Annotated in this window: 62 protein-coding genes, 1 pseudogene and 2 riboswitches (1 of these 65 cut by a window edge); of the genes and pseudogenes, 15 read left to right on the forward strand and 48 right to left on the reverse strand. The window is 42.0% G+C overall.

Features of this window, described 5'->3' with window-relative positions:
- Positions 1-271: 271 nt before the first annotated feature.
- From thiE to JOC94_RS16010, 7 genes are all read right to left on the reverse strand, one after another.
- Positions 272-910: a thiamine phosphate synthase gene (gene thiE / locus JOC94_RS15980; protein WP_077113423.1), complete on the reverse strand. Its 639-nt coding sequence runs from the start codon at positions 908-910 to the stop codon at positions 272-274.
- Complete coding sequence (gene thiM / locus JOC94_RS15985; RefSeq protein ID WP_236017131.1) at positions 891-1727, reverse strand: hydroxyethylthiazole kinase; 837 nt, start codon at positions 1725-1727, stop codon at positions 891-893. Before thiM ends, thiE begins: the two co-directional genes overlap by 20 nt.
- Positions 1727-2521, reverse strand: coding sequence for a bifunctional hydroxymethylpyrimidine kinase/phosphomethylpyrimidine kinase (thiD, locus tag JOC94_RS15990; protein WP_077113422.1), 795 nt, complete (start codon positions 2519-2521; stop codon positions 1727-1729). The genes thiM and thiD overlap by 1 nt, the downstream gene beginning before the upstream one ends.
- On the reverse strand, positions 2490-3008 hold the full coding sequence (gene thiW, locus JOC94_RS15995; protein WP_077113421.1) for an energy coupling factor transporter S component ThiW: 519 nt from the start codon (positions 3006-3008) through the stop codon (positions 2490-2492). The genes thiD and thiW overlap by 32 nt, the downstream gene beginning before the upstream one ends.
- Positions 3009-3032: 24 nt before the next feature.
- A complete protein-coding gene (tenA, locus tag JOC94_RS16000; RefSeq protein ID WP_083717677.1) occupies positions 3033-3719 on the reverse strand; it encodes a thiaminase II in 687 nt (228 codons plus the stop codon).
- A 105-nt stretch (positions 3720-3824) separates the two neighbouring features.
- Positions 3825-3926: riboswitch (TPP riboswitch) on the reverse strand.
- Positions 3927-4004: 78 nt separating this feature from the next.
- Positions 4005-4943: an AEC family transporter gene (locus JOC94_RS16005; RefSeq protein WP_077113420.1), complete on the reverse strand. Its 939-nt coding sequence runs from the start codon at positions 4941-4943 to the stop codon at positions 4005-4007.
- Positions 4944-5070: 127 nt separating this feature from the next.
- A complete protein-coding gene (locus tag JOC94_RS16010) occupies positions 5071-5955 on the reverse strand; it encodes an adenylyltransferase/cytidyltransferase family protein (protein ID WP_077113419.1) in 885 nt (294 codons plus the stop codon).
- 165 nt (positions 5956-6120) lie between these two features.
- Here JOC94_RS16010 and JOC94_RS16015 point away from each other — a divergent pair, with 165 nt between their 5' ends.
- Entirely contained in the window at positions 6121-6315 is a 195-nt protein-coding gene (locus tag JOC94_RS16015; protein WP_077113418.1) for a hypothetical protein, read from the forward strand.
- Between the two features lie 273 nt (positions 6316-6588).
- Here the strand turns inward: JOC94_RS16015 and JOC94_RS16020 are convergent, their stop codons facing one another.
- The 3 genes from JOC94_RS16020 to JOC94_RS16030 all read right to left on the reverse strand — a co-directional run bounded on the left by JOC94_RS16020 (position 6589) and on the right by JOC94_RS16030 (position 10043).
- On the reverse strand, positions 6589-7797 hold the full coding sequence (locus JOC94_RS16020; RefSeq protein WP_077113417.1) for a quaternary amine ABC transporter ATP-binding protein: 1209 nt from the start codon (positions 7795-7797) through the stop codon (positions 6589-6591).
- Positions 7794-8654 carry an ABC transporter permease gene (locus tag JOC94_RS16025; RefSeq protein ID WP_077113416.1) on the reverse strand — a complete coding sequence of 287 codons (861 nt, stop codon included), beginning with the start codon at positions 8652-8654 and terminating at the stop codon, positions 7794-7796. The genes JOC94_RS16020 and JOC94_RS16025 overlap by 4 nt, the downstream gene beginning before the upstream one ends.
- Before the next feature lie 378 nt (positions 8655-9032).
- Entirely contained in the window at positions 9033-10043 is a 1011-nt protein-coding gene (locus JOC94_RS16030; RefSeq protein ID WP_077113415.1) for an ABC transporter substrate-binding protein, read from the reverse strand.
- A 684-nt stretch (positions 10044-10727) separates the two neighbouring features.
- On the opposite strand from JOC94_RS16030, the gene JOC94_RS16035 reads away from it, so the two are divergent.
- Together JOC94_RS16035 and JOC94_RS16040 are read left to right on the forward strand one after the other, a co-directional pair.
- On the forward strand, positions 10728-11609 hold the full coding sequence (locus JOC94_RS16035; protein ID WP_171974002.1) for a YIEGIA family protein: 882 nt from the start codon (positions 10728-10730) through the stop codon (positions 11607-11609).
- Between the two features lie 16 nt (positions 11610-11625).
- On the forward strand, positions 11626-11823 hold the full coding sequence (locus JOC94_RS16040; protein WP_077113520.1) for a capping complex subunit for YIEGIA: 198 nt from the start codon (positions 11626-11628) through the stop codon (positions 11821-11823).
- Positions 11824-11868: 45 nt separating this feature from the next.
- Here JOC94_RS16040 and JOC94_RS16045 read toward each other — a convergent pair whose 3' ends face one another.
- Entirely contained in the window at positions 11869-12684 is an 816-nt protein-coding gene (locus tag JOC94_RS16045) for an undecaprenyl-diphosphate phosphatase (RefSeq protein WP_077113413.1), read from the reverse strand.
- A gap of 289 nt (positions 12685-12973) precedes the next feature.
- Positions 12974-13315 (reverse strand): annotated as a pseudogene (locus tag JOC94_RS16050) (ABC transporter ATP-binding protein); the annotation flags it as partial.
- A gap of 817 nt (positions 13316-14132) precedes the next feature.
- Positions 14133-14309: riboswitch (cobalamin riboswitch) on the forward strand.
- A gap of 136 nt (positions 14310-14445) precedes the next feature.
- Between JOC94_RS16050 and JOC94_RS16055 the strand changes: the two are divergent.
- From JOC94_RS16055 to JOC94_RS16065, 3 genes are read left to right on the forward strand one after another with little or no spacing between them, the layout of a single operon-like run.
- Positions 14446-16725, forward strand: coding sequence for a ribonucleoside-diphosphate reductase subunit alpha (locus JOC94_RS16055; RefSeq protein WP_077113412.1), 2280 nt, complete (start codon positions 14446-14448; stop codon positions 16723-16725).
- Positions 16710-17162 (forward strand): flavodoxin, encoded by a 453-nt coding sequence (locus tag JOC94_RS16060; RefSeq protein WP_077113411.1) that lies wholly within the window; start codon positions 16710-16712, stop codon positions 17160-17162. The genes JOC94_RS16055 and JOC94_RS16060 overlap by 16 nt, the downstream gene beginning before the upstream one ends.
- Positions 17129-18169, forward strand: a complete 1041-nt coding sequence (locus JOC94_RS16065) for a ribonucleotide-diphosphate reductase subunit beta (RefSeq protein ID WP_077113410.1) — start codon at positions 17129-17131, stop codon at positions 18167-18169. Before JOC94_RS16060 ends, JOC94_RS16065 begins: the two co-directional genes overlap by 34 nt.
- A 42-nt stretch (positions 18170-18211) precedes the next feature.
- Here JOC94_RS16065 and JOC94_RS16070 read toward each other — a convergent pair whose 3' ends face one another.
- Positions 18212-18364: a hypothetical protein gene (locus JOC94_RS16070; RefSeq protein WP_171974000.1), complete on the reverse strand. Its 153-nt coding sequence runs from the start codon at positions 18362-18364 to the stop codon at positions 18212-18214.
- 551 nt (positions 18365-18915) lie between these two features.
- On the opposite strand from JOC94_RS16070, the gene JOC94_RS16075 reads away from it, so the two are divergent.
- Both JOC94_RS16075 and JOC94_RS16080 read left to right on the forward strand, forming a co-directional pair.
- Positions 18916-19167, forward strand: a complete 252-nt coding sequence (locus JOC94_RS16075; RefSeq protein ID WP_077113409.1) for a hypothetical protein — start codon at positions 18916-18918, stop codon at positions 19165-19167.
- A gap of 79 nt (positions 19168-19246) precedes the next feature.
- Complete coding sequence (locus tag JOC94_RS16080) at positions 19247-20236, forward strand: S8 family peptidase (protein ID WP_077113408.1); 990 nt, start codon at positions 19247-19249, stop codon at positions 20234-20236.
- Between the two features lie 80 nt (positions 20237-20316).
- On the opposite strand, the gene JOC94_RS16085 is transcribed toward JOC94_RS16080, so the two are convergent.
- Together JOC94_RS16085 and ku are read right to left on the reverse strand one after the other, a co-directional pair.
- Positions 20317-20517 carry a cold-shock protein gene (locus JOC94_RS16085; protein WP_077113407.1) on the reverse strand — a complete coding sequence of 67 codons (201 nt, stop codon included), beginning with the start codon at positions 20515-20517 and terminating at the stop codon, positions 20317-20319.
- 282 nt (positions 20518-20799) lie between these two features.
- Positions 20800-21633 (reverse strand): non-homologous end joining protein Ku, encoded by an 834-nt coding sequence (ku, locus tag JOC94_RS16090; RefSeq protein WP_077113406.1) that lies wholly within the window; start codon positions 21631-21633, stop codon positions 20800-20802.
- A 126-nt stretch (positions 21634-21759) separates the two neighbouring features.
- On the opposite strand from ku, the gene JOC94_RS16095 reads away from it, so the two are divergent.
- Positions 21760-23586, forward strand: coding sequence for a DNA ligase D (locus tag JOC94_RS16095; protein ID WP_077113405.1), 1827 nt, complete (start codon positions 21760-21762; stop codon positions 23584-23586).
- On the opposite strand, the gene JOC94_RS16100 is transcribed toward JOC94_RS16095, so the two are convergent.
- The 4 genes from JOC94_RS16100 to JOC94_RS16115 all read right to left on the reverse strand — a co-directional run bounded on the left by JOC94_RS16100 (position 23573) and on the right by JOC94_RS16115 (position 25864).
- Positions 23573-24313: a hypothetical protein gene (locus JOC94_RS16100; protein WP_077113404.1), complete on the reverse strand. Its 741-nt coding sequence runs from the start codon at positions 24311-24313 to the stop codon at positions 23573-23575. The two genes, JOC94_RS16095 and JOC94_RS16100, sit on opposite strands and share 14 nt — an antisense overlap.
- Before the next feature lie 250 nt (positions 24314-24563).
- A complete protein-coding gene (locus tag JOC94_RS16105; protein ID WP_139345707.1) occupies positions 24564-25031 on the reverse strand; it encodes an AEC family transporter in 468 nt (155 codons plus the stop codon).
- Positions 25032-25109: 78 nt separating this feature from the next.
- Positions 25110-25424 (reverse strand): AEC family transporter, encoded by a 315-nt coding sequence (locus JOC94_RS16110; protein ID WP_077113402.1) that lies wholly within the window; start codon positions 25422-25424, stop codon positions 25110-25112.
- A gap of 110 nt (positions 25425-25534) precedes the next feature.
- Entirely contained in the window at positions 25535-25864 is a 330-nt protein-coding gene (locus JOC94_RS16115) for a DUF4870 domain-containing protein (protein ID WP_077113401.1), read from the reverse strand.
- 134 nt (positions 25865-25998) lie between these two features.
- On the opposite strand from JOC94_RS16115, the gene JOC94_RS16120 reads away from it, so the two are divergent.
- The 3 genes from JOC94_RS16120 (at position 25999) to JOC94_RS16130 (ending at position 27827) form a co-directional block, all read left to right on the forward strand.
- A complete protein-coding gene (locus tag JOC94_RS16120) occupies positions 25999-26610 on the forward strand; it encodes a DedA family protein (RefSeq protein WP_077113400.1) in 612 nt (203 codons plus the stop codon).
- Positions 26611-26855: 245 nt separating this feature from the next.
- Entirely contained in the window at positions 26856-27419 is a 564-nt protein-coding gene (locus JOC94_RS16125; RefSeq protein WP_077113399.1) for a GNAT family N-acetyltransferase, read from the forward strand.
- Positions 27420-27596: 177 nt separating this feature from the next.
- Positions 27597-27827, forward strand: coding sequence for a hypothetical protein (locus tag JOC94_RS16130; RefSeq protein ID WP_077113398.1), 231 nt, complete (start codon positions 27597-27599; stop codon positions 27825-27827).
- Positions 27828-27859: 32 nt separating this feature from the next.
- Here the strand turns inward: JOC94_RS16130 and JOC94_RS16135 are convergent, their stop codons facing one another.
- Positions 27860-28591 (reverse strand): CAP domain-containing protein, encoded by a 732-nt coding sequence (locus tag JOC94_RS16135; protein ID WP_077113397.1) that lies wholly within the window; start codon positions 28589-28591, stop codon positions 27860-27862.
- Positions 28592-28949: 358 nt separating this feature from the next.
- Here JOC94_RS16135 and JOC94_RS16140 point away from each other — a divergent pair, with 358 nt between their 5' ends.
- Entirely contained in the window at positions 28950-29192 is a 243-nt protein-coding gene (locus JOC94_RS16140; RefSeq protein ID WP_077113396.1) for a DNA alkylation repair protein, read from the forward strand.
- A 671-nt stretch (positions 29193-29863) separates the two neighbouring features.
- Here the strand turns inward: JOC94_RS16140 and JOC94_RS16145 are convergent.
- The 5 genes from JOC94_RS16145 to JOC94_RS16165 all read right to left on the reverse strand — a co-directional run bounded on the left by JOC94_RS16145 (position 29864) and on the right by JOC94_RS16165 (position 36645).
- Positions 29864-30490 carry a hypothetical protein gene (locus JOC94_RS16145; protein ID WP_077113395.1) on the reverse strand — a complete coding sequence of 209 codons (627 nt, stop codon included), beginning with the start codon at positions 30488-30490 and terminating at the stop codon, positions 29864-29866.
- A gap of 863 nt (positions 30491-31353) precedes the next feature.
- Positions 31354-32820 (reverse strand): lmo1851 family serine protease, encoded by a 1467-nt coding sequence (locus JOC94_RS16150; RefSeq protein WP_321189695.1) that lies wholly within the window; start codon positions 32818-32820, stop codon positions 31354-31356.
- Positions 32821-32971: 151 nt separating this feature from the next.
- Complete coding sequence (locus tag JOC94_RS16155; protein WP_077113393.1) at positions 32972-33838, reverse strand: M15 family metallopeptidase; 867 nt, start codon at positions 33836-33838, stop codon at positions 32972-32974.
- 1078 nt (positions 33839-34916) lie between these two features.
- Entirely contained in the window at positions 34917-35618 is a 702-nt protein-coding gene (deoD, locus tag JOC94_RS16160; protein WP_077113392.1) for a purine-nucleoside phosphorylase, read from the reverse strand.
- 70 nt (positions 35619-35688) lie between these two features.
- Positions 35689-36645: an NAD(P)H-dependent flavin oxidoreductase gene (locus JOC94_RS16165; RefSeq protein WP_077113391.1), complete on the reverse strand. Its 957-nt coding sequence runs from the start codon at positions 36643-36645 to the stop codon at positions 35689-35691.
- A 69-nt stretch (positions 36646-36714) separates the two neighbouring features.
- On the opposite strand from JOC94_RS16165, the gene JOC94_RS16170 reads away from it, so the two are divergent.
- Positions 36715-37227, forward strand: a complete 513-nt coding sequence (locus JOC94_RS16170; protein ID WP_077113390.1) for a gamma carbonic anhydrase family protein — start codon at positions 36715-36717, stop codon at positions 37225-37227.
- Positions 37228-37272: 45 nt separating this feature from the next.
- Here JOC94_RS16170 and paaX read toward each other — a convergent pair whose 3' ends face one another.
- From paaX to JOC94_RS16230, 12 genes are all read right to left on the reverse strand, one after another.
- Positions 37273-38154: a phenylacetic acid degradation operon negative regulatory protein PaaX gene (gene paaX / locus JOC94_RS16175; RefSeq protein ID WP_077113519.1), complete on the reverse strand. Its 882-nt coding sequence runs from the start codon at positions 38152-38154 to the stop codon at positions 37273-37275.
- A gap of 139 nt (positions 38155-38293) precedes the next feature.
- A complete protein-coding gene (locus JOC94_RS16180; RefSeq protein WP_077113389.1) occupies positions 38294-39496 on the reverse strand; it encodes a thiolase family protein in 1203 nt (400 codons plus the stop codon).
- On the reverse strand, positions 39493-40368 hold the full coding sequence (locus JOC94_RS16185; protein ID WP_077113388.1) for a 3-hydroxyacyl-CoA dehydrogenase: 876 nt from the start codon (positions 40366-40368) through the stop codon (positions 39493-39495). The genes JOC94_RS16180 and JOC94_RS16185 overlap by 4 nt, the downstream gene beginning before the upstream one ends.
- A gap of 42 nt (positions 40369-40410) precedes the next feature.
- Positions 40411-40908 carry a 1,2-phenylacetyl-CoA epoxidase subunit PaaD gene (gene paaD, locus JOC94_RS16190; protein WP_077113387.1) on the reverse strand — a complete coding sequence of 166 codons (498 nt, stop codon included), beginning with the start codon at positions 40906-40908 and terminating at the stop codon, positions 40411-40413.
- 21 nt (positions 40909-40929) lie between these two features.
- Entirely contained in the window at positions 40930-41721 is a 792-nt protein-coding gene (gene paaC / locus JOC94_RS16195; protein ID WP_077113518.1) for a 1,2-phenylacetyl-CoA epoxidase subunit PaaC, read from the reverse strand.
- Positions 41722-41732: 11 nt separating this feature from the next.
- The gene (gene paaB, locus JOC94_RS16200) at positions 41733-42086 is read right to left on the reverse strand and encodes a 1,2-phenylacetyl-CoA epoxidase subunit PaaB (RefSeq protein ID WP_077113386.1); all 354 of its coding nucleotides are present in this window, start codon (positions 42084-42086) and stop codon (positions 41733-41735) included.
- A gap of 11 nt (positions 42087-42097) precedes the next feature.
- A complete protein-coding gene (gene paaA, locus JOC94_RS16205) occupies positions 42098-43054 on the reverse strand; it encodes a 1,2-phenylacetyl-CoA epoxidase subunit PaaA (protein WP_077113385.1) in 957 nt (318 codons plus the stop codon).
- A gap of 96 nt (positions 43055-43150) precedes the next feature.
- Positions 43151-43399 (reverse strand): ferredoxin, encoded by a 249-nt coding sequence (locus tag JOC94_RS16210; protein ID WP_077113384.1) that lies wholly within the window; start codon positions 43397-43399, stop codon positions 43151-43153.
- Between the two features lie 16 nt (positions 43400-43415).
- Positions 43416-44429, reverse strand: a complete 1014-nt coding sequence (locus JOC94_RS16215; RefSeq protein ID WP_077113383.1) for an NAD(P)/FAD-dependent oxidoreductase — start codon at positions 44427-44429, stop codon at positions 43416-43418.
- 23 nt (positions 44430-44452) lie between these two features.
- The gene (locus JOC94_RS16220) at positions 44453-45784 is read right to left on the reverse strand and encodes a phenylacetate--CoA ligase family protein (protein ID WP_077113382.1); all 1332 of its coding nucleotides are present in this window, start codon (positions 45782-45784) and stop codon (positions 44453-44455) included.
- A 437-nt stretch (positions 45785-46221) separates the two neighbouring features.
- A complete protein-coding gene (locus tag JOC94_RS16225) occupies positions 46222-46566 on the reverse strand; it encodes a hotdog domain-containing protein (RefSeq protein ID WP_321189694.1) in 345 nt (114 codons plus the stop codon).
- A 138-nt stretch (positions 46567-46704) separates the two neighbouring features.
- A complete protein-coding gene (locus tag JOC94_RS16230; protein ID WP_077113381.1) occupies positions 46705-47154 on the reverse strand; it encodes a PaaI family thioesterase in 450 nt (149 codons plus the stop codon).
- Positions 47155-47302: 148 nt separating this feature from the next.
- Between JOC94_RS16230 and JOC94_RS16235 the strand changes: the two genes are divergently transcribed.
- The gene (locus tag JOC94_RS16235; protein WP_077113380.1) at positions 47303-48685 is read left to right on the forward strand and encodes an amidase; all 1383 of its coding nucleotides are present in this window, start codon (positions 47303-47305) and stop codon (positions 48683-48685) included.
- A 902-nt stretch (positions 48686-49587) separates the two neighbouring features.
- Here JOC94_RS16235 and JOC94_RS16240 read toward each other — a convergent pair.
- The 11 genes from JOC94_RS16240 to JOC94_RS16290 all read right to left on the reverse strand — a co-directional run.
- Positions 49588-49758, reverse strand: a complete 171-nt coding sequence (locus JOC94_RS16240) for a YozD family protein (RefSeq protein WP_077113379.1) — start codon at positions 49756-49758, stop codon at positions 49588-49590.
- An 18-nt stretch (positions 49759-49776) separates the two neighbouring features.
- A complete protein-coding gene (locus JOC94_RS16245; RefSeq protein ID WP_077113378.1) occupies positions 49777-50019 on the reverse strand; it encodes a YozE family protein in 243 nt (80 codons plus the stop codon).
- 251 nt (positions 50020-50270) lie between these two features.
- Positions 50271-50411: a YjcZ family sporulation protein gene (locus JOC94_RS16250; RefSeq protein ID WP_077113377.1), complete on the reverse strand. Its 141-nt coding sequence runs from the start codon at positions 50409-50411 to the stop codon at positions 50271-50273.
- A 102-nt stretch (positions 50412-50513) separates the two neighbouring features.
- Positions 50514-50939 carry a peptide-methionine (R)-S-oxide reductase MsrB gene (gene msrB, locus JOC94_RS16255; protein WP_077113376.1) on the reverse strand — a complete coding sequence of 142 codons (426 nt, stop codon included), beginning with the start codon at positions 50937-50939 and terminating at the stop codon, positions 50514-50516.
- Positions 50926-51471: a peptide-methionine (S)-S-oxide reductase MsrA gene (msrA, locus tag JOC94_RS16260; protein ID WP_077113375.1), complete on the reverse strand. Its 546-nt coding sequence runs from the start codon at positions 51469-51471 to the stop codon at positions 50926-50928. The genes msrB and msrA overlap by 14 nt, the downstream gene beginning before the upstream one ends.
- 35 nt (positions 51472-51506) lie before the next feature.
- Positions 51507-52097 carry a YpmS family protein gene (locus JOC94_RS16265; protein ID WP_077113374.1) on the reverse strand — a complete coding sequence of 197 codons (591 nt, stop codon included), beginning with the start codon at positions 52095-52097 and terminating at the stop codon, positions 51507-51509.
- A gap of 14 nt (positions 52098-52111) precedes the next feature.
- On the reverse strand, positions 52112-52894 hold the full coding sequence (locus tag JOC94_RS16270; protein WP_077113373.1) for an SGNH/GDSL hydrolase family protein: 783 nt from the start codon (positions 52892-52894) through the stop codon (positions 52112-52114).
- A gap of 523 nt (positions 52895-53417) precedes the next feature.
- Positions 53418-53903, reverse strand: coding sequence for a dihydrofolate reductase (locus JOC94_RS16275; RefSeq protein WP_077113372.1), 486 nt, complete (start codon positions 53901-53903; stop codon positions 53418-53420).
- Complete coding sequence (locus tag JOC94_RS16280; protein WP_077113371.1) at positions 53900-54694, reverse strand: thymidylate synthase; 795 nt, start codon at positions 54692-54694, stop codon at positions 53900-53902. Before JOC94_RS16280 ends, JOC94_RS16275 begins: the two co-directional genes overlap by 4 nt.
- Before the next feature lie 1231 nt (positions 54695-55925).
- Positions 55926-56363 carry a BrxA/BrxB family bacilliredoxin gene (locus JOC94_RS16285; protein ID WP_077113370.1) on the reverse strand — a complete coding sequence of 146 codons (438 nt, stop codon included), beginning with the start codon at positions 56361-56363 and terminating at the stop codon, positions 55926-55928.
- A gap of 27 nt (positions 56364-56390) precedes the next feature.
- A protein-coding gene (locus JOC94_RS16290; RefSeq protein WP_077113369.1) for a conserved virulence factor C family protein crosses the window boundary here: on the reverse strand, positions 56391-56995 show its 3' portion. It continues 529 nt past the right edge of the window; only the last 605 of its 1134 coding nucleotides appear in the window; the start codon falls outside the window, past its right edge; its stop codon occupies positions 56391-56393.

The raw sequence follows: 56995 nt of genomic DNA on the forward strand, positions 1-56995 counted from the left end.
TAGTTGATCCAATCGGGCTTTTACTGGCAGTTGCCCCCGCACTGCTCTCGTTTTATCTCGATGCGTTGAATCGGGGACTTACTGCCAGTTAAAGCGGGATACAGTGAAACTTCAATCAGCTGTTGTCCGCTGATTGTTAGTTGATCCAATCGGGCTTTTACTGGCAGTTGCCCCCGCACTGCTCTCGTTTTATCTCGATGCGTTGAATCGGGGACTTACTGCCAGTTAAAGCCGGACAAAAAAAGAAACCTGGAATCTGTTGAATCCAGGTTTAGTGCGTATCGAAGCCTTTTAGGCCTTTTAATAAGTTTTCGGCGGTAACTTTCGGATTTTTTGCCCGTGTTAATGCGGAGACGACGACAATACCGGCTACTCCGCTGTTTTTCAGACAACCGCTGTTTTTTTCATTGATGCCGCCTATCGCCACAACAGGAATAGACACGGAGGAAACAATTTTGTCCAGCATGCCGTTTGGAAGAAGTTTGGCATCGCTTTTTGTTGAGGTGGGAAAAACAGAACCAACCCCAATATAGTCTGCGCCACCCTTTTCTGCCGCAATGGCATGTTCTAAAGTACGGGCTGAAACCCCGACAAGCATGGAATCCGGAATGATACTTTTTACTGCGGCAAGAGGCAAATCTTCTTGCCCCACATGCACGCCGTCAGCGCCGACTGCCAGAGCTACATCCACTCGATCATTAATGATCAAGGGGACTGATAGTGAATCAAGGAGTTTTTTTATTTGGATTGCTTTTTCATAAAAATCTCTTCCTCCGCTCTTTTTTTCACGCAATTGAACGAGAGTTACGCCTCCGGCTACTGACTCTTCAATTAAATGCAAAAGCTTGCTTATCGGAAGATCTTCTTCCGTAACCAAGTAAAGGCGATAATCAATATGATTCTTTTTCAATGACTTTGACTCCTTTTTGCCAGTGATTGCTGTTCATGAATGAAATGGAATCGATTAATTTTATTTTATATGTTCCCAAACCAATGCGCTCACCTAATAAGGAAGCAGCCTCTTCCCCAGCTAACCCCATAACGGATACTCCTGCTACAGCCGCATGTAGCATGTGATTCGTTATACCGGCAAAGCACCCGATTAAGGAAGTCGTCATACAGCCTGTCCCCGACACTCTGGATAAACACATATGGCCGTTTTGAATCATAAAAACGCTCTTCCCATCACTGATCACATCTTCTTTGCCGGTGACAGCAGCTATACACCGATATTGACGGGCAACCTTGACGGCAATTTTTTCAGGTGTTTGATCGACTTTGCCCGCATCAACCCCTTTTGTCGCCCCGATGCCTCCGGCTAAACAATTCATTTCACTTACATTTCCTCGAATGACAGAAACCTTTACTTGTTCCAGTATTTCAAAAGCAGATTGGGTTCGAAAGTCCGTTGACCCCACTCCGACAGGATCAAGTATAACAGGAATTCCTGTTTCGTTGGCGGCTTTTCCAGCCAGCTTCATCGCTTTAAAAGCATCCGAGTTCAATGTTCCGATGTTTATTATGAGGGTATTCGCCATTTTGGCCATGTCAGCCGCTTCCAAAGGGCTGGACGCCATGACGGGTGCAGCGCCAATGGCTAGGGTTACGTTTGCGCAATCGTTTATCGTTACCTGATTTGTTAGATGGTGAATAAGCGGCTGTTTATGTCTGACTTGCTCAAAAAGCTGTCCGACTTTCGTCAACATCATCTGCCCATCCGTTCCCATCACGTTACACACTCGTATAGATGATAGAAGTGATGGGTCGGTCCGTATCCTTGTCCAATGTTAAGGCTGTTGGCGATCGCATTTGTAATATAATCTTTGGCCTCATCAATCGCTGTCGGCATTTCCTTTCCTTTCGCCAAGAGGGCGGCAATTGCTGCGGACAGTGTGCAACCTGTCCCATGGACATTTTTCGTTTCAATTCTTTCCCCGCGAAATAGTTGAAACGTTTGCCCTTCGTAATATAAGTCATTGGGGTTTCCCTGCAAGTGCCCGCCTTTAATCAGGACAGCCTGCGCTCCCAGCTTTTTGATCACCCGGCATGCTTCATACATGTCAGGCTCATTATGTATCGGCATATTGGCCAAAACCTCCGCTTCCGGGATATTAGGTGTAACGAGCGAAGCCAGCGGGATAAGGGTTGATTTCAGCTCTTGCATTGTATCTTCTTCAAGCAGCCGGTGTCCCCCCTTGGAAATCATAACAGGATCAAGAACAATGTGTTTTGGTTTATATTTTTTTAAACATTGCGCGACTGTTTGTATAATGTCCGGCGTTGCCAGCATACCGATTTTCACCGCGTCAGCCCCAATATCTTCCAACACGGCTGCGACTTGGTCGTTGATGATGTTTACATCAATGAGTTGTACAGATCTTACTTCAACAGTATTTTGGGACGTAATCGCCGTAATCGCAGACATGCCGAACACCCCTAGAGCGGAAAAAGTTTTTATATCCGCTTGAATCCCCGCTCCTCCACCGGAATCAGATCCGGCGATTGTAAGAGCTGTTTTCATACAGCAAACCTCCGATCGCTGAATGTTTCATGAATACTTTTAATAAAACAAATCCCAGGGCAGCGCCGGCAATGGAACTGGCAGCAAAGGCCGGGACCAATCCAAATAAGGCCGCCTCCCGGCCTAACAGCAATGCCGCAATCGGATAGGCGGCAACAGCACCGATGATCCCGGTTCCAACGACTTCACCTATAAACGCAAACCCTATTCTTTTCGTTTTGGCATACAACCAGCCAGCCAGGAGGGCTCCGATCATGCTTCCCGGATAAGCAAACAACGAGCCTGTTCCTGAAATATTCCGGATTGTCGAAACGATAAATGCTTGGGCTAATGCATAGCCTGGCCCAAATAAAACGGCCGTTACCATATTGGCAAAATGCTGGATTGGAAAAATTTTGGCAAATCCGGCCGGGATAAAGATAACATGGCTCGTGATTGTTGTAAATGCAATGATCATGGCTGTAATGGTCAGTTTTTTAACTCGCATGGAGCAACCTCCGGCTATTAGGATTTAGAGCGTCCAGTTCTGTTGATGATAGTTCATATCCCAGAATAAATATTCATATTTGGAGGTGATAAGGAAGTGCTTTTCCAATTCCGCCAATTCTCTTTCCGGTTTCCCATCTGCTAACTGATTCATGAGATCAATCAGCCATTTTCCAAGAGAAGTAAATTCTTCTGATGAATAGGTTTCAACCCATTTGCGGTACGGGTTGGATTCCAAAGTAGCCCCATATTGTTCTTTTAATCTTTCTCCCGTTTCGGCGTAATGCCAGGCACACGGAAGCAGGCTTGCCACAAGTTCCGCCAATGTTCCGTTATGAGCCACATGCAGCATGTAGCGGGTATATGCCAAATTGACTGGTGCGGGTTCGGTGTTTTCAAGCTCTTCATTCGAAATGCCAAACTCTGCGGCGAATTGGCGATGCAGCTCCATTTCAAAATGGAGGTGTTCATGAAGCAAATGTGAGAACTTTGTCATAATTTCGAGAGTGGGAGCTTTTTGCGCTCCAATAGCAAACAGCTTCACATAATCAATTAAATAGACATAGTCTTGTTTCATATAATATTCAAAAATTTCTTGATCGAGTGTTCCTTTTCCTACCCCTTGGACGAATGGGTGGTTATAGCTTTTTTCCCATATTTCCTTCGCGCTCTCATAAAGCCTGTCCGTAAACAACATTTTTTCAACTTTCATTGGTTCCACTCCTTTAAAAAAGTTTGTACCTCATGATTCCCCACTTTGAAAAAATGAAAAAACCGCTCCCGAAAAGGAAGCGGCTCATCATCATAAAGCACATCATAATGACGCAGCCTGCTTCCCTACGCTGGCATAAACCAGATCAGGTTCAAAGGGTTTCAATCATCGATTTCTCTCAGCTTTACAGCTCCCCTAGCAGACAAAATTCATTGTTTCAAAGAAGTTATTCAATTATTAGGTGCATGTACTGCCATCATATCATGATATGGACAAAAAGCAAGTTTAATGGATAAATAGGCTCATTACATACACCATTAAAGGGATGGTCACAAGTGCAAGCAGCGTGGAAAAAATAGTCGTTAAGGCCCCCATTTGTTCATCTGCAGAGTATTTGGCAAAGAGAATGGATGCCAGGGTAATCGTCGGCATCATGGATTGAATCAAGACCGTTTGAACGAGTACCGTGTTTAAACTGAAAAAGTGTATCATGAAAATGGAAGCGATCGGCAAAATAATCAATTTTACGGAAATGGGCACCCAAATATGGTTTACCGAACGGCGTACTTGTCCGCGTTTCAGGGTCATAATCATCATTCCGATATAGAACATGGCGAGCGGTGCCGCCAATGCGGCCAATCTGTCCGTCAAGTCAATCAAAAGACCGGGCGGCTTTAATTGAAAATATGCGGTAATAAGACCAACGAAAATGGCTGCTGTCGGAATATTCACCATGGACTTTAATGTTTGCCAAGCAAACTTTCTATTTTTCTGAAGTAAAATGACTCCGACTGTCCAAATGGTCACATCGACTCCAGCATCAAAAATGGCCGCAAACAAAGCCCCCTCTGGGCCCAAAAGTGCCGCACAAAGCGGAATGCCGATAAATCCGGTGTTTCCCAAACCTGAAAGGATGGCAATTTCCCTTATCTTATTGGAATCCCTATGAAATAACCAAGCAAATAAAAATCCGGTCCCGATTCCAATAAGATTAATAATGATGGAAAGCCCAAAAACGATGGCAATCATTTTAAACATCTGGTCATCCATTTCAACGTGAAAAATACTCGATAAAATAATGCAGGGCATCGCAATATTTACGATCACTTGAATAAATGCTCTGCGAGTATCATCATTTAATGGAGTTGTTTTACCGAGCAACGCGCCAATCATGATCATCAAAGTAATAATGATGATTGACTGAAAAACAACTGTAAATTCCATACGTATCCTACTTTCTGTATAAAAACTGATAATGGCAAAGAAAAAGCGAAGAAATGGACTTCAGGATACTTCCTTTTACCACTTCTTCACTCGTACATTATACATAAGAAAACGGTTAAAACAACAGTTAAGCTTTTAGCGGATAGTATGGATTTTTTGTTATTTGATCAATGGACTTATACTGCAACGGAGAGAGCGCTTTCACTTTTGCCAGCCATTTAATCGTTACGGGTGCAGGAATATGTATATTTCCTTCCAACACTAACACACATGAATGATGAACATGAAGCAGACTTATTGATTGATATATTCGTTCTTGAGCCGTCACTTCAACGATATACAACCCTTTTTGCGGCAAATAATAATGTTGGAATACAATATGGGCGACTGTTTTTCCGCTGTTCTGATCGAATGATTGGCGTTCCAACATTCCATGCGCACTGTAATGGTTCCCCAAAAAATGATGAACATCCTCCACTTTCCCCTCATCCAAGAGCTTCCTGATTTTACTCGAACTAATCTTTTCACCATTAAAAGCTTTTTTGGGAACTGTTGTTACATCAAATAAGCCTTTTCCATCTAATTTCATTCGTTCCATGTTTCCTTTCCCGCGGTAACCATAGGTAAAATCAAAACCGGCAACGACATGCTTGCTATGTAATCCAGCCACATATTTTTTAATAAAATCTCCCGGTGAAAGTTCGGCAAACTGCTCGGTAAATGTTACAATATATAATTTTTCAACACCCATATTTTTCAATAATCTCTGTTTGTCAGGCAGAGGCGTCAAATAACTCGTTATTTTGTTTTGAACCCGTAAAATATTGCTTGGATGTGGAAAAAATGTCATAACAGCCAATTCTATGCCCTTTTTCTCTGCGATGTCTTTGGCCGTGTCAATCAATGAACGGTGCCCTAAATGGACGCCATCAAAAAAGCCAAGCACCATTACACAAGGTTCATGTTCCTCTCTATTTCCAATAAATGCCCCTTCTATGAAAATTGTTTTCAATACAGGCCTCCCCCTTGCATCTCTTTTAACCTCGATACCAACATTATCATATATCATTTAATATATGATTGCAATCGCGGCTAGATTGTTTCCTTATTTATATTTAAAATCGCACCAACGGAAATTGGTGTTCATACATTGTTACCAAGGAGGTGTATACTTAGAATGAATTGGCCAACTTCTTTGCTTGCCATCCTTGCTGGGTATGCCTTATTGGGCATCACACTTTTGGTTCCCAACCTGACTATTGTAGTTCCTTTGATCACTGTGATTCAAATTATCGCTGTCATTGTTATTGTATTATTTGCTGGCGTTATTATTTTTCGGGCACTTCATGCGCTGTTATATAAAGCTAATTAGAATCGAGCAGGAGGGGCTGTCTAAAAAATCCAATTCAGAGTAAATGCATGAAAATGTAAAACCCAAGATGTTGATTTTACAGCAATCTTGGGTTCGGTTTTTTTGTTTTCAAGCGGCAATATTACTTTTCGGACAGCCCCGACCGTTCGGAAAACTGCGGTTCCATCAAGATATTTACATTATTAGTCTATTAAGCCCTTGGGAGCTCCGTTAAGAGTTTCCAAGGGCTTTGGTACGGAAAACGAACATGTTGCTGTTTCCCCGTTCTTTTTTTTACGAGTCGTCTGTACCATTCCCGTTCCCGTTTGCGGAAGCCAGGCCCGATAAAACATGGACACGAAGAATGAATCCGGACAGTTTGTCGTTATCATCTACGACGGCAAGCGGAAATTTCGACTCCAATACTTTTGGTATTAAATCACTGACATATTCATCTTTTTGGACAATGGAAATGTCATCCCGCATCACTTCAGGCAACGCTTTTTTTTGCTTTATTCCCTTTACCGCGTCATCTATCGTTACAATGCCTTTTATATGCCTTTGGCGGTCCACAACGAAAACGCTAGATATGCCGTTCTCCTTCATTTCCTTTACTGCGACATGTAAACCGTCCTTCAATGAAACGAGCGCATTCGGCTTGATCATGACATGCTCCGCTTGGAGGATTTTCGAACGGTCAATGTCCTTTATGAACTCGGATATATAATCGTTCGCCGGCCGTTCAATAATTTCTTCAGGTGTACCGACTTGTACAACACGGCCATCCTTCATGACAGCAACCCGATCCCCCAGCTTAAAAGCCTCGTTCACGTCATGTGTAATAAAAACGATTGTTTTTTGTAGGCGATTTTGGATATCCAAAAGCTCCAACTGCATTTCCCTGCGGATCAGCGGATCAAGCGCACTGAACGGTTCATCCATCAAGAGAATGTCCGGGTCATTGGCCAATGCTCTGGCCAGCCCCACCCTTTGGCGCATTCCCCCCGACAATTCATCCGGGTATTGATCTTCATATCCTTTCAAGCCTACTATTTCAATGTTTTTTAAGGCAATTTCACGCCGTTCCTTTTTAGGCATGTTTCGGACTTCCAATCCATACTCCACGTTGCCCAAAACCGTTCGGTGGCTGAATAGACCGAAATGCTGAAATACCATGGCGATTTTTTCCTGCCTTACTTTTTTCAACTCGGACTTGCTGCCATTGACAATATTGACACCATCAATATAAATAGCGCCGTCAGTCGGTTTGTTTAATAAGTTGAAGCAGCGGATAAGCGTTGATTTTCCGCTTCCGGACAAGCCCATAATGACGAATATTTCGCCTTTTTCGATCTCCAGAGATGCATCATATACTCCGACTGTATGGCCCGTTTTTTCCAAAATCTCTTCTTTCGACATTCCTTGTTTAATCATGGGGATAACCGATTTGGGTTTGGGGCCAAAAATTTTTGAAACATGTTCCAGTTTTATTTGTGTTGTCATCGAGCCAACCTCCTGTGCTTCTGAAACTTGTCGGCCGCTCCATTAGTGATTCTGTCAATAATAATGGCCAAAAATACGATGCTGATTCCCGCTTCAAACCCTAAAGCGATGTCTATCCTGTTGATCGCGATAAGCACCTGTTCACCAAGACCTTGCGCTCCAACCATTGAAGCAATAACAACCATCGCCAAAGCCATCATCGTCGTTTGGTTGACTCCTGCCATAATGGTTGGCAAAGCCTGCGGCAACTGTACTTTCCGTAACATTTGCCAAGGAGACGATCCAAAGGACTGGGCTGATTCGATCACTTCTTTGTCAACGCCGCGAATCGCAAGTTCAGTTAATCGGATCACCGGCGGAAGAGCGTAAATTAAAGTGGCAAATATAGCCGATACGTTCCCCAATCCAAAGAAAAAGATCGCGGGAATTAAATAAACGAAGCTGGGCATAGTTTGCATCGCATCCAAAATGGGCCGCGCAACGGCTGAAAAGCCGGTGCTGTATGACATCAATATGCCAAATGGAATACCAAGAACCAAACAAATAAGGACCGCTGTCACAATGATGGCGATCGTCGTCATCATATCTTCCCACAACCCGAATGTTCCGATGAGAAAAATAAAGACGCCGTACAATATTCCTGAAAAAACCGACTTAAAATACCATCCCAGTAAGAAAATGGCCACGATAAACAACCACCAGGGGATCCAAATGAGAAAATCCTGGATTCCATTAATCGTCCTTGAAGCCAGAAAGAAAATAAAATCAAAAAATCCTTCAAGAGAAACATCGAGAAAAGTAACCAATTGGTCGGCATACTTTCCCAGATTCGTTTGTATATCCGGAAATCCTTCCATAATACCTACCTCACCTATTAAGATTTGAAATGAGCAGCCGGCCAAACGCGGCCAAGCTGCTCCATGTGAACACTAACGTGAAGCTCAGAACAATAGACGTTGTGACGAATCACGCAGACGCGGCGTTCCGAGTCTGCCGAAACTCCCCCATTGATCATTTGCAGAACAAGAACAAAGACTAAGATCCGATCCTGCAACAAGCACAGACAACAACGTTCTCGAAAACGTTTGCGTTTTTACTTCTTGTGAGTCGACAAAAACAAGTTATCGAATCTTTCCAGTCTGTCAAACCGAACGAATGGGGCTTTTACTGGCAATTGTTCCCCCACCCCATCGTTTTACTTCGATTCTTGGGCGTCTAACTTCCAGTAATGGGGATTAAAGTGCGTCCTTCACCTTTTGGGCAACATCATCTGAAACCCACTTTGTCCATACATCTTCATGTTCTTTCAACCACCATACTGCTGCCTCTTCCGCTGATGCATCTTCATCTTCCATATATTTCAAAGCCGCTTCTGTTAGCTTGCTGCTTGTCTCGTAATTTTTCAAGAAATCCACTACTTCAGGTGCTTGTTCAGGCATATCTTTATGAACGGCCACGACAACATCATTGGGAGGAAATTTCGTAGCTTTTGTTTTTTCCCAAGTTTCTTCATCATATTCTGGCTCTTCCAACAGGACAAGATCGTATTTCGCTGTTATGGCCGTAGGTGACCAGTAATATCCGACCCAGCCTTCTCCGGCCTTATACGCATCAACGAGCGAGGCAATAATCGCCGAGTCCGATCCCGGCATAAAATTGTTCATTGTTTCATCCAAGCCGTACGCTTCAAATTTGGCATCAATATGTTCAGCTACAACCCAACCGCTTGGCGCATTAATAATACGGCCTCTGCCGGGATCTTCGGGATCCCCAAATACTTCCGGATATTTCTTTAAATCTTCCACGGTTTTCAAGTCTGGCGCCAAAGGCTCAATACCGCGTTCTTTATCGCCATGAATCACATATGATGGCACGTATAAACCTTGGTCATTATCGTTAAAGTTGGTTGAAACTTGTTCAACGTCTCCCGACTCGACAGCATCTTCATACACGTCTTTAATATTGTCGGTCCACACTTCCATGTAAACATCAATATCCCCGCGGCGAAGTCCTTGAATGGTGGCGGAAGTGGAGCCCGCTGTCACTTTTGTTTTATGGCCCAGGCCTTCCTCGATGATTGTTTGCGCAATCCCGTTGTGGATACGGATGCTATCCCAGCCGGCATCAGCAAAGACGATTGTGCCGGAATCTTTATTCCCTTTTCTTTCTGAATTTTCACCACTTCCGCCGCATGCAGACAGTAGTATAAGGCTGGCTGCGGCTAACATCATTCCCAGTTTTTTCATTTGAATATTCCCCTTTTTTAAACAATATTTTTGTTTCGAATTATGTGTTTAATTAAGTGCTGATTCATTGATGGAATGAATCGTTTTCTCCCGTCCGTTCATCCTTTATTTCGGCTTTCCGCAGATTGTATTTCCAGCACAAATTCTGAATGAATTGCTTGAATGAAAGTCTATTTTTGGTAGAGGCTATTTGCGCAACCGATTTGATCGAAGTAAATGAGCTGTGGACGATGCCCTTTCTAAGTTGTACATTTTGGGAAGTAGTGGGGTATGTTTAACTTTTCACATGTTTCAACTTAAAAACGGACAACACGGAGAAACATGCGTCTCTGGCTTTCCAGACTTCACTCACCGTTTTCCAAGCATCTGATGCTGATGCTGTTACAATTACGAATGAAAGTTGAACAGCAGTTCGTCTATCATTATTTAGCTTACCGAACAACTGTCCATATTTCAAACAAGCCTATCCTTCATATTTAAGCGATATTTTGGCTAAAACATGAAAAACTGCTCGAAATACGTTGAACGGTCCCGTATGATGCCTAATCCTTCATTTCCCTCCCCCATCCAAATTTGAATGTTTGATAATACCCAAAAAATGAAAAAATAAAACGCTATGCTCATATTTTTTGTTCCTGGCGGCATCATATAATGGAAGTTTTTTTCCTGAAAAGGAGCATGGGAATGGACCGATATTTGTTGATTGTTCTAATCGGCATCCTTTTTGGATGCATTGCCCGCATTGTTTTGCTGCGGACAGACTTTAGGCAATATCCAACTTATCCGCAAGGCCGGATCATTCATTTGTCAATGGGTTTTATTGCTTCTTTTATAGGGGCGGTTGCCGTTCCTTCCGTTTTAGAATCCAATTGGACCGCGGTTACTTTTTTGGGGTTGGCTGCAACTCAGTTTCGCGAAGTCCGCAAAATGGAAAGGGAAACACTTTCCAATGTTGATTCAAGTGAATTGGTCAAACGCGGGGCGCCTTTTATCGAGGGAATGGCACAAGCTTTTGAAAGCCGAAATTATCTCGTCATGTTTACAAGCCTCGTGACAACACTATTTGCTGTTTTCTCCATTTGGGCCGGACTTTTGAGCGGGTTGGCCATGCTGATTGTCGTCAAAAAAAATATGTCCGGGAAAATGCTGACAGCCATCGCAACAGTTTCTCAAGGGGAGATCCGCTTTGAAGGGCCCCAGCTTTTTGTCAAGGATATACATATAAAAAATGTAGGCCTTGAAGCCAGCCGGCAGCTCATCCTCAAAAGAGGGGTCGGGGCGATTATTACGCCGAAAAATGAAAACAGTGTCGTCACCATTTCACATCTTGGACAAAGACAGGCGATGCTTCACCATGTCGCCAACATACTCGGCGTCTACCTGGATACAGGAGAACCCGATATCGTCCCTCTCTCCAAACGAGATATGAATGATGGAAGAGTCGCCTTATTCATCATGCCGCTAGAAACAGATTTTGAACAAGTTAAAAAGGTGCTGGAACATGTTCCAGTGTTGGATAGTGCGATTAGGCTGCCAAATGAAGGGGACAAAAGAAAAAACAGATAAACTGGGGTGGTTTGACGTGGATACAGAAGAAAACAAAGCAAAGATTGCCGCCATCGTTACTCAAAATCAAAACGTGATCCTTGGTGGTGGTGCTCCTGTCTTCCTTGTTCATGACAAGGAAGAACTGCAGAAGATAAGCAGCAGCTTGGGGAAAATACTTGATTCCGCAGTTCATGAGATTAATGACCAGACCATTATCATTGTGACAAGATAGCTGTATGAAAAAACGGCTTGCGAGTAGCCCCGCAAGCCGGCAAGTTCAAGCAAAAATGAGAACAAGTGTCCCAACGACGAAACAATAAATACTAAAATAAATTAAATTTCCCTTTTCCATAATGTTCATAAACCATTTTAAAGAAAAATAGGAAGCCACGATGGAAACAACAAAAGCACTTACATACGGGATAAACAATGTTGTTAAGTCAGGGTCGTTCACCATGTCGGAAATGCTTAGGATCGTTCCGCCCACACTGACCGGAATGTATAGTAAAAAGGAAAAGCGCAGTGCTGTCTCAGGTCTCATGCCCATGCCCATCGCACCGACAATCGTCGCTCCTGAGCGGCTGATTCCCGGTATTAAAGCTACCACTTGTGCAAAGCCGACCACAATAGCGTCCTTGAGTGTCAGATCTCCATCCTGTTTTCTTCCTTTTAAATTTCGGATTAAAAACAACGCTACACCCGTTATAAGCAAGGTAATGGCTGTAATTTGTACTCCTTTTAACGTTTCCGAAATTATGTCATTGAACAGAACACCGATGACTCCGGCCGGAATTGTGGCGATCATTAAATAGACAATGAAGCGAAAATCATCCTTCGCCTCTTCGTTTCGATGTAATAAGTAAGAAAAACCGTTCGTCGCAAGACGAATAATATCATTACGATATATGATTAAAACGGCAATCAAAGATCCCGCATTTACAAGTAATTCAAATGTCAACTTTTTTGTGGAGATTCCTAAAAAGTGTTGGGCAAGCACCAAATGCCCGCTGGATGAAATCGGGATTGGCTCGGTAATTCCCTGAATCAACCCCAGCACGATATATTTAATAGTTTCCATTATATTTATTTCCATCACATCTCACCATCCCCAGTTTACTAGAATACCTTTTTCACGTTTGCTTTTCAATTATATTGGCAAATAAAATAAAAAACGGTAATGTTGTTAAATTGCCATTTTACTCAAAACCATAAGCCTCTGTTTAAGGAGAGCAATCCAAACGCGGGATTACTTCCAAAGCAACTTTATCCCGCATGTAAGGTGCCGTATACACCACTTCAAGACCTGAGTTGATACAAAAGGTCTAAGCGGGAGAAAACGGCACCTAAATGCCCGATTGGTTCAACTAACATTCAGTAGGAGCCCTACTGATGGACAAAGGCAGCAAGATATTTTCTTTGACAGTTAACGTATCCAGCAAATTATATTCCTGGTAAATGAAGCCGAGGTGATGCTTGCGGAATTCGGCAAGTTGCTTTTCCTTCATGCCGACGATGTCTTTTCCATCAATTTTGATCGTCCCCTCACTCACTTTGTCAATGGAAGAAAGGGCGTTAAGCAATGTCGTTTTTCCCGAGCCTTACGCGCCCAAGATACTGACAAAATCTCCTTTTTCCACTTGAATATCTATTCCTTTTAAAACTTCCTGCCTGTTAAATTTATTTCCGTAACTTTTATAAATTTTTTGCGCTTCAAGAATACTCAATTATGTTCAATCCTTTACTTGATATATTGATCATAAAAGGATTGGATATCTTTTTCCTTCGATTCGACGAACAAATGATAAAAGCATGTGACAAACATGTCACATGCGTGTGGCGTGTCAGATTCTCAAATTCGTTAGAGGAATGTCGTTCCTGTTCCCGGCTATGATTGTTGTTACTATAATGATCACGAGCGAACCCTGTCTTTTCGGCAACCGCTGGTTTTCCCCATCAATCTTAATAAACTAAAAATATTGGTAAAAGAAATTCATTTTTTCACCACCGTATCGGAATAAGTCGGAGTGTGATCCAAATGTTTTTGCGGCCGACCCATTCATGGGTCAATATCGTTTTAGAGCATTGTTGTATACATAAAAAAACGCTATAACAAATAGCATCAGGTTACCATTGACTTACAGGCTCTTTCTCTCGGTAAGCTTGATGAATTCGATCACTTTACCATGTTTAAGCTTGGGGCATATGCTTCGGTTTTTCTTCATATTTCAATGGCTGTCTTGGGAAAATAGCCTTAACAACGCCGCGCTCAAGGTAGAAACGCGTCTTGTGGTTTTCCTCCGTTCTGAAGGGCAGATATTTCCCAAAAGCGGCCAGATGTTTAAAGGCGTGTTTGTTTGTGGTACGATTGTTTGTGTTCTCGCCGACTTTATCACATACAGTTTGTCTCCGTTTTTCATGTTTGAATGTTGCATTTCGTTTATTCAACCGGAAAACGATATTTTGCTTGTCAATTGGTTTTGGCCATGTTATATTTTAGTAGATACAATATTTAGGTGTAACAATCAAATAAAACACAATATATAGTGACACAACAAAGAAGGCGCCCAAAAGGGCTTAAAAGGGAATCCGGTGAAAAGCCGGAACTGTCCCCGCAACTGTAAATGCGTACGAACGGCAATACCACTGTTTTTTAAACGGGAAGGTGACCAAGTAGGACGATGCATAAGTCAGGAGACCTGCCTTTTTTGTCACAGTTTCAATTCTTCGGGGATTGAGAAGATGAAACGATAGTGGAAACCGTCATTTTTCGTGCGCTTTTTTCTCCTATCGTTTGATCCGCTCTCTTCCCGGAGCGGGTTTTTCTATTTTTAAAAAATGAAGAAAAGGTGAGAAAATGACAACCATCATTGCTGAAAAAGAATCTCAAAAGCAACCATTTGATCGAAAGAGATTATCGCGTTTTATAGAAAGGGTCGCGGACTTAAACTGTCCCGCATACATCGATAAGGTTGTCCGGGTGATAGAATCTAAAAATGAATATCATAAAGATCATATAACGGGCCTTCTCATTCAAGCCGCTTTGGAAAATACGGATGAAGCCAACCCGGATTGGACATACACTGCCGCAAAAATCCACCTCGAAAACTTGTACAAACAGGCCAGTATCAACCGTTCCTACGACAAAAAACAAAAATACGGGGATTTCTATCAATTAATCAAGCAATTAACTGATTTGGGAATTTACTCGACTCGTTTACTTGAAAAATACAGTGAAAAAGAGATTCGGGAGCTGGAACAAATCATTGATCCAGAGCGTGACTTGTTATTTGATTACATAGGACTCCATACATTGGCCACGCGTTACCTGGCAACGGATCATGAAAAAAATGTCTATGAATTGCCGCAAGAACGTTGGATGATCATCGCCATGCATTTAATGCAGGACGAGGCAAAGGAAAAAAGAAAAGAGTGGATTCAGGAAAGTTATTGGGCGTTGTCGAACTTGTACATGACAGTCGCTACTCCTACCCTTGCCAATGCCGGACTTGCGCATGGACAACTTTCGAGCTGCTTCATCGACACGGTGGAAGATTCGCTGATCGGCATTTACAACAGCAACACAGATGTTGCCAGGCTTTCCAAAGACGGCGGAGGCATCGGGGTCTATATGGGGAAAGTAAGAAGCCGCGGAAGCTCCATAAAAGGCTTCAAACGCGCGTCATCCGGGGTTCTTCCCTGGATTAAGCAGTTGAATAATACAGCAGTTAGTGTTGATCAGCTCGGAAGAAGAAAAGGCGCTGTTGCTGTTTATCTTGATGTGTGGCATGCGGATATTCTTTCTTTTCTCGATTTAAAACTGAACAATGGCGACGACCGCCAGCGGGCGCATGATATTTTTACGGGTGTATGTATTCCCGATCTCTTTATGGAGCAAGTGGAACGACGCGGTGACTGGTATTTGTTTGACCCGCATGAAGTGAGACAAGTCATGGGCTTTTCGCTGGAAGACTTTTATGACGAAGAAAAAGGCGCGGGCACTTTCAGAGAAAAATATGAAGCATGTATTCAAAACGAGACTTTGACTAAAACGCGGGTTCCGGCAATTCAAATCATGATTAGAATTATGAAGTCCCAGTTGGAAACAGGAACACCATTCATGTTTTACAGGGATGAAGTGAATCGCATGAATCCGAACAAGCATGCGGGAATGATTTATTCAAGTAATTTATGTACCGAAATTATGCAAAACATGTCCCCCACTGTGCAATTTGATGAAACAATAGATGGAGACACGATCATTACTTATAAAAAACCTGGTGATTTTGTCGTCTGCAATCTTTCATCCATTAATTTGGCCAAAGCGGTTCAAAAAATAGATGGCCCGCACGATGTACTGGAACGATTGATCCCCATCCAAATCCGAATGTTGGATAATGTCATTGATTTAAACACCATTGACGTTAAACAGGCTGTCATCACCAATCAAAAATATCGGGCTATCGGATTGGGAACATTTGGCTGGCATCATTTGTTGGCCTTAAACGGCATTGAGTGGGAATCAAAAACGGCCGTGGAGCTTGCAGACCAATTATATGAAAAAATTGCCTTGCTGGCCATTCGCGCGAGTGTCGAGCTGGCAAAAGAAAAAGGGTCCTACCCTCTGTTCCAAGGCAGTGATTGGGAAACAGGAACTTATTTTCAGAAACGGGGCTATCTGGCCGGTGACAGATCAGACGAGTGGAAAGAGGTCATGGAAGCAGTTCAAACCGTCGGAATAAGAAACGGGTATTTAATGGCAGTTGCACCCAACTCCAGCACATCCGTTATTGCAGGCTCAACAGCCAGCATCGATCCCATTTTCAAGCCTTTTTACTTTGAAGAAAAAAAGGATTACAAATTGCCTGTTGTGGCACCAGATTTAACCCATCATACGTACAACATCTACCGAAAGTCCGCTTACATCGTAGACCAGCGGTGGTCCATTCAGCAAAATGCCGCACGGCAGCGGCATATCGACCAGTCGATTTCATTTAATTTGTATGTTCCGAACAATATCAAGGCGCAAATCATGCTAGACCTGCATTTGCAAGCTTGGGATTCGGGGCTGAAAACGACTTATTATGTCCGTTCAACGGCATCTGATATTGAGGAATGTGTATGGTGCGAGTCTTGATTTGTTACGCCACCTACAGCGGAAATACGGAAGAAACCGCAAAATTGATCCAAACAAGATTGAATAGTGAGGGGATGGAAACAACGATGTACCGGATTGGAAAAGGTCCAATCCCGGACCCCTCCGGGTTTCATGCCGTGGTTCTTGGATCTTTTACTTGGGGAAAGGGCGCCACCCCCGGTATTGTAAAAGATTTTGTATATGAACTGGGGTGGAAACCGCCGAACGTATACGTATTTGGAACAGGAGACACCCAGTTTGGGGGCGATGATTTATTTTGCAAAGCAGCAGACAAACTGGCGAAGTTTTACTGTTCGCCGATCGCCCCCTTGAAAATAGAACAAAGCCCAAGAGGCTCCCAGGAAAAACATGTCAACAACTGGACGGAAGGAGTTATCAAACATTGCCTGAACTTTTACAAAAAGCAGCCATATTAAATCCTGTCAACCCCAATAAATCTACTGCCCTTTTTGGCGGGAAAGCGAGCGGAATATTAAATTGGAATGATCTTGCTTATCCTTATTTTTACGATTACCGCGAGCAAATCCGCTCATTGTTTTGGCGGGCCAGCGAGGTGGACATGACGCAAGATGCCAAACAGTTTCCCGCTCTTTCAAAGCCTGAACAGGAGGCGTTTTTAAAAATTATCGGCCTGCTCGCAACATTGGACGGCCCACAAACGGACTTGGCGGCGAGAATTTCCCATTTTTCCACTGATCCATCCGTCAAATCCATTATGGCTACTATTGCGGACCAGGAAAGTGAACACAATCACAGCTATGCGTATGTCCTTTCTTCTGTTACAACACTTGATAAGCAAAATGAATCATTTGAAACTGGCAGAAAAGATGAAGTATTGCTAAAAAGAAACGAACGGATTATGGACGTTTATAATGAATTTGCCCATGATCCTTCCATTCAGACCGTATTAAAAGCGATCGTTTATTCATCATTACTCGAAGGTTTGTTTTTCTATTCCGGGTTCGCATTTTTTTACAACCTTGCGAGACACCAAAAAATGGTGGGAACATCAACGATGATTTCTTACATCAATCGGGATGAACTTCAGCACGGCCGCTTTATGGGCGACTTGTTCCGGGCTGTTCTTGCAGAAAATCCGGAATATAATACAGCTGAATTTTGCAACTGGGTATATGATCAATTTGTTCACGCTGTTGAACAAGAAACCGCATGGAGCAGGTACGTACTTGGCGAGATTGACGGCATCGATCTTCTTGAGATGGAAGGATATATTCAATATCGAGCCAATAAGATGTTGAAATTATTGGGCTTAAGCGAAATATACCCTGATTATACGGAAAATCCGATGAAATGGATTCGGGCGTATGTAGATAACTTTGATGGAACGAAAACAGACTTTTTTGAGCAAAAGTCTCGTCAATATACGAAAACAAGTGATTTAAACGGATTTGATGAGCTCTAAGAAACATGGCCATACCAGCGTCAATTGGTATGGCCTTTTATTTCAGCTCGGGTCGACTTCATCATACGATAAACGGGTGACACGTGTATATTCTCCCTTACGTACTTCTTTTGTTGTTGCCTTTTGAATCATCTTTTCCTGATCATCTATTCCAGGAGCGATGGTTGGTTCATTTTTCCTATCTTTTTCTTTCAATTCTGGTCCCTCCTTGCTCTATAATTTTCTCCAGTCCCTTCATTTTATGTATCGCGAGAAGGAATACATTATTTTAAAATACTGATAAAGGGAAGCAAAAGTATAAACATGCCAAAAGACTCATTTTCATTCATATCCGTTTTCCAAGCTTGCCAACTGGGTAAATGATTTAAAATGGTTATGAAAGGAGGATTCGTCATGCGCTTATAGTAGATAAAAACGTCTTTGTAGTCATTTTTCCATCCATATACAAATACCCCGTAGTCACCTCCACTGTTATGGCCGTATAGTAAATTGGTTTTTTGGCAAATGGGCAGAATCCTGTAGGTTGAGGTCGCTGTCAATAGCCTGGTTGTTTGGGAACCAATTTAAAAAACTGTTGAGTCATTGCTTCCGTTTTGGTTTTTTCCCCATCTTAAGATTTGCAAAAACGTGTCCCATTCCCTTCATTTTCTTGGACAGAAAACAAAACAACAATTAATGGTATAGATTTTATGATGATGATTGCCGCTGAAAACCATGGGTGATTCCTCTTGAAGGGAGGGATAACTGTGAAAAAATTTAAATCGTGGGCACTTAAAAATGACTGGTGGCTGCCTTGGCTCGGTGTTTCTGCAACCATATTGGGGTTGCTGATCCCGGATTCCGTATTAAAGGGTAAACTGTTCGTCATCATCCTTCAACTCATCAAACAACATTGGCTGGAAATGATGTTGATTGGATGGGGAATATTCATCCACCTCGAGATACGGAAACTTAAAAAAAATGTACAGAATAATCATTCAGCAGATAAAATTAGCTAATATTTCCCTTCATTATTGGAACGGGCGTTCTATTTTCTGAATTTCTTTAATAATCTTACATTAAAAGGAGGAAAAAATGATGAGTCATTTTGCACATGTCATCCCCATTCATATGTTAGAGCAGAAAAAAATCGTTAATGTAGTCCCGAAAGGCGTCGAATTAATCCAGGCTCCGGAATTGTGGAAGGAAACAAAAGGAGAAGGCATCACTGTGGCTGTTTTGGATACCGGATGTGATGTCAATCATCCCGACTTAAAAGACAGAGTAATTGGGGGACGAAATTTTACAGATGATGATGACGGCCGTCCTGAAATCTTACAAGATTATAATGGCCATGGTACTCATGTATCCGGAACAATTGCCGCAAGTGAGAACAATAAAGGAATTGTTGGAGTGGCGCCTGGATGCAACTTACTCATTGTCAAAGTGCTCAACAAAAACGGCGCAGGCCAATATGACTGGATTATCAAAGGGATCAATTATGCGGTTGAACAAAAAGTGGACATCATTTCAATGTCTTTGGGAGGGCCTGTTGACCACCCGGAATTACATGAGGCTGTCAGGGATGCCGTCAACAAAAATGTCCTTGTTGTGTGCGCGGCCGGCAACGAAGGGGATGGCGAAGAATCATCAGATGAATATGCCTATCCAGGGCGTTATAATGAAGTCATTTGCGTTGGTGCGATTAACTATGACCGCCGCTATCCCGATTTTACAAATTCCCATGATGAAATTGACTTGGTTGCTCCTGGAGTGGAAATCTTATCTACCCATCTTAACGGAAGATATGCAGTCTTAAGCGGCACGTCTATGGCAGCCCCACATGTGTCCGGTGCATTGGCCCTGATTAAAGTTGCAGCCAACAAACATTTTGCAAGGCCGCTGTCAGAAAGTGAATTATATGCCCAATTAGTCAAACGGACAGTTCCATTGGGATTTTCAGCAAAGATTGAAGGGAATGGCGTCGTGTATTTAACAGCGCCGGAACGACTGGCGAGAATATTTGATGAAGAAGATAAAAAAGAGTTGATTAAAGCTTGTTTGGCGAGCGGAGTATTGAATGCGTAAATCAAAAAAACACGCAAAGAAACAAACGTCTCTTTGCGTATTTGAAAATGGGGCGTCATGGGCCCCATTCATTTTTTTGGTTATATTTTTACAACGTTTTCGGCTTGTGGTCCGCGTTGGCCTTCAACGATTTCAAATTCAACGTGCTGGCCTTCCTCAAGTGTTTTGAATCCATCTTCTTGGATCGCACTGAAATGTACGAATACGTCGCTTCCGCCTTCCACTTCAATAAAGCCGAAGCCTTTTTCGCTGTTAAACCATTTTACTGTACCTGTTGCCATGTAGATAAAACCTCCAAAAATTTTTTAATATGTTACTAATATTTACCCTGTAAATAAAAATTTCACATATTATAATCAATACCCACTTTTTGGAGTAGATATTCATTATAACATGTGAATGGAACTCCAATATTGGTTCTTAAAAAAGCTTTGATCGTTTTGTTCCCTCTTATCATACAGGAATAAATATGAAAAAGCAAGAAATGGGGAAAGATTTTTGGTCGATATGATCAAATATAATCCGCCCATTTCCTTGCTTTTTCGACATGTTGTTGATGCGGATCATTTCGCTTTCGTCGCCTTGGTCGTTTTCTTTTTTTTAGTGGCCGGTTTTTTATCCGCCTGTGGCTTGGTCCTGTCGATCGAAGCCTGTAATGCTGCCATTAAATCATTCATTTCAGTAACAGGGGCTTTTTCTTTCACCGTTACCAGTTCTTTTCCGGTCCTTTTCGCTTCGACAAGCTCCAATACCCGCAAGCGGAAATCGTCCTGATATGCTTCCGGTTGAAAGGTTGTTGTTAATTGGTCAATCAGCAATATGGCAGTGTCAATTTCTTTTTTAGAGACATTGTCAGCACTCGGAATGTTCGGCACCTCTGATGCTTTTCTTACCTCATCCGGAAAGTGGATCGTCTCCATTAATAAAGTATTAGCGAAAACGCGAATAACCGCTAATTGTTCTTTTGAACGGATCATGATTTTGGCGATTCCCACTTTTTCCGAGGTCGTTAAAGCTTTTCTGAGGAGGCTGTACGCTTTTCCGCCGCCATCGGGAGACATATAATAGCTTTTGTTAAAATAAATGGGATCGATTTCTTGGAGCTTGATAAAATCAATGATTTCTACCGCTTTTTCTTCCCCCCCTCCCTTCAATTCCTTCAGTTCACTCTCTTCTATCACGACAAACTTGCCTTTGGCCACTTCATAGCCCTTTACAATTTCTTTCGCTTCAACCTCCTGCTCACACGATGGACAAATCTTTTCATATTTTATCGGAGTATGGCATTTTTCATGAAGAGAGCGAAATTTAACATCTTTATCCTCAGTGGCCGCATGCAGCTTGACCGGAATATTAACAAGCCCAAAGCTGATGCTGCCTTTCCACATGGTATGCATAAGCTCACCTTCCATCCATTGTCTATTGACACTAGTTTTTGATCAAAAGATCGTTACATACACAAAAACTTTTGGTAAATGCAGTGCAGTTGGGCAAATTAGGAATGGAAAGGTGTGGTGTTTAAGATGAAGCCTATGCTCCCTTCTTTGTCATTCGATCCTCCCGGATATGGCAAATGGCGATATGAAATAAAATACGACGGCTACCGAGCCATTTTGGAGTGGAATGAAGATGCTATTCATCTTTGGAGCAGAAACGGAAAAGATTTGCTGCCCCAGTTTCCAGAGATCAGCCGTTTTCTCCAATCACAAACAGATTTATTCGCAAGCTCCTTTCCCCTTATGCTCGATGGTGAATTGGTTATTTTGGAAAATCAGTACAAAGCAAATTTTCAAAAGTTGCAACAGAGGGGCAGAATGGGTTCAAAAGAAAGAATCATGCATGAAGCAACCGCCTGGCCCTGCCGCTACCTTGTGTTTGATCTTCTCGTTTTGAATGGAAAAAGCATGACAGACCACCCATATATGGAAAGAAAATCAACGCTGCAAAAGCTTTTTAAAACCGCAGCATTTCCTATGTCTCCAAACCCCGGCGATAAAAAGCTATGTCAATATGTTCCAGCTTTCCACTCACTCAAAGATGCCATACAAATAGCGAAGGACTATGACGGTGAAGGCATCGTGGCAAAGGAGCCGCAAAGTTCTTGGGAAGCCGGCAGAAGAACGAGCAGTTGGCTAAAAATAAAAAATTGGAAAACGGTTTCGTGTTTTATCACCGCAATGGATGAACAAAATAATTACTTTTTTGTCGGGGTATGGAAAGGTGAGGCCATATTTCCACTTGGCCAATTTCTTTTTAATTTGGATGCCCATACAAAAACCGCCCTCATCACGACGATCCGGCAAAATTATGTGCAACGGGAGGGAACGAAACTAGTTGTAAAACCCGGGATTTGTCTTGATCTATATTATTTGGAGTGGGCCGACGGCTTGCGTGAACCCCATTTTAAAGACTTGCGTTTTGACTTGCATCCGGATGATTGTACGTACGAGCAATTTCTGCTTCATGAAGCATCATTTCCAAGTGAAGTGGCCATCACCCATCCCGATAAGTTGTTGTGGAAAAATAACGAGATCACGAAACTGGACTACATTCGCTATTTGCGAAAAGTGTCCCACCTAATGCTCCCGTTTTTGGAAAAACGGGCTTTAACAGTCATCCGGGCACCACATGGCATATTTGGCGATTTTTTTTACCAAAAACATAAGCCTGATTCAGCGCCCGGCTTTGTTGAATCCTGCATGATTGATGATATTGATTATATAGTTTGTTATGATTTAAAAACGCTCATATGGCTTGGAAACCAGTTGGCCATTGAGTTTCATATTCCATTTCAAACGATCACAACCAACTTTGTAAGCGAAATTGTCTTTGATCTTGATCCGCCTGACCGTTCGAAATTCCCTTTGGCTGTGCGCGCGGCAACCTTGTTAAAAAAAATATTGGATGAGTTCAACCTGCATTCTTTCGTCAAAATGTCGGGAAATAAAGGCCTGCAAGTATATATCCCTTTGCCGGAAGATCAATTTACATGGGAGGATACAAGGACTTTTACATCATTCATTGCGGAATTTCTCGTTCAATACGATCCAGATTCTTTTACAATTGAAAGATTAAAGAAAAACCGTGGTGAACGGCTTTATATTGATTTTATCCAGCATGCGGAGGGCAAAACCATCATTGCCCCCTACTCTATGCGTAAAAATGAATCAGGGCTTGTAGCCGCGCCGCTTCAATGGAAGGAGTTGACCGACAAGCTTGTCCCCGATCATTTCACCATACAAACGGTTCTGGAAAGAATCAAGCAAATCGAAGACCCGTTTGCCCATTTTTTTACCTGCAAAGAAAACCAGCCTTTTAAACAAGCTCTTCAACGGCTCAAAAAAGGGTGATCAGGCAAAGGCACAGTCCTCTTTCCTCTACAGTCAATTGTTCTGCGAATTTTAGCTGTGGAGTATTCGGATGGAAAAACTGCTGCCAGGTAACAGGCATCAATCCTTTTTTTACGGTCATGACCGCTTGTCCATTTTTATAAAGAAGCCGATCCGAGTACGGCTTTTTTAATTGATAGCAGTCGGATTCTATTATAAAACTCATTTGTTTTCCTTTTTCTCGCTTCAATGTTACTTTTAAGGGTTTATCCGCCCCCAAAAATATAACATCATTCAGATTGATATACATATAACCGGTATGACCGTTTCCGTGTTCATGCACTTTAAAAATACGTCCTTTCTCACCCAAGGAAAAATAACGCAAACGCTCACGTCTTTCCCTTCCCTTGAGGGAAAGAATCGACCACCTCCGTATGCCGTCGGAAGAATATGCCTCAAGTACCGTTTGGGAATTATGAGAAGGGAATAACAAATACGTGTTTCCATGTAACGATGTTGCGCTGTGAACCAGTGCAAATGAAACAGCATTCTTTTTAAAGGTAAAATAAACACAGCGAAAAAAATAGTAGACCGCGAAAAGAAAAACAGCCACCCCTGCCATATTCGTGAGCAAAAAATCCGTTCTTTTCATATTAGGTAATATGACTACAATAAAGACAACGGCAAATAAGACGGTTTGCTGCAAATAAAGCTTCGACATAAATGAATAATGGTCCTTAATGTTCATCGCTTCCCCCCTGTACCAGAAGCTTCAATAAAGTATACGTGACAGCCACCTATTCCATGACTAATATAAAGTGAAACTCAATCAGTAGGGATTCACTCCCCCTACTGATTGCTAGCTGAACCAATCGGACTTTTACGGGCAGTACTCTCTCGCTTCGCTTTCCCCTGAGCTTGAAATGAGGTTTACTGCTAGTTATTGCGGGGTCAAGAAAGTGAATGCCCAATTATAGTGCGGGGACGGTCATCATTGATCAGAGTGTTGATAAAAAGACGCCCAGCGAGGCATAGTTTGCGTTGGCGCCGTATTTGTAGGAGAAAAGGGATGTCGTGGGAGCGGACGGCATGCCGGATATTAAGGCGGCGAGAACAAGCAATGAAGAAGGAACATTCAAAAACATAAACGGGAATAGCAGGAAGGGAATGACAAGTAGTTTGGCGCCGGCTGATATCCATAATGTAGTAGTTGTGAATAAGCTTACATATTCATCTTTTTTGATTTCCGCAAGGGAACTGCCAATCATGATCATCGACAGTGGGATTGTTATTTTCTTTCCAAAATGCCAGGCATGCTGGAAGGAGAAAACATCAAAGCAAGACCCGTGATTGTCGCAATAATTCCCGAATTGAACACAATATTTCTCCGATGTAAGCATCTCCCCGAGAAAAGATATAGATCCCATATGTCCATATGAAATGAAATAACAAATGTTAATAATCATTGCATATGTAACTCCTATTTCTCCAAATATGATGAAGCAAGTGGCGTAGCGCCAATAAATCCTGGTTCCCGAAAATATTCAAGCCTTCATAAGGGCTTTTCTAGTGTCTGGCAGACCGGAACGTTTTCTCAACCAGGCAGCTAGCAAGGAGCTGATAAATGGAATATAAGCAGACATGGATATAAGCCGTGAAAATTCCGTCAGTAAATCCATATGGAATGAAATATTCAAGGAATATATGATCAATGCGGGCAATGTTATATACAAAAGAAGTTGTGTGCAAACCTCGGTTGTATGCTTGCCAAGGATGTTTCTTTTTCTGCAAACATACCCTGTCGACGCCATTAGAAAAAGCATGCTCATTTCCTGTAAAAAATGACCGACTGCATTCAACTTGCATCCCTCCCCTCCCATTACTGTATAAAAAAACACTCAAAGGACCCTTCACAAAAAATAAGAAGCCTCCCAACTCCTGCTTGGAGTCGAAGGCTTCCCTCGTACCGTTATTTTAAAATCCTGAACACAAGCGGTATGCGATAAATTTCTCCATTGTATGCTTTTACTGCCGCGATAATCGTAAATACAATATAAAGAATGGCGATAATAGGCACTAGAATAAATCCAATTAAAATGAACATCATTAAGGATGCCACGATTGAATAGACGGTATAGGAAATAAAAAAGTTTAAATATTCCTTACCGTGAAAATCGATAAAAGCGGAATCCTCTTTCTTAATGAGCCAAATAATAAGCGGTCCAATCAGCGCGGAGAAAAAACTAGTAACATATATGGCTGTTGCCAAGGTTCTTTCGTTGCTTGAAGCTGTATCCATGATGATACCTCCTGTTTTTTTATGCATGTATTATTTTTACGAATATCTCGTTTAAAAGTTTCAGCTTTATGATAATTTTTTTTGGACGAGCATAGAATAGATTAGCGATTCATAGGGCGGGGTGATGAAAGCGGATGTCAAGCGGGTGGGTTGTCGAACTTTTGGAATTTTTGGGACAGTACGGGTTTGCGGGTATCGCCATCGGGCTTATGATTGAGGTGATTCCAAGTGAAATTGTTCTGGGGTATGGCGGTTATTTGATATCGGCTGGAAAAATATCATTTTTAATGGCTTTTATTGCCGGAATCATTGGGGGAACGATGGCGCAACTTTTTTTATATTGGCTTGGGATATACGGGGGCCGACCTTTTTTTGACCGTTATGGGAAATATTTATTGATCCAACCTAAACACTTGGATGCGGCGGAAAAGTGGTTTGACCGCCATGGAACGATCGTCATTTTCACTGCCCGTTTCATCCCGGTCATCAGGCATGCGATCTCCATACCTGCAGGTATCGCGAAAATGCCATTTTATCAATTCACGATCTATACGATGGCCGCAATGATCCCTTGGACTATTTTATTTCTATTCATTGGCATGGAACTTGGCGCCCATTGGGAACAAATAGGAGCAATTGCCGGGGCTTACTTGAAACCCATTATCGCGATCGCTTTATATGTTTTACTAGGATACTTCTTATTAAAATATCTCATTGCAAAATATGTGTCGATAAAGAGAAAATAATTTACGAAAAACTTACAAACTTGGTATATCCAAATAGAACTTTTTTTTGTATGATATTTGTAGAATTTCAATTCACAAGAACATACAGCTCATAATTGAGGGAAGGCAAATGGTGCGCCACCAGCCCTGTTTCTTGGCTGGTCTTAGTGGGTTCGATTCCCACCCCGAAATTTTTTATGCATCTTTTAAAAAATTTCGAGGGCAGGATCGTACACCACACCTGCCCTGGGCAGGAGGGGTTCAAAATGCTCAAGAAACGTGAAGTAAACGGGCATGAATGCCGGATTCTATTTGATTTGATGACGCATCCCGATGTCTTCCCTTACGTGCGTCAAAAAGCTTTTTCCTATGATGAATACGTCTTTTTGACAAAGCAGACAATCGAAGCGGAAGAACGCGGAGAGTTAATCTCCAGAACGATTCTGGATGAATGGGAAAATCCGATTGGAACGATTAATTTGTATGACATTGAAGGCAATACTGGTTTTTTGGGCACTTGGATTGGCAAGCCATTTCATGGCAAAGGCTATAACAGTCTGGCAAAAGACGCCTTTTTCAAAGAATTATTTTTCGACCGGAATATTGAAACGGTCTATATGAGAATTCGCAAGGAAAACATCCGTTCGAAAAAGGCTGCCGAAAAGCTTTCTTACGTCTTGCAGGCCAATGAAACGAAGCAAGACGTATTTCAAAAGCTGAACGCCACTGGATATATCTATGATCTTTACGCGGTTCCAAAAGATTTATATACGATGGCGTTAATGAGGCAATCATTGAAAGAGGAAGAATCGCAGCAGATGGAAGCTTAAAAAGACTGTTAAATTATCAAAATATACCCGGCTTCGGCTCTCTATTCAAGAGGACTGAAGCCGCTCTGTTTTATATTTGCTCCGCTATAAAAAGTACGTAAACCTGCTCAATCGCAAAAGTACTTTTCAAATTTCAAGAGATCGGATTCTAACGGCGGATTGACATTGAAAATATGATTGATTGGCGTAAGACTGCTCATTCCATTCAGGCTACTTTGCCACTTTTATCATGGCGCTGATTTCTTTTGGGTCATCGGACTTCCTCTCGGCTATGTACTGGCCAATTATACCGCACTGGGGCCGTTTGGCTTTTGGTTTGGCCTGATTTCCGGGCTGGCAGTCGGCGCATTCACTTTATCGTTTCGTCTGCGGCATATTCAAAAAAAGAACGAACCTGCTTCTTCCTAGCGGTTCGTTCTTTGTGTTTCATTTTTATTTGCTTATTTTCCGATAAACTGTTGTGTCCAGTAATTTCCATTTTCAACGTAGCCGACACCGATATGTGTATAGCTGCTGCTTAAGATGTTTTCACGGTGACCTTGGCTCTTCATCCAGGCTTGTACTACTTCCTCTGGTGTACGCTGTCCCATGGCGATGTTTTCACCTGCTGAACGGTAGCTGATTCCGAATTTTTTCATCATGTCAAATGGTGAACCATGTGTTGGGCTGTTATGGTCAAAATAGTTGTTGGCTGCCATGTCTTTTGATTTTTCACGAGCCACTTTGCTGAGCTCCAAATCAACTTTTAGCGGGGCCAAACCATTTTTTGATCTTTCTGCATTCGTTAAGTCTACCACTTTTTGTTCAAAGGCGCTCAATTGAGAACCATTTTGCTCTGTTGGTTGTTGCTCCTCTTGTTTACCAGGTTGTTTTTCTGGTGCAGGTGCTGGTGCTGGTTTAGCCGGTGCAGGCGCAGGTGTTTGTGCTTGCTCCTTTTTGGCTGGTTGTTTTTGTTTTGGAGCTTGTTTCCAAGTTTTTTTCTTTGGTGTGAATTTATGATAAGGCTGCTTGCACCAATCATTCATTTTTGAAAAATCACCAGTTTGGTAGAAATAATACACCTTTCCATTTTGTTGTCCTGAATTAGGTTGTGCGGCATCTGCTGTTCCTCCTGCTAGAGGGGATGCCATCAACGCAACTGCTGCTGCAGCTGATACGACAAGCTTTTTCATTTCTGTTTTCCTCCCTGTTTTCTTTTTCCGCTATTATAGTAACATGCGATTTTTGTAATATTTCAGGGAGGAATTGCCATGGGCATTGTCTGCTTTCGGCAGAAATTCCCCAACATGCAATCAGACAACTTTTTTCTATTTCTTATTTTAAATGAAGTTTTCCATTTGCCGTATACTATAACCAAAAACTACTAAAATATGACGGTTGACAAACTCAGAAAAGAGCGCATTGTGTTACGTTTGTTACAAATTTATGTCAAATGTGACCGCTGTTTTATTGATCCTGGCGTTTGCGTCAACGCCATTCATAGTATAAAACTTCCTTTCTTCGGTTATTCTATAAGTAAAGGAGGTTCCTATGAGTACAAAATATCGCTGTCCAAGTTGCAAAACGAATCGTTCCAGGTTCAACATTATTGAACAAGTTGTCCATGCGGTAAAGCTCGATCCGCAAACCGGAGATATCATCGAAAAATATGATCATGAGGCTGACGCAGGCCCACTGCATACTATTTACAATGGTCCTGAAAGAAGAGTCCAATGTGGGACTTGCGGATTAATCGAAGAGGAAAGAACATTTGCAAAATATGGCGAACAATGACCCGTTTCGTTATAGCGGGTCATTATTCATTATCAACCACTTTTCTGGTTAAAAGTCCTCACATTTTAAGAAAAGCCAAACAATTATCAGAATGATCGGATAAATTAACTTTTCACGCACCAAAATAATCTGTTGATAAACGAAAGGTTTATCATCAGGCGGAAGAAAATAGATAAGATACGGCGGAATTATGTGAGAAAATGTTTAGCAAATGAGTTTGGTGCTAAAATTGGCGATTCAAAAAGATATGCATTAAAATAAGTTCTCAGAACATATGGTAAACGATATGATATAGGAAGATTTATCCTGTTTAACTTCATACAATTAAACAACAATATATCAATAAAATCATATTAAGTTATGAAATTCTAACATGGAAATTGAAGAAGGTATCCGCAGATTAAAACAGGCACTTCCATAAGAACGTAGAAACATGGCACAACGTTTTTAATAAAATGAAAAGAATTTGTAAGGATAACTACTTATAGCAGGAGCATTTGGTTATCCCATTTTTATAAATCTCCCATTTAAACTTGTTTCGGCATACAGCATTTTATATGGAGGATATTCTACCAATAAACATGAAACTGCGAAGCAAGACGAGCAATCTCTCACTCACGCAGCTTTAGTTTAGAATCTCTACAGTTTTATTAACCGAATTAACTTTTTATTTACATGTTTCCTTTTTCCGATGTTTTTTTACAACTGACATCATCTAATGAACGCTCTGGTAATACATGATCATCATGCGTCGTCAACCCAATCTTTTTTTTAACCTGTTCCGGACAAGGAATAGTACATGCTGCATCATGAGGAATAAATTGTTTATGGAGGATTTCTGTAAGAATGTGACTGTTTGCAACTGTGACATCTGGTAGGTCAGAACGTTCTGCAAAGTAGACGTGAACATTGTCGCAAGCAGGGTCAATATGTGGACCTGGATGTGCGAAATATATTTCAAACCATACTGTATAACCGCGCGATGTATTAAAATCTGTGGCATCGATCACATTAAATAAAGCGTGTGAACATGCGGGGACCCTTATTGTTTGACAATAATAAGGTTGGAATGTTTCATCTACGTCATCATTAATGGTCACTTTCAAATGTACAAAAACATCCAAATCGTTTAAATTATTCACCCTGGCAATCATACTTTTTGTATTTATATTACTGTTAAGTGGTCCTGATGTTAAGTGGGAATTACATTTTAATAACGAATGACAGAAATCTGTAAACACTTGGCCTAAATACCAAAAAGCATCTTGAAAATTCCAACATTTTTCATTATAACTCATCTTTACTTCCTCCTATTATTTATTTACAAGCTTCATTATCTTTATATGTTTTTAAAAAATCATTGCTTTAACATCTATCACTAATTAATAGATTTTGGATGCTTAACCACTAGTGTGAACTGGTAGTATGTCTATAGCGATGGAAAATCTCAACCTATAATCCGTAAAAAACCGGCGAATATCTATCAATGTAGACGCCGGGTCCTCGTGAGGGTATCCATGATTGACTAAGAAGAGTAAAAAGTTATAAATGTAAGCATGCCGCTTTCTCTTTTCAGGTACTTGATGAGCATTAAACCTATTAATGTTTAGTACAGAGTGTTGCAATGGTTTATACATAGATTTGACATGGAACTACTTGCGCGTATAGCACTAGAGTCAAAAAGCCAGCATTTTCAACAACTGGTTCTGCCGACTGGGAGGATACTATACACTCTACTCCATATCAAATCTTGGTTTAAACTAAACGACTATGTATTTTTTTCTTGCAACTTTCGTTAACTTCATTGCAAAGCACTGTATTTTTATTTTACATTACACAATGAACTTTTTTGTTGGTAGCGAACCTGAAAACTGTTTCGCGACAATATGATCAAAGATTACGCCAAATGGAAAATAAAAACGCAACCTTAGAGAAAGTCTCATAAGGTTGCAGTGACTGGCATGTATGAATAAGTTTTAACAACAAAGTGTCTATTTGAGTGGTAACTCACTTTAGGTGACTTTTTGAACGGGGCCGTCCAAAAAATAACATCGCAGCTTGAAAACTAAAAAACAAACCCAAGATTGCCGTAAAATCAACATTCTTGGGTTTTACATTTTAGTGCATTAGCTCTAAATTGGACTTTTTAGAAAGCCCCCTGTTATTTTGTTTGCAATATATCCACAGCTTTTTTCAACTGGGGATCGTTTTTCTGAAGATGTTCCTGGATTTTCGTCATTAGAGTAACGGTTGTTTCTCCGCTTAATACACCTGTTACTTCTATGTTATTTGCTTTTTGAAATTCCATTACAGCCCTTTTTGTATCTGGATCAAAATATGAATCAACCTTGCCGGGATTGTATCCTAATTCTTTCAAGATTTGTTCAGCAGTGTTTACATCAGATGCGGCCGTATCCTCTTTTAATTCCTTTTCAGGATTAATATAAGGAAGGTCTGCATATTCCGGCAGTGAGACGGGATAGTCGGGCTCAATCCCTTTTTCATTAATCCAATTTCCTTTCGGTGTCAGCCATTTTGCCATCGTATATTTGAGATTGGATCCATCCTTAAATTCTTCCGCCTGTTGTACTGTCCCTTTTCCAAAGGATGTTTTTCCAACCAGCGTGATATTGGCAGATTCGCTGGCGGCTGCAGCCAATATTTCAGCGGCGCTGGCACTACCTTCATCAATTAATATGACGGTTGGAACGGTAATCTTTTTGCCATCTTCCGCGACGTATTTTTCAACCTGCCCGTTTTTGTATGCCACTTGGAACAGCGTTTTGCCTTCAGGCACAAACATGTTCGAAATATCGATGGCTTGTTCAAGCAGTCCGCCTGGATTTTTTCTTAAATCAAGAATTAAACGTTTCATCCCTTTTTCTTCCATCTCTTTTAACGCTGTTTCTAAATCCTTATCCGTATGGGTGGAAAAGCTTGTAATTTGAATTTTGGCAATCCCGCCTTCCAACATTTCCGGGTAAACCGTATTCATCGGAATTTCATCGCGAGTAATCGTTATTTTGATCGGATCCTCGCTTGCTTGCCGAATGATGGATAAGGTTACTTTCGTCCCTTTTTTTCCGCGAATTAAAAGAACAGCTTCATTGGCGCTTATGCCTTGTACGCTTTTGCCATCGACTTCAACGATTTTATCGTTTGGTTTTAGGCCGGCTTTTTCAGCGGGAGACCCTTTAACGGGAGAAACGATGACAATGTCCCCGTCTATTTCTTGAATTTCCGCCCCGATGCCTTCAAAAGATGATGTAATGCTTTCCTCGAATTTCTCGCTTTCTTCCTTGGTCATATAATCAGAATAAGGATCATCCAGTGACTTCACCATTCCATCAATCGCCCCATCAACCAATGCTTCTTCGTCTACGTCTGCAAAGTATTGCTTTTTCATGACGTCATAGGCTTCATATAATTTATGGAACTCTTTCCGTTCCTGCATGACCACACTTGCTGCTTTGTTATTAGCAAAAGAGAGGGCCAGAATGGTAATGCCGGCCGTTGCCAACACGGTCAGGAAAATCAATATGATGAATCTGAATTTTTTTATTTGGATAAAGCTGCTGTTTTGCGGGCTTTTGTTCACCTGGTTTTGGTCTTCTTCCAATGATCTCACCACTTTCTATCCTGGGCTTATTAAAAAGCCATTTACATATATGTCTCTTTATTTTATCAATTTTCATCCGGCGCCGTAAAGACATAGACGCGACTGCCGGCTGTTTTCAAACTAAAAAAACGCCTTTGAAAAAGGCAAACAGAAAAAGACGTTATATCTTCGCGACATTCTCAAAATACTCTTCCAATGTCCAATTGCGTTCAAAAATCACCTTGGCTGCTTTTTTGCCTACATATCTGAAGTGCCACGGTTCGTAGCTGTATCCGGTTATATTTTCTTTTCCTTTCGGATAACGCAGGATGAAACCATATAAATGGGCCTTGTTTCTAAGCCATTCTCCTTCTTTCATTTCGCCAAATTTCTCCGACAGGGCAAATTGGGCTGATTCACTCGTGATGTCCATGGTAAGTCCTGTCTGATGTTCACTGCTACCTGGAATAGCCACAACCTGGGCGGCCTTTTCTTCTCCCACTTGCTCGATCTCATTTTGAAAAATGGCTTGTTGGCGTCCATATGAGCGATATCCGGAAGAGGCATATAATTGAATGCCCTCCTTAGCTGCAGCCTGAAACATTTGTTCTAATGCTTCCGCAGCTTCTTTTCGCAAATAGCTTTTTTCGATATCTTGCTCCCCGAATGAAAAAGCCACTTTGGGCCGAACTAAATCGCCCGGTGCATACCCTGCCGGCAAACTGAATTCCTTATTGACGAGTACGAGTATATTATCGGGATTGGCAATTTCTTTTTTGCCATTGGCTTCTACAATTTCGTTGAAATAGGCTGCTTCCAATGTTAAGTCCGGGTCAACCGGGTCCTTTTCAGGCTTCTCCTCACGGTTTTGATCAGCTTGATTGGCGGGTTGTTCTTTTTGAGCGTCAACAGGTTCGCTCCCAGGCTTTTGGTCCTTAGGCGGTTCGGTTTGCGTTGTTGTCTTGTCCTTGTTTTCTGCCAAATCATCCGCCAAAGCACATCCACCAAGTAAAACGGTCATAGCCAGAATGCTCACATGTTTTTTCATAAAAAGCCTCACTTCTATTTGTAATTGCATTTTAACAGTCGCTGTTATCAGCCGCGCCCAATGCAACTTCGATCATGTCATTCCCAGTATGGGACTAATAGTCGTAATTTAACAAGTTCTTCCCTTTGACAGCGTCGCTCTCTGTCAGCAATATTTTGCTCGTTGCTTATGAGTCACTTAAACTAGTCTACATCATAAAGGGTTTATTTTGCAACGGACATGTGTAAACAACTCGTTGTTTTTTATATATGAATAATGCCCTTTTATTATTACGCTCCATTGCGGGCAAAGTAAAAGAAGTGAAAAAAAGCAAACCAAGGTTTAAAAGAAAATAAAGGACGCGCCAAGTATTAAAGCGTCCAACTCCTGAGGCACTGATTTGTGGACTCAGAGGTCTATTCATAGAAATTTGTTTTAGCGTTGCTTGACTACTAAAAAGTAAAGCATTAAGACAGAGCGCCCATCAGGATTGTTAAGACGGATAAGGAATCATACGCATTTGAAGATATATCCCCTTTAACATCTAATCTGTCAAAGAAGCTGCTTCATTGGCCTTTCATCGTGATGTGATTTCTTTAAGAGAATAAGCGATCATGAGTTGTCTAGATATATTTACCGCGCAGCTAGCTCTCTTTTGAACAAAATTTTAGCCGTTAATCTAATCTGAGCGTGGCAGGTGTTAGATGTTAATGTAAGGGCGAATGAAATCGAGTTATGAAGAATTGGGGAGGCTTATGTTGATGGAAAAAAACGATACTAATGGCTTTGGAGCATTTTGATCTTGGTTTTTCATAGAAAACCTGTTTAGCAACTATATCAAAATGTAGATTGAAAGGAAATAAGGAGAATATGAAATACATGTTTGGTAAAAAAGGGGTTTGAACTGATGCAGATGATGCCAGCGCTTTTAATCCAAGAAATTTTGCAGTTAAGGAAAAAACGTTCAAATAAAGAAAATAAGAATTCAAAGGTTAACGATATAAAACATGTTGACATTTGACTAAGAAAAATAAGTGTAGGCGAGTGGCGTACTAGAGGCCCTCTCGCCTATGATGTCTATACTGATTTTAATCCATGCTTAACGCAAGGAAGCATCCAATGCCACTTCGATCATGTCGTTAAATGTCATTTGCCTCTCTTCCGATGTAGTCATTTCTCCTGTTAAGATATGATCGCTGACTGTCAGAATCGCTAAAGCATTTCTTCCGAATTTCGCAGCAAGTGTGTACAGCGCCGCTGTTTCCATCTCAATCGCCAGTATGCCATAACGCGCCCATTTTTCGTGATCGGCGTTATCGTTATAAAACATGTCGGCCGTAAAAATGTTGCCCGCTTTGAGATTCAAGCCTTTTTCTACCCCCGCATCGTACGCTTTTTTCAATAAGTCGAACGATGCCGTTGGAGCATAATCAATACCTCCGAAGGTAAGCTTGTTCATTTGTGAATCTGTTGAGGCGGACATGGCCAAAATGACGTCCCGCACCTTCACATCTTTTTGGATGGCGCCACATGTTCCAACTCTGATTAAGTTTTGTACACCGTAGCTTTCCATCAACTCATGAATATAAATTGAAATGGATGGGACGCCCATCCCGGTTCCTTGAACCGATATTCGCTTTCCTTTATACTCACCGGTAAAACCTAGCATATTACGGACTTCATTATAACATTGAACATTTTCCAGGAATGTTTCAGCTATATACTTGGCCCGAAGCGGATCACCCGGCAATAGAATCGTTTCAGCTATTTCATTCGGCTGAGCGGCAATATGTATACTCATCTTAAATTCCCTACCCCCTTAATGGAACAATTACCCCTATTTTAAAGGTTTCAATTTTTACATGCAAATCTTAATCAAACCTGAAATCTGTTGCAATCTTTTTCATTTGCGAACTTGCATCACTTATTATGGTTTCCAATAATTCCCGTACGCTCGGAACATGATCAATTAATCCGGCAACTTGGCCGCTGTTGACGTACCCATTGTCGAAATCGCCATCCATTGCCCCTTTAATGTGATATTCTTCAGAAGTTTTCTGTTGGAATTCTGTAAATGTCATTCCTTCTTTCTCAAGCTTGGCCAGTTGCTCGACATACGCTCCTTTTAACACCCTTCTGGCCCTGCCGTAAGAACGGCCTAAGATTTGTGTATCTTCTCCATTCGCTTTTAATAATTTTTCTTTATAAAGTGGGTGAAATGGCGCTTCCGCGGTTGCTATAAATCTCGTTCCAATCTGAACGCCGCTTGCCCCGAGCATCAATGCCGCGGCCAATCCTTTTCCATCTCCAATTCCGCCGGCTGCAAAGACGGGAATGGCCACTTTTTTCACAATTTGGGGCACAAGGGTAAAAGTTGTTAATTCTAACGAAGAATTGATTCCTGCCGCTTCATATCCTTCTGCAACGAGTATGTCTGCGCCTGCCTTTTCCGCTTTCTGCGCATGACGCACCGAAGCGACAAGGACAATGGTCCGAATACCGTTTTGTTTTAGTTTCGGGATATAGGGCGCTGGATTCCCAGCGGACAAAGAAATAGCGGAAACGTTATGTTTGATCGCCAACTGAATGATTTCATCGACATAGTCAGAGACGGTAAGTGCGATATTTAACGCAAACGGCTGTTCAGTCCTTCTCTTCGTTTCCGAGATGATTTGCTCAATTTCATCAGGGCTCATCGTACCGCAGCCGATTGTTCCCAGCCCGCCCGCGTTGGAGACGGCGGAAGTCAAAATGGCATTGCTGATATTACCCATGCCGCCTTGAATAATTGGATATTGAATAGACAAAGTATCACATGCTTGTTTCAATTTTCTGTACCTTCTTTCAAATAACGTTATAATAGAAAGAGAACGATTTCATGTTGTGGAGGGAGAAAAATGAAAATCAATTACCATCACCATCGTCCCAAGGTAGATCCGTCCGTCTTTATCGCGCCGGGAGCGTATCTCATCGGTGATGTGACGGTTGGAAAAGAGTCGACCATCTGGTTTAATGCCGTCTTGCGCGGAGATGAGGGCCCGATACATATAGGAGAAAGATGCAGCATACAAGATAATTCCACCATTCATATGTATGAGGGTTTTCCAACCATCATTGACGATGAAGTAACGGTCGGGCACAACGTTATTCTACATGGGTGTAAAATTGGAAAACGCTCTATTATAGGAATGGGCTCCACCATTTTGGATAATGTAGAAATCGGCGAAGAGTGCATCATTGGCGCCAACACCTTAATTCCTTCAGGCAAAAAAATCCCCCCCAGATCACTTGTTGTCGGATCACCCGGCAAGGTGACACGGAGCTTGAACGATAAGGACTTGGAGCTGATCCAGTTATCGATCGATACGTACGTTCAAAAAGGAAAGGAATATCAAGCGCTGGCCAAATAACCCGCTGTTGTCACCGCCAAAGCCAAACCGGCGGTGACTCTGTTTTCAGTTGACGATATACGGATGATCATTGGCGTCATATGATTTGTCTTTCTTTCGCAAATCATTCCCTTTTTCAAAAACACTCTCAAAAAATTCGCTCGCGGGTTCTGCCAACAACTGGTAGTATTGCCTGAAAAGCAATGCGGCATGGTTGCCGTTCCACATGGACGGCAGCAGTTCCTTCGGCAAACCGGGATCTATGAATAGAAATTTTCTATATTCATGTACAAGCTTAGTCCGTTCCACAAAGCAATCGGCATTGGACATGTGCCCTTCATGTATAAGGCTTTGGTGGACGATAAACTGTTTTCCATATGCCGTGATGAACGACTCATATTTTTCTTCGATCTCTTCCAGTGGCCAACTACGTCTGACAAGTTGGATATTATCCTTCGGCCCTAAGTAATCGGCAATGAAAAAATCTACAAATTCTTCGATCTCATACTTTTCAATTAATAGTTTTACTTCTTTTTCAAGGTTATTCGGCGAGATCCAACAACTGTGCGTAAAGCTGCCAAATCCGCTCCAAAGCAGTTCCTTTCGCAAATCATCCCTGATTTGCCGCTTTTCTTCCGGAATCGAATACATAAGCATACGCCATTTCCCGTCCCATTCATGGGGGTCCAGCTTAAAAATCCTTCGGCCCGCTTCATCCATCCGATTAACGCCCCGCGGCGTCAAAAAATAGTAGCTTTTATTGCCTTTCTTCTCTGATTGAAGCCATCCTTGTTTGACCATTCTTGATACGGCGACTCTTACCGCTTGCTCATTATGTCCAAACTCTTTTAACAACCGAATCAGGCTTCCAATCCAGATTTTATTGCCATAATGACGAATGTAATCGCCATATATCGTAAAAATCATTGATTGTGTATTAAAACTCATGATTTTGTCACTCATTTCATCAGCAAATGTCATTATTACAGGTCATTATATCACGGTGCGGGCCTTGATTCATTTTACAATTCTTTACCAAGTTGGACAAAATAACCCTCACTTCATTAAAAGCAAGGGCATTGATTGGTTAATCTATATTTTCAACTATGACAGAAATGCCTTGGCCGACTCCGATGCACATTGTGGCCAGCCCGTATACGGCTTTTCTTCTTTTCATTTCATAGATTAGTGTCGTTAAAATTCTTGCCCCGCTTGCACCAAGCGGATGGCCGTAGGCAATGGCACCGCCATTCACATTCACTTTATCCATGCTTAATTCTAGTTCTTTAATACATTGAATGGATTGGGATGCAAACGCTTCGTTTAATTCCACAAGGTCAATATGTTCGATAGTTAAGCCCGCGCGTTGCAGTGCTTTTCTAGTGGAGTAGATTGGGCCCAACCCCATGACTGCCGGTTCCAGACCTGCTGTTGCCCCTGTTTTATATGTAACAAGAGGCGTTACCCCCAGTTGTTCGGCTTTTTCTCTGCTCATGATCAACAGCGCCGACGCCCCATCATTTACACCCGACGCATTTCCTGCCGTAACAGTACCGCCTGGAAACAGGGGACGCAGACTTGCCAGCTTTTCAAGTGTCGTATCCGGGCGTGGATGTTCATCCTGTTGAATGACGATTTTGTTGCCTTTTTTATCATGGTAAATAACTGGTATGATTTCATCTTTTAACACATTCTGTTCGATCGCCTTTTTTGCCCGCCTTTGGCTTTCCAAGGCAAATTCATCTTGTTCCTCCCTCGTAATTCCAAAGCGCTTCGCCACATTTTCCGCCGTTTCTGGCATGGAGTCCGTTCCATACATTTCTCTTAATCTTTCATTTGTAAATCGCCAGCCGATCGTTGTATCGTACAACTCCATAGAACCGCGTGGGAAATCTTTATCAGGCTTGGCCATTACATAGGGGGCCCGGGTCATGCTTTCGGTACCTCCGGCAATATATACGTCTCCCTCCCCTGCAGAGATGGCCCGGGCGGCATACATGACCGCATCAAGTCCCGAACCGCACAGTCGATTGACAGTCACACCTCCGACAGAGACGGGAAGCCCGGCAAGCAGTGCGGACATTCTGGCGACATTTCGATTGTCTTCTCCTGCCTGGTTCGCATTCCCAAAGATAACCTCTTCTATATCGTTTTCATCCAAGGGAGGATTTCTCTTTAACAGTGCTTCGATGATGATGGCCCCCAAGTCATCGGGTCGAATATTTTTTAAAGCGCCTTTATAGCGTCCAAATGGTGTTCTTACAGCATCAACAATGACTGCTTCTTTCATTTTTTAACCAACTCTTCTTTTTGATTTGTGTAGTCATATACGCCCTTACCAGTTTTTCTGCCCAGTCTGCCCGCTTTTACGTATTGTTCCAAAAGCGGGGCCGGACGGTACTTCTCTCCCAACTTTTCATGCAGATATTTCAAGTTGTTCAGTCGTGTATCAAGCCCCACTAGATCAACCAATTCAAAAGGGCCCATCGGGAATCCAAGCCCTAACTTGATCGCTTTATCAATATCATCCGGGCTGCCCAATCCTTCCTGCAGCATATAAAAAGCTTCATTGCCAATGAGTGTGCTGATTCGGCTTGTGACAAAGCCGGGAAATTCATTTATAATGACTGTTTCTTTTCCCATTTTTTCGGCAACATGTTTAATTGAAGCTACGGTTTCGTCGCTCGTTTCCAATCCTCGGATTATTTCTATCAACGGCATTTTATGCACCGGATTAAAAAAATGCATGGCAATCGTTTGTTCAGGTCTTCTGGCAAATGAAGCAATTTCTGTCGGGCTCATTGTCGAGGTGTTCGTTGCAAACAGACAATGGGATGGAGAGGCCATTTCCATCATTTCAAACACTTGTCTTTTCAACTCCGCTTTTTCCGGGACAGCTTCGATAATCAAATCAGCATCTCGCGCCGCTTCGGCCAAATCAAGGCCATAGGAGAGATGCTTTTTAAAATCTGCTGCTTGTTCCCGCGTCACTTTTCCCATTGAAATGCCTTTTTCCAGAATGGCCTGAATTTCTTTGTTTGCCGATTCTAACACTTTTTCTTTTACATCAACGAGTGTAACGGAAAAACCGGATAAAGCAGCAACATAGGCAATCCCTCTGCCCATGACACCAGAACCGACAACTACCATTTTTTCAATCAACAGCAATACCTCCCGGCATAAAAGTACGATCTATATTTCCATTCATATATTAGAAACCGGTTTCATCGCTTCAAATGGATTTTTGCAACTCTTGCAGTATAAAATACTTCTGCAGGCTGTAGGACCAAAAATATTTTCAAGGGTAACGTACGTAGAACCGCAATATGGGCAATCCACATGCCATGAACCGTCTTCTTCAAGCCTCCTTGGCGGAGGAGCAATGCCGAATTTTTTCAAACCTTCCTGCCCTTTTTGGGTAATGCGGTCCGAAGTCCAGGGAGGGTCAAATATAAACTCGACGTGTACATTTGTCACTTGGGGCAGCTTGGAAACTTCTTCGATCATATTTTTTTCGATGATTTCCAAAGCCGGACATCCCAAAAAAGTGGGAAGCATTTGGATAGACACTTCCGATCCTTGAATGTGCACATGCTCGACCATCCCTAAATCAATGACACTGACAGTGTCAATTTCCGGATCTTTCACACGATCCAATATATCCACGACTTGTTGTTTGGAAATCGGCTGCACCGCCTCCATTTCACATCCCTCCTTATTGTTTTACCATGAGGCTGCAGTGTCCATCCGATAAACTGCCGAAAGCGTCTCCAAAGCTGTTTCCAAATCTTTCGTATGTTCTCCCAACCGGCCGTCCCGTTCGACTTTAAGAGAAATTTTGGGAGGGTCCATTCCAATAGATGTATATACTTTTACCATTTCACCCTGCCATTTTTCCTGCAATAAGGAACCTTCCTCGATCAGCTTTTGCTTGTGTATCTCTTTCGCATATGTCCCGAAACGAAACATGTCGCCAAAATCTTTTTCTACCAATTTCACCGCATTTTCCATTCTGTTTCTGGCATCGTCTGTAGAGTCGATGAGCTGGACAAACCATGTTTTCCAATGAAGCAGATGATAATATAGCTCCATGTTTATTTTAGTGGCGGCATCCGCCAAAGGTTTATAGGAGCTTTTCCTCAAAGAATCTATCTTGATTTTTTTGGCTGCTGTATAAAAGAAGTTTCGGACAACTGCATAGGCCCAATCATATTTCGGTGTTTCTATATAATCGCCTTCGCCATTCGTTCTCTCTGTTACAATGCTGTTCCGGCGTTCTTCTGCAGGGCGTAAATGGGCCTGGTCGTCCGCTTTGCCGAAACCAAGGTCTTCTAGCAATCTATAATACATAGAGGCGTGGCCCATGCAATCCTGGCTGATGGAGGAAAAGGCAACATCCGCCTCAATATGGGGCGCCAGTCCCAGCCATTCGGATCCTCGAAAAGCAATTAAAAAGTCATCATCGGCCAGTTGAAAAAGCAGGTCGCCTATCACCTCTTTTTTCATATCTTTCATTTGTGCCCCTGTCACTTTTTGTCTCCTCCCCAAGAAAGAATTTCCTTTTCATCAAGCATTTTTTGCTCATATTGACGCCATTTTTTCCGTAAATAGCCGTATCCTTTTGTTGTTCGGTAATCTTTATTATCAATGCGGGCCAGCATTCTCTTTTCTTCAGGATGAAGTGTGCGGATATGCTTTCTGTTAACAACCCAAATATCTGCCACCGGTTCCCGTCTCATAAAGTTTTCCTGGGCCATAACCATGGCTACTTCTTCGTTTGGGGCCAGCAGGCAAAATTGGTGTTGGAACGGCGATGTCGCCGTTCGCTTGCTGAATACTTCGAATTCCTGATAAAAGCTTTTCTTTTTTTCATTTCTCATGGCTATTCTCCTTATGCATTGCTTAGTGCTTCACGCACCCAAGCATTATTCTCATAGGATATTTTTCGCAAGTTAAGCCTTGCCTTGGATCTTGGGCCTTCGTTCTTAATAATTTTCTTGAATTCGTTCCAATCAGGCTGCGTATAATTCCACTTTTCATTTTGCTCATCATAATGAAGGTTCGGGTCAGGGATTGTCAGTCCGAGTGACAAAATTCTCGGAATATATTTGCTCAAAAAATCTTGCCTTAATTGTTCGTTCGTCTTTGTCCGGATCTTATATTGAATTGTTACATCCTGCTTGGAAGAGCCGGTCGTTTCCTTTGACGCAGGACCGAAAAACATTAATAAAGCGTCCCACCAGCGATTGAGCGCGTCTTGTATCATTTCCCGCTGTTCGTCTGTTCCTTCTGCCAAAGCCAAAATGATCGCCTCTCCGTGTTGCGCGTGGAATACTTCCTCCGCACAAATGCGTTGTAGAGCCCGGGCATATGGACCGTACGAGGCATTCAACATATTTGTTTGTGTAATGATCGCCGCACCATCCACAAGCCAGGCAATCAGGCCGGCGTCAGCCCACGTATATGTTTTCATATGAAACACATTATGAAACTTCAATTTTCCGGAAAATAAATCTTTCATTAAGTCATCCCTATTTTTTCCATACGGTTTTAAAAGATCTTCAGCTACTCGTAAAAGCAACTGTCCGTGCCCCATTTCATCCTGCACTTTCGCCATGATGCCAAGTTTCCTTCTTAATGTGGGGGCTTTTGGCACCCATTCCTTTTCGGGAAGCGCTCCCATAATTTCGCTGATGCCATGCATGGAGATGAGCTTAATCAACGCAATCCGGTATTCTTCCGGCATCCAATCGTCCGCTTCAATTTTCTCCCCTGCTTCAATCCGCTCCATAAACTTTGCCAATTTATAAGATTCCGATTCTTGATCAATATATGTTAGGCTGGACATCTTCGTAACCCTCCATTATATAACGTATATTTAACGTTATTTTATTATAACGTTATATTGAAAGCAACAAAAAATTCCGTTGTTCCTATTTATTTATTAGCCTGCCTTCTCTTCTTCTTCATTAAATGGCGCATCCGCCACTTTAATGGAGTCAGTCGGACAGCCGTCCAAAGCGTCCTCCAGGTCATCCTGCAATTCTTCCGGCACCGCAGCGGTACCCGTATTATGATCCAGGGTAACATAGGCAAATCCCTCATCGTCATAATCAAATATGTCGGGTGCGCATGCTCCGCACGAGCCGCAAGCTATGCATGTGTCCTGATCCACCTTCGTGTATGTTTTCATGCTTTTCACCTCCGGTTTACACTGTTTCTTTCTTCTTCGATTTCTCCATGACTGTGGTACTATGGATAGGTTGAATTTTGGATGAAGGGTCAATATATACTTTGGCATTGCTGACAGCAATAGGGGCTTCCCCAAATCCTGTAGCAATTAATTTTACCTTCCCTTCATATGTGTTGATGTCGCCAACGGCATAGACCCCTTTTATATTTGTTTCCATTTTGGAATTGACCACGATCGAATTTTTATGAATTTCAATCCCCCAGTCTTTAATGGGGCCAAGGGAAGCTACAAAGCCATAATTAACAAGCACTGCATCGACATCAACGGTCCGTTCTTCCCCTGATGCTACATGTCTTAAAATGACGTGCTCAATCTGTTCTTTTCCCGCTAAATCAGTCGGCACGTATGGAGTCATTACATGGACGGATGATTCAAACAGCTGTGATACACTGTGTTCATGTGCTCTAAAGCGATCTCTTCGGTGAACAATAGTTACTTCTTTCGCAATCGGCTCAAGCATTAACGACCAATCAACCGCAGAATCGCCTCCGCCGAACACGATGACCCTCTTACCAGCAAACCGGCTCATATTGTCTACAAAATAATACAAGTTGCTTCCCTCATATTTTATTGCCTTGTCAATTGGAAGTTTTCTTGGCTGAAAAGCCCCGTTGCCGGCGGTAATGACGACTGTTTTCGTATAATGTGTTTCCTTGTCTGTCTGAAGAAGGAATGTGCCGTCTCCCAACTTTTCCAACGTCTGGACCGATTGGCCTAAACAGACTTCGTGGGGAAACATTTGCATTTGGGCAGTGAGTCTGTCAACAAGCTCCTGTCCTTTGATTTTGGGAAAGCCTGCTACATCATAAATATATTTTTCCGGATATAAAGCAGACAGCTGGCCGCCAAGCTGTGGCAGACTTTCAATGATTTTAACGGACATATTCCGGAGCCCTGCATAAAAAGAGACAAACATACCGGCAGGGCCTCCACCGATAATTGTAATATCAAACACCTTTTGACCGCTCATTCTGTTTTCGACACTCCTTTCCTTTAAGTAAGCATGATGGGACTGCTCTTTCTATGATCGATAATTCTGACTGCTTTCCCTTGGGATCGCGGCAAACTTTTTGGTTTATTCACGACCGTTTGAATCGTAACAAGGCAGGCTGATTTTAATTCATGCTTGATTCTTTGTTCAAGCAAATGAATTTTTTCACATTGTAAATCATTGCCTGCTGCTGTATAAAACTCTTCATTTACTTCAACATGAAGCTGAGCTCCGTCGAGTGCGCCATTTTTCACGAGATGAATTTGATAGTGTGGCGCCAATCCCTTTATTTGCAGAAGAACGCGTTCGATTTCGGAAGGAAATACATTGACGCCGCGGATGATGATCATATCATCTGTACGCCCTTTAACTCGAGACATTCTTGTTGTCGTTCTGCCGCATTGGCACTTTTCCCTGGTAATGGAAGCAATATCGCCGGTCCGATAGCGAATAACAGGAAAGGCTTCCTTCGTCAATGTTGTAAAGACAAGCTCTCCTTCTTGCCCTTCATCTACAGGCAGCAATGTATCCGGATCAATCACTTCAACGAGAAAATGATCGTCTGCAATATGGAGCCCATCCTGCGCCTCGCGGCACTCTATGGATACACCCGGCCCCATAATTTCGCTCAATCCGTATATATCGACAGCTTTAATACCGAGCATCTCTTCCAATTCTGTCCTCATCTCTTCCGACCACGGTTCAGCTCCAAAAATCCCATATTCAAGTGTATTGTCACTTGGATGAAGACCCATTTCCTTCATAGTTTCGGCAATATTCAGTCCGTAAGAAGGAGTACAGGCAATCCCTCTTGGCTTAAAATCCCGGATAGCTAAAATTTGTCTTTCTGTATTTCCTCCTGAAATGGGAACGACTGCACAGCCAAGCTCCTCTCCTCCAAAATGCAACCCTAAACCGCCCGTAAACAAGCCATAACCGTATGCATTTTGAAAGACATCCCCTTTTCTGCCTCCGGCGGCCACAATGGCCCTCGCAATCAGTTCCGACCAAACGGCTATATCATTTTTTGTATACGCCACTACTGTCGGCTTTCCGCTCGTTCCGGAGGAAGCATGGAGACGGACAATATGATCGATGGGTTCTGCAAACAATCCAAATGGATATTGATCCCGCAAATCTTTCTTTGTCGTAAAAGGAAGCAATGCGACATCTTCCAGTGATTGTATCTGTTCAGGCTTTATATTCTGCTCATCAAATTGATGTTTGTAAAATGCCACATTGCTGTAAACTTTGTCAATGGTATTCTGGAGACGTCCAAGCTGTAGTACTTTCACTTGTTCATTTGACAGCGTTTCCATTTCAGGATTGTACATTCCCTTTCCCTCCATTTACATTGCATAGTGAATTTTCTATAACAAATAAAATGTGACGTTTATCTTATTGGTTATGTTTTAATGTAATATCAATAATCATAAAAGTCAACTATCTTTTCGGAAAATTGAGTGTTTTTTTACTTCATCACTTTTTATGTATTTCGGAAAGCGAATATTTCACTTTTATATAGATGTGAACAAATATTTTAATGATTTTGTTTACATTAAAAATGGATGATGGTATCTGCTCTGAATATGAAGGTCATCGTTTTAGTTTTGTAATAGGGTCGCAAGACGGGGGTGACAAAACAGGCACGGTTAAACATTTTACCTGTTGGCTCTTGTTAGCCAGCCATTGGAAGGTGTATGTTTATATTTTTCGAAATAGCCAAATAAATGGTGCGTGACAGGGGGGAATGTACATGTGTAAGAGATGCTTATTGGAGAGGAAAAAAAGAGCCAGACTCATTTCTTAAGGGCTGGGCTCCCTTTTCCAGTTCATCGATCGGGACAAAACAATCATTTTTCCGATAAACGGTCGTGGTCGTATCCATCACAGCAACGACATGATCGTCGCTTTTTACGTGAATTCTATACCAAGCAAGCTTATGGGTCCGCTTTTCTTCCCGAGCCTCCGCTTGTAACAGCTCCCCCTTTATGGCAGCTGCCATAAAATTCATTGTCACAGATGTTTTCCCATATGAATTGCTTGCAGCGGCGGACACATAATCAGCGATGGCGAACATAACCGCCTCGTGTACCGTCCCATGTGTATTTAGCATGTGTTCTTGAACATCCAAAGTAGCTAAAGCTGTTCCTTTTGCAACTTTATTTCGAGATGATTTGCATAAGGTTCCTCTTTTAACGTATCGTAGATTTCTTGATAGAAGATGTCATAAACTTGATCGCCGTCTATCTTCTCATGTATTCGCCCCTCCCCTATCTGATTCAGCACGATTGATTAACTGCGATGAAACACATGAGGCGGCTTTTTTTCCATTTTGCCTCAATTCGGCTGTCACATATGCAACGGAGCGCCCGAGCCTCTCCACTTCGGCAATAATTTCCACCTCTCCCTCCAACACTGGGCGATGGAAAGTGGTATCAAGGTCGATTGATGCAAAACCCTCTTTTTCTGTTAATAAGGAAGATATGGCATAGGCCATCATAATATCTGCGGCCGAGGATAAAAAGCCGCCCATGGCGACACCCAGTCCATTTATGTATTTACGATCAACCTGCCATATTCCGCGTGCAATTCCGTTCTCGGCACTATGGATCGTGATTTGCATTGTTTGATCACAAGGAGGCGGAGTTAGACGTTCTGTTACTACCTTTTGTAAATCGGTAACACTATATTTTTTAATCATGTATCCTGGCTCCTTTTATATCATATTTTAAACGAATTATAACTTTTTCGTTATATTAAATCAATTCGTTTTTTCAATTTTAAATTTTTTAAAAATGGATGTGATATAGTTAGGTTGATGTTTTCAATTTTTGGAGGAGGTGTACAGAATGTTTACTATTCAAGAGTTGCTGGATGGTTATCGAAAAAAGAAGTTTTCTCCGGTTGAAATCACCAAATCGTATATCGAAAAAGCAAAAGCAACGGAAGAAATGAACGCTTTTATAACGATTACGGAAGAAAGGGCGCTCCATCAGGCCCATATTGCCGAGGAGCGATGGACATGCGGGGAAGCTGGGAAATTGGAGGGGATTCCGGTTTCTTACAAGGACAATATTTTTGTAAAAGGATTCCCTGCCACCAGCGGTTCTCAAATTGACCGGGAATTTATACCGGAGCAAGATGCCAAGACAGTGAAAGTATTAAGACAGGAAGGCGCAGTGATGATCGGCAAGACAAATATGCATGAATTCGCATTCGGGATTACAAATCACAACCCTTTTTACGGTCCGTCCAGAAATCCGTGGAATCCAAAGCTTATTTCCGGCGGTTCCAGCGGCGGATCGGCTGTTTCGGTAGCGCTGGATTCCAGTATGATCTCCATCGGGACAGATACGGGAGGATCGGTCCGGATACCTGCTTCATGCTGCGGCCTCGTCGGCCTAAAACCAACCTATCAATTAATAGATCATTCCGGGGTCTCTTTAATATCCTGGAATTTGGATCACTCCGGTCCCATTGCCCGGACAGTTGAGGATGTATCTATTGTCCTCGAAGCTTTAACGGGGGATCATTATTCATTTAATGAGCATGAGGTGAATATCCGCGGACTTAAGATAGGTGTACCGTTGCATGTCTTTAATGAACGAATGGAAACAGAGATTTTACAATGTTATAAAGATGTTTTGAAAAAACTGGAAGCAATCGGGGCAATATTGGTAGATGTAGAAGTTCCTCACACTGGGGAAATGGAGGACTTGGCATTTACGATTGCCACGGCGGAAGCGGGACATGTCCATAAAGAACGGGCAAAAGAGCATTTGGACAAATACGGTGACGATGTGCGGCTCGTAATGGAAGCGGCAAAAAACATCACTGCACTCGAATATATATCCGCACTGAAACGAAAAGAAGAAATAGCCAGTGCTCTTAACAATGTTTTTACGGAAGTGGATCTGATCGTTACCCCTACCTTGCCTGTCTTGCCCATAGAAATTGGAAAAGAGATGGTTAACATCCAAGGAGACATTGAGCCGCTTTTTAATTGCATGATCCGATTTACATCTTATTTTAATGTCACGGGCCACCCCGCTTTATCGATTCCAGCCGGACTGAGCAAGGAGAAGCTCCCGATCGGCATACAGTTGATTGGCCGCCATTTCAGGGAAAAACAACTCTTAACAGCAGCAAAAGCATTTGAACAACAATATTTAAGCGCATTTTACAAAGAAAGAAACCAAAAAATGGCCAAATGGGATCATGCCCGTTTATAACTGTATAAAGTGAAATTTCAACAGTGCGACAGTAGAAGCATTTGCTTTAAAGATTTCAATCCACGCACTCATGTAGAGTGCAACTTGAGGGGTTTTAAAAAAAGAAATAGCAGATTGTTTATTTCAATCCACGCACTCATATAGAGTGCGACTCCCCTCAACTTTGTACCTCACTTTTCTAATTTGAATTCCAATCCGCTCACTTATGTAGGCCATGCAGGCAATTACACGCTCTTAGTCGGCGAGCCTTACCCTAGAAGCGATCGTAAATTTCTAAGGTAAACCCAGGCTGCAGCGCCCTCAAATGCTTTTCTTCATGAAATGGAAGCTTTCTTGTCCTATCGCTTCGTAGCACCCTTACCGGCCACCTTTATGGCTGGTATCCTTAACATGGTTTCTATGGAAGATTATTCTTATCCTGCTGGCTTGAACATCGGGTTTTGGCTGGGCAGTTAATTTCCCACTTACCATTCTCGTTTTACATTGCGTGGGTAAAAATTAGGCTGGGACATAAGCAAATACGAAATAGCAAAAACCGAACAATTCATTTATAATTGTTCAGTTTATTTATGTTAAAAAAATCCCTATCATCGCTACGTCAAAATATTTCGCTTTCCTGCGGGATCTTCAGCTCGAGCTATTCCCGCAGGAGTCTACTTATTTTGACTACGCTTAAGGCTTGCGTATTATACACTGGGACAATTTATCCGGCATGTAAGGTGCCGTAACATGAGTGAATACAAAAAGTCTAAGTGGGAGAAAACGGCACCTAAATGCCCGATTGGTTCAACTAACATTCAGTAGAAGCCCTACTTAATGAAGTTTCACTTTATTGTTCGTTTTTTCATCAGCTGATTTTGTTGTGGCCCAGCCCCATTTTTTCTATCAGCGAACAATGGATGTTATGTATCCACATCTTCATCAATCATATGTTTTGCGAGCAAATATTCAAAAGTGATATCTGCTATTTCAGCGATATCTTCTTCTCTGGGAACGAAGCCCCGTCTTAACAGCTCCTGATAAAAAAATTCAGCTATTTCGTCCGTATCAACAAAAACATCCATTTCATGCATACAACTCGCCCCTTTTTGTCATATTTGCTTATGTCCAGATTGATTCTCTGATTCCAAATATAACTCCCAAGCCTGGTCAAACAGGACCATCGTTGGCAAATAATTTCCGTTTAATTCCAAATAAGTGCTGATTTCATCGTAATCCTCTGAATGCTTTGGAAAACTATGATCATGATAGGCCGCATTGGCAAAACGGCTGATTTCGTCCGTCGTTTTATCTTCCCGATATTTCATCAAAAAGTGAAAAAATGATTTCCGCATTGGTTGCACCTTCTCCAGCATGTCGTGTATACAGATAATATAGCGAATTGAACGCGACAAGTAAAAACTTTTGTTTTCGGACCGCCAGATTTAAAGAATAAGAAGCTTGGCCACCGTCAAAACTCAACCGAACGGCCGTCTAGCGAGTGGCGAATGAACCTTCTTAAATCGGCACAACGCAGATGTGTTGGCAGTGTTCTTCCTTATCCTTTCACGAAATAAACCCCCTATTCGGGGGCTCGTCGTTTTCATTAAAAGCACCAGCATGCTCCAATAATGACAAGTAAAATAAACAACACAACAATCAGCGCAAAACCGCCGCCAAATCCTCCAACGCCATATCCATATCCATATGCCGGATAACAATAATCGTAACAACCGCCATAGTACATGATTTTCACTCCCCAGTAATTGGTTGTTTCGTTCATATACTATGTATATGTCTAATGGGCCGCATGTGCAATTGCCTAATTTATTTAAAAAAATGATTCAAGTTATCGAAACAACTTTACATATTCGCCGTATCCTTCTTCTTCCAGCTTGTCTTTTGGTATAAAACGCAAGGCCGCAGAATTAATGCAATAGCGCAGTCCTGCCGGCCCGGGACCGTCGGGAAATACATGGCCCAAATGGGAGTCCGCCGTTTTACTTCGTACTTCCGTCCTCACCATTCCGTAGCTTACATCTTCCTTCTCGACGATTTCACTTTCCTCAATCGGTTTTGTAAAACTGGGCCAACCGCAGCCCGCATCATATTTATCATGCGAACTGAATAAAGGTTTCCCCGAAATGATGTCTACATATATTCCTTCTTCTTCATGATCCCAATATTCATTTTGAAACGGCGGTTCCGTTCCATTATTTTGCGTTACTTCAAATTGTAAAGGCGTTAATCTTTTTTGAAAATCATCTTTTTTCAATACGTTCACCCCAATGTTTTAGGATAAAATCGGCCCGACCTGAACCGTGCTGATAGGCATTGTACCGCTCCGGATTTTTCTTATAAAAGTCTTGGTGATATTCTTCCGCCGAATAAAATGGACCCGCGGGTTCAATAGCAACAGCAATGGGCTTTGAAAATTTCCCGCTTTCGTTCAATTCCCGTTTGGAAGCTTCCGCCACTTCCCGCTGTTCTTTATTGTGGTAAAAAATCACTGGTTTGTACGATTCCCCCCGATCGTAAAACTGCCCTCCGGCATCTGTTGGGTCAATTTGCATCCAGTAAATATCAAGGAGCTGTTTATACGTCATTTTCTCTGAATCAAATGTGATTTGTACAGCCTCAACATGGCCAGTTTGTCCATAGCATACTTCTTCATATGTCGGATTTTCCTTCGTGCCTCCGGTATATCCAGAAACAACTTTTATGATACCAGGCAGTTCATCAAATGGTTTCACCATACACCAGAAACATCCACCGGCAAATGTTGCTGTCTCGTATGTTACTTTCATGTCGCAACTCCTCCTTTTCCATATTGTACTGGCTATTACTCGGAAGGGACAAGCATTCTTAATGAAATACGGTCTTCTTTCAAATTAAATTCTTGAACACGAACCTGGATGTCATTATTAAGCCTCATACGGTGCAAGGCCACATACACTTGTTTATCGTTCGGAAGTATGATCACCCATTCAGGCAGTTTGTAAGCATCCCTGATAAACTTTAATATGTATGAAACGGGTAGCTTGACATCGCCAAGGGATAGATTTTTCTGTTTCAATATAAGATCTCCATTCTCCAGCGCTATCGGTTCAAAAGTCATTTGTAGCTGCAGCGTTTGGGAAAAGACCGATACCTCCCCGTACAGTTCGACCTCATCGGTTAAATATACACCGTAATGTATAGGACCATTTAAGCCTTCTTTTTCAATATAGTGGTTGATGAGTTTGTTTAAATCTTCCTTTTGGACCGATATGATAAATTCGGAATGGGTTTTTTCATTTACCTCAGTATTACGGGGAATTTTTTGCTGGTCTGACCCTGAGAAAAAAAACCATAACAGAATGCCTGTAACAAGAAGATTACATATAATTAATCCAGTAAAAGCATATTTCCATACATTTTTCTTCTTTCCCATGCTTCACTCCCCCGTTACTGATAAATATAGTCTTCTCTCTCCATATATTCAAAAATCCGTTTGGCTATTTTTTTATATCCGCGGCTGTTGGGATGAAAATAGTCTGTATATAGAAGGCTTTCTTCATTGTTTTTAAATATATCGTCTACTGGGACAAACAAGGCGTTATCATAATTGGCAACCGTTTCAGCACTCACATTATTCCAATTTTTCACAACCATATCCATTTCTTTCATATCCGAAAACCATTTTATAAACGGGTTATAGATTCCAACAAGAATAATGGCTGCCGTACTGTTATATTCCCTTACGGTCATTAAAATTTCCTGCAGTCTGTTGCGATATCCGGTTTCTGCCAATGAAAATGTATCGACCTTGAGTCCCAATAAATTGTCTTTTATCACTTGCATAATGTCATTGCCGCCAATTGTAATAATCACCGCTTCAGCTTCTTGGATGTTGTATTTGATCGCTGGATTTTTCAGCCGCTTTAACAATTGATCCGTTCTGTTTCCTTTTACCCCGAAGTTTTGAAATTCAGCATGTTTAATTCCTTTTAATTGTTCAATATCCTTCTTTAAAAAATGAATATATCCATTCACATTCTCTCCGGAGCCCACACCTTGGGTTAAAGAGTCACCAATGGAAACCACTTTTATATTTTTCGGGATAAAGTCTTCAGGCGGAGCTCCCTTCGCCTCCATCCGAATTTCCTTTTCACTGAATTCCTTATATGGGGCTGAACAACCAGCTACGATCAAAACTAGCGACAAAATGAAAAGAACGTGTTTTTTCATCTTAAGATTCACTCTCTTTTTTTGGTGTTCTTATTATAACATGATATGCTGAATGCGATGAAAAGCTTGACAAAAACATCTTGCCGTTATGAAGCTAACCGTTGATAAGCAGTGAGGAGTCAGCTTTTCAACCACCACAACAAAGCTCTGACACTCATTTTATGATGGAAAAGTAATTCTTGAAACTTATGACAAAGATCATACATACGTCGCCGTTTTTTCCAACGTGAAAAAAAGACGATCAATTATATGATCGCCTCCTATTCGGCATAATATGAAAATCCGCTCTACTCTTCGTGTACGGCTGCTGATGATTGGAAACATTTGTAAAATGAGAATTTGTGGTCTATCCCTATGACATAATAATCTGACAGTATTTTCTAATTGGAGATGAAACTGTCCGAAAAGTAATATTTCAGCTTAAAATTAAAAAAAGCAAACCCAAGATTGCCGTAAAATCAACATTCTTGGGTTTTTTATTTTTGTGCATTTACTCTAAGGGGACTTTTTAGACAGCCCTATATTAGCTTCGTTCATATATGAGAAATTCATAATCATAGGGATTTTTCTCGTTTTTTGGCCCTGGTTTTGTCGAAACGAGGCGCCATTCGTCCCAGTTGACATCTGGAAAGTACGTATCCCCTTCAAATTGACAATGGATTTTTGTTACATATAAACGGTCAACTTCATCTAAAAAAAGGCGAAATATTTCTGATCCACCTGTAATAAAGACTTCAGAATCATATTGTTCAATCCACTCAAGCAACTCGTCCTTTGAGTGAAAAACAAGACAATCTTCCGCTTGAAATGTCTTGTCCCGCGTTAAAATAATGCTTTTTCTTCCGGGAAGGGGTTTTCCAATCGATTCAAACGTCTTTCTCCCCATCACGATCGGATGCCCCATCGTTGTTTCTTTAAAATACTTTAAATCCGCCGGCAAACGCCATGGCAGTTCATTGTTTTTTCCTATTAATCCATTTTCGTCTTCCGCCCATAGAAAAGAGATCATACACTTACCACCCCTTTTATATGAGGATGCGGGTCATATCCTTCCAATTGAAAATCTTCAAATGTGAAAGAGAACAAATCTTTTACATCTGGATTGATTTTCATTGTAGGCAATGGCCGGGGATCACGTGACATCTGAAGCTTTACCTGTTCAATATGGTTCTGATAAATATGGGCATCACCAAATGTATGCACAAATTCACCGGGTTCCAGGTCACAGACTTGAGCCATCATCAACGTTAACAATGCATAGGAAGCAATATTAAACGGGACACCGAGAAAAATATCCGCCGAACGCTGATAGAGCTGACAGGACAATTTTCCGTTGCTTACATTAAACTGGAATAAGCAATGGCATGGGGGAAGCGCCATCTTATCAATATCGCCAACATTCCACGCGTTGACAATGAGGCGCCTGGAATCCGGATTTTTTTTAATTTGGTGGAGCACATCCTTGATTTGGTCAATCGTTCGGCCGTCTGCCGTTTCCCAGGAACGCCACTGTTTTCCGTATACAGGACCCAAGTTTCCCTCTTCGTCGGCCCATTCGTTCCAAATTCGAACCCCGTGCTCTTGCAAATAAGCAATGTTTGTATCGCCGGCCAAAAACCAAAGCAGCTCGTGAATAATGGACTTCGTATGAAGCTTTTTGGTCGTTAACAACGGAAAGCCCTTCTGCAAATCAAACCTCATTTGATAACCAAATAGGCTAATGGTTCCTGTACCGGTCCGATCATTTTTATGTACCCCTTTTTCAAGGACCTCTTTACACAACTTCAAATATTGTTCCATAAAAATACATCCCTTCCGCTAAAATGATTCATACATGATGGGAGCGGACTTTTCCCCACTCTCACTACTTTTATTCCTCATTAACTCAAAAGGAGGACAACCGCTTTAGAAGGGCTTGCCTCAGCGTGTAACTACCTGTAAAAAGCCCGATTGGCTTAGGCCGATAGGGCAAGGAATAAGCGACAGCACTGTTTCAAAGATGACGGTCACAAAGATGCTGCCGCAAGGTATACCTTCGCAAACAAAGCGATAGAGTAAGGAAGTCCGGCAGCATTGCACCTCAAGAAAAAAAGATAAACTTCGAGTGCCTGACTGGCCTAGGCTTACCAACAGAGGCAGGACGCTTTCCATCTTAGCCTTTATCCAAAGGCAAGAAAAAATCACTTTTATATGTAATATTCGGACGAAGTAAACTGGCAGATATAGAGACTTCTATCCAGCAGAGTGCGACATATTATATCACGAAAACGGAGGAGTCCACAAATTTTTCAATTCACGCACTCATATAGAGTGCGACAGCGAAAATCCCCTAATAAATGGAAAATTGACCTCTAAATCTAGCAAAATAGCCTGTTTGTTGGGGTAGTTCGCCTGCGTTCTCTTCAATTTTACCATATATTTCCGCATTATACTGGCTTTTTTGGTGCGGGTCCCCTAGAGATTTTATGTTCGCTTGGGGTCCGCACCAAAGTCTAAGCCCTATATTTTATGCACATTGACATTTCTATTTTTTTAACTAAAAGTCCCAGAATCGAAGTTCCCTATTTCATCCACGGACTCATGGAAAGTGCTGCTGAATCATTTATCGTTGTCTAGCTTCAGCACCGAGCGTCTAGCAAACTTCGCTCCCTTCCCCCCACACAAAGCTCCTCTGCCTGGAAATATAAAGAGGTAGATTGAAAGAAAGCATCGGCTCGCCTCCACTTCTCCATATAAACAGTGAAAAACGTATCTTATTATACCATATCATAGGGCTAAATAAGATCATTTCAAACCTGTGCGATGAGGGTGAAGACAATGTTCAAACAAGGATATGGATCCTCAAACAATTGAAATAAAAATGGAAAAAATTTTATGATAAGGTATAATATGATTATTGCTTTGACTAAAGGAGGAGTAGAAGTGACTGCACTTATCTATATAGGCTGTTTTGTAATGATCGGCTTCTTCGTTTATTTAGCCATTGCAGATTAGGGTTTTGGGCAATTTCTGCCCAAAACCCTGTTTTTTTTTAAGAACAATATTTTTCAAATGCGGATGTTAATTCTTGTACAATCTGTTCCATTTCATTGTCTTCAATTTGCTCACGTGGTATAAAAAAGACGATTTCCTTTCCTTGTAAAAGGGCCATTGAAGGAGATGACGGCTCATAGCCCGTAAAATATTCACGCATTTTGGCTGTCGCTTCCCTTTCCTGGCCGGCAAAAACGGTCACCAAATTGTCCGGCTTCTTTTCACTTGCCTGAACAGCCTGAATGGCCGCCGGCCTGGCTAGCCCCGCCGCACATCCACATACGGAATTGACAACGACAAATGTCGTGCCTGTGACCTCGTTCATAAAGTTTTCCACATCCTCGGGGGTAAGGAGTTCTTTGAATTGAGCGTGAACAAGCTCTTCCCTCATCGGTTTTACAACTTGCCTCATATATTCCTCATATGCCATCGACATCGGAATACCTCCGTTCCTGTTATTTATTCAATTTTTTTGCTTTCTGGCTTCAGTCATTTGTTTCCATACAGAACCTTTTGCTTCCTCGCCGCCTTCGATCCGCTCGATCGCCATTTTGATTTGCAGTCTGACTTCAAATTCCGGATCGTTCTCTGCCGCTTTTAATGCCGGGAGGACACGTTCATCTCCCACTTCATATAAAAACATGGCGGCGCGCCAGCGGACAATTTTACTTTTGTCTTCCAATGCCTTGCTCATTTCTTCCATGGCTTCGGGAAAACCAAGATCAGACAGGCAGTCCCCAGCTGTCCTGCGTACGGTAACCGTCTGATCTTTTAAACCCTTATACAACAAGGGCAATACCTTTCGGTCTTCGATCATGCCAAGATAAACGACCGCGAGCCTGCGGATAGATGATTTTTCATCATGAAGAGCTTTTTCCAAAACGGGGAGATCCTCAAGCGTCGGGTTTTCCATTTGCTCCAACAGCTGATACCTTTTCCGCCAATCAGGGTTGTCAAGCATCTCTTCTGTCAATTTCAAATATTTTTTTGTCTGTGAGGGACTGTCCACTTCATTTTTCAAGGCTCTGTCGACAAGTTGCTTAAGCCGATCTTCAGGATAGGCTGCAC

Origin of the sequence: Siminovitchia thermophila, from assembly GCF_016909185.1 — a bacterium.
Taxonomy (GTDB): domain Bacteria; phylum Bacillota; class Bacilli; order Bacillales; family Bacillaceae_C; genus Siminovitchia; species Siminovitchia thermophila.

Bases quoted from the DNA above. Each gene is read 5' to 3' on its own strand.
- thiM (WP_236017131.1), bottom strand. From the start codon at position 1,727: ATGGGAACGGATGGGCAGATGATGTTGACGAAAGTCGGACAGCTTTTT.
- thiD (WP_077113422.1), bottom strand. From the start codon at position 2,521: ATGAAAACAGCTCTTACAATCGCCGGATCTGATTCCGGTGGAGGAGCG.
- thiW (WP_077113421.1), bottom strand. From the start codon at position 3,008: ATGCGAGTTAAAAAACTGACCATTACAGCCATGATCATTGCATTTACA.
- tenA (WP_083717677.1), bottom strand. From the start codon at position 3,719: ATGAAAGTTGAAAAAATGTTGTTTACGGACAGGCTTTATGAGAGCGCG.
- JOC94_RS16005 (WP_077113420.1), bottom strand. From the start codon at position 4,943: ATGGAATTTACAGTTGTTTTTCAGTCAATCATCATTATTACTTTGATG.
- JOC94_RS16015 (WP_077113418.1), top strand. From the start codon at position 6,121: ATGAATTGGCCAACTTCTTTGCTTGCCATCCTTGCTGGGTATGCCTTA.
- JOC94_RS16020 (WP_077113417.1), bottom strand. From the start codon at position 7,797: ATGACAACACAAATAAAACTGGAACATGTTTCAAAAATTTTTGGCCCC.
- JOC94_RS16025 (WP_077113416.1), bottom strand. From the start codon at position 8,654: ATGGAAGGATTTCCGGATATACAAACGAATCTGGGAAAGTATGCCGAC.
- JOC94_RS16030 (WP_077113415.1), bottom strand. From the start codon at position 10,043: ATGAAAAAACTGGGAATGATGTTAGCCGCAGCCAGCCTTATACTACTG.
- JOC94_RS16035 (WP_171974002.1), top strand. From the start codon at position 10,728: ATGGACCGATATTTGTTGATTGTTCTAATCGGCATCCTTTTTGGATGC.
- JOC94_RS16045 (WP_077113413.1), bottom strand. From the start codon at position 12,684: ATGGAAATAAATATAATGGAAACTATTAAATATATCGTGCTGGGGTTG.
- JOC94_RS16055 (WP_077113412.1), top strand. From the start codon at position 14,446: ATGACAACCATCATTGCTGAAAAAGAATCTCAAAAGCAACCATTTGAT.
- JOC94_RS16060 (WP_077113411.1), top strand. From the start codon at position 16,710: ATGGTGCGAGTCTTGATTTGTTACGCCACCTACAGCGGAAATACGGAA.
- JOC94_RS16080 (WP_077113408.1), top strand. From the start codon at position 19,247: ATGAGTCATTTTGCACATGTCATCCCCATTCATATGTTAGAGCAGAAA.
- JOC94_RS16085 (WP_077113407.1), bottom strand. From the start codon at position 20,517: ATGGCAACAGGTACAGTAAAATGGTTTAACAGCGAAAAAGGCTTCGGC.
- ku (WP_077113406.1), bottom strand. From the start codon at position 21,633: ATGCATACCATGTGGAAAGGCAGCATCAGCTTTGGGCTTGTTAATATT.
- JOC94_RS16095 (WP_077113405.1), top strand. From the start codon at position 21,760: ATGAAGCCTATGCTCCCTTCTTTGTCATTCGATCCTCCCGGATATGGC.
- JOC94_RS16100 (WP_077113404.1), bottom strand. From the start codon at position 24,313: ATGAACATTAAGGACCATTATTCATTTATGTCGAAGCTTTATTTGCAG.
- JOC94_RS16105 (WP_139345707.1), bottom strand. From the start codon at position 25,031: ATGATTATTAACATTTGTTATTTCATTTCATATGGACATATGGGATCT.
- JOC94_RS16115 (WP_077113401.1), bottom strand. From the start codon at position 25,864: ATGGATACAGCTTCAAGCAACGAAAGAACCTTGGCAACAGCCATATAT.
- JOC94_RS16120 (WP_077113400.1), top strand. From the start codon at position 25,999: ATGTCAAGCGGGTGGGTTGTCGAACTTTTGGAATTTTTGGGACAGTAC.
- JOC94_RS16125 (WP_077113399.1), top strand. From the start codon at position 26,856: ATGCTCAAGAAACGTGAAGTAAACGGGCATGAATGCCGGATTCTATTT.
- JOC94_RS16135 (WP_077113397.1), bottom strand. From the start codon at position 28,591: ATGAAAAAGCTTGTCGTATCAGCTGCAGCAGCAGTTGCGTTGATGGCA.
- JOC94_RS16140 (WP_077113396.1), top strand. From the start codon at position 28,950: ATGAGTACAAAATATCGCTGTCCAAGTTGCAAAACGAATCGTTCCAGG.
- JOC94_RS16145 (WP_077113395.1), bottom strand. From the start codon at position 30,490: ATGAGTTATAATGAAAAATGTTGGAATTTTCAAGATGCTTTTTGGTAT.
- JOC94_RS16155 (WP_077113393.1), bottom strand. From the start codon at position 33,838: ATGAAAAAACATGTGAGCATTCTGGCTATGACCGTTTTACTTGGTGGA.
- deoD (WP_077113392.1), bottom strand. From the start codon at position 35,618: ATGAGTATACATATTGCCGCTCAGCCGAATGAAATAGCTGAAACGATT.
- JOC94_RS16170 (WP_077113390.1), top strand. From the start codon at position 36,715: ATGAAAATCAATTACCATCACCATCGTCCCAAGGTAGATCCGTCCGTC.
- paaX (WP_077113519.1), bottom strand. From the start codon at position 38,154: ATGAGTTTTAATACACAATCAATGATTTTTACGATATATGGCGATTAC.
- JOC94_RS16180 (WP_077113389.1), bottom strand. From the start codon at position 39,496: ATGAAAGAAGCAGTCATTGTTGATGCTGTAAGAACACCATTTGGACGC.
- paaD (WP_077113387.1), bottom strand. From the start codon at position 40,908: ATGGAGGCGGTGCAGCCGATTTCCAAACAACAAGTCGTGGATATATTG.
- paaC (WP_077113518.1), bottom strand. From the start codon at position 41,721: ATGAAAGATATGAAAAAAGAGGTGATAGGCGACCTGCTTTTTCAACTG.
- paaB (WP_077113386.1), bottom strand. From the start codon at position 42,086: ATGAGAAATGAAAAAAAGAAAAGCTTTTATCAGGAATTCGAAGTATTC.
- paaA (WP_077113385.1), bottom strand. From the start codon at position 43,054: ATGTCCAGCCTAACATATATTGATCAAGAATCGGAATCTTATAAATTG.
- JOC94_RS16210 (WP_077113384.1), bottom strand. From the start codon at position 43,399: ATGAAAACATACACGAAGGTGGATCAGGACACATGCATAGCTTGCGGC.
- JOC94_RS16215 (WP_077113383.1), bottom strand. From the start codon at position 44,429: ATGAGCGGTCAAAAGGTGTTTGATATTACAATTATCGGTGGAGGCCCT.
- JOC94_RS16220 (WP_077113382.1), bottom strand. From the start codon at position 45,784: ATGTACAATCCTGAAATGGAAACGCTGTCAAATGAACAAGTGAAAGTA.
- JOC94_RS16225 (WP_321189694.1), bottom strand. From the start codon at position 46,566: ATGCTAAATACACATGGGACGGTACACGAGGCGGTTATGTTCGCCATC.
- JOC94_RS16230 (WP_077113381.1), bottom strand. From the start codon at position 47,154: ATGATTAAAAAATATAGTGTTACCGATTTACAAAAGGTAGTAACAGAA.
- JOC94_RS16235 (WP_077113380.1), top strand. From the start codon at position 47,303: ATGTTTACTATTCAAGAGTTGCTGGATGGTTATCGAAAAAAGAAGTTT.
- JOC94_RS16240 (WP_077113379.1), bottom strand. From the start codon at position 49,758: ATGCATGAAATGGATGTTTTTGTTGATACGGACGAAATAGCTGAATTT.
- JOC94_RS16245 (WP_077113378.1), bottom strand. From the start codon at position 50,019: ATGCGGAAATCATTTTTTCACTTTTTGATGAAATATCGGGAAGATAAA.
- JOC94_RS16250 (WP_077113377.1), bottom strand. From the start codon at position 50,411: ATGTACTATGGCGGTTGTTACGATTATTGTTATCCGGCATATGGATAT.
- msrA (WP_077113375.1), bottom strand. From the start codon at position 51,471: ATGAAAGTAACATACGAGACAGCAACATTTGCCGGTGGATGTTTCTGG.
- JOC94_RS16265 (WP_077113374.1), bottom strand. From the start codon at position 52,097: ATGGGAAAGAAGAAAAATGTATGGAAATATGCTTTTACTGGATTAATT.
- JOC94_RS16270 (WP_077113373.1), bottom strand. From the start codon at position 52,894: ATGAAAAAACACGTTCTTTTCATTTTGTCGCTAGTTTTGATCGTAGCT.
- JOC94_RS16275 (WP_077113372.1), bottom strand. From the start codon at position 53,903: ATGATCTCTTTTCTATGGGCGGAAGACGAAAATGGATTAATAGGAAAA.
- JOC94_RS16280 (WP_077113371.1), bottom strand. From the start codon at position 54,694: ATGGAACAATATTTGAAGTTGTGTAAAGAGGTCCTTGAAAAAGGGGTA.
- JOC94_RS16285 (WP_077113370.1), bottom strand. From the start codon at position 56,363: ATGTCGATGGCATATGAGGAATATATGAGGCAAGTTGTAAAACCGATG.